This is a genomic window from Sphingomonas sp. S6 (genome assembly GCF_043498045.1).
GTDB lineage: Bacteria > Pseudomonadota > Alphaproteobacteria > Sphingomonadales > Sphingomonadaceae > Sphingomonas.
The window spans coordinates 282062-339732 of record NZ_JBIEOE010000001.1 but is presented as its reverse complement, the minus strand read 5'-3'; the positions used below and the strand labels follow the sequence as shown (position 1 = coordinate 339732).

At 66.7% G+C, this 57671-nt stretch carries 46 protein-coding genes (2 of these 46 running past the window's edge); 13 read left to right on the top strand and 33 right to left on the bottom strand.

Annotated elements, in window-relative coordinates:
- The 4 genes from ACGVWT_RS01580 to ACGVWT_RS01565 form a co-directional block, all read right to left on the bottom strand.
- On the bottom strand, window positions 1-1401 hold the 5' portion of the coding sequence (locus tag ACGVWT_RS01580) for a tryptophan halogenase family protein (RefSeq protein WP_315461334.1). The gene continues 75 nt to the left of window position 1, outside the view; the window shows 1401 of its 1476 coding nt (coding positions 1-1401); the start codon lies at window positions 1399-1401; its stop codon lies off the left edge, out of view.
- A gap of 149 nt (window positions 1402-1550) precedes the next feature.
- Window positions 1551-3644, bottom strand: a complete 2094-nt coding sequence (locus ACGVWT_RS01575) for a glycoside hydrolase family 97 protein (protein ID WP_315461335.1) — start codon at window positions 3642-3644, stop codon at window positions 1551-1553.
- Window positions 3641-5263: an alpha-glucosidase gene (locus ACGVWT_RS01570; RefSeq protein WP_315461336.1), complete on the bottom strand. Its 1623-nt coding sequence runs from the start codon at window positions 5261-5263 to the stop codon at window positions 3641-3643. Before ACGVWT_RS01570 ends, ACGVWT_RS01575 begins: the two co-directional genes overlap by 4 nt.
- A gap of 5 nt (window positions 5264-5268) precedes the next feature.
- A complete protein-coding gene (locus tag ACGVWT_RS01565) occupies window positions 5269-7098 on the bottom strand; it encodes an alpha-amylase family glycosyl hydrolase (protein WP_315461337.1) in 1830 nt (609 codons plus the stop codon).
- A gap of 142 nt (window positions 7099-7240) precedes the next feature.
- On the opposite strand from ACGVWT_RS01565, the gene ACGVWT_RS01560 reads away from it, so the two are divergent.
- Entirely contained in the window at window positions 7241-8293 is a 1053-nt protein-coding gene (locus ACGVWT_RS01560; protein WP_116461286.1) for a LacI family DNA-binding transcriptional regulator, read from the top strand.
- Between the two features lie 349 nt (window positions 8294-8642).
- Here ACGVWT_RS01560 and ACGVWT_RS01555 read toward each other — a convergent pair whose 3' ends face one another.
- The 3 genes from ACGVWT_RS01555 to ACGVWT_RS01545 form a co-directional block, all read right to left on the bottom strand.
- Window positions 8643-10157: a tryptophan halogenase family protein gene (locus tag ACGVWT_RS01555; RefSeq protein ID WP_315461338.1), complete on the bottom strand. Its 1515-nt coding sequence runs from the start codon at window positions 10155-10157 to the stop codon at window positions 8643-8645.
- Window positions 10158-10363: 206 nt separating this feature from the next.
- Window positions 10364-13279 (bottom strand): TonB-dependent receptor, encoded by a 2916-nt coding sequence (locus tag ACGVWT_RS01550; protein WP_116461287.1) that lies wholly within the window; start codon window positions 13277-13279, stop codon window positions 10364-10366.
- Between the two features lie 175 nt (window positions 13280-13454).
- Window positions 13455-14126, bottom strand: coding sequence for a DUF6445 family protein (locus ACGVWT_RS01545; RefSeq protein WP_315461339.1), 672 nt, complete (start codon window positions 14124-14126; stop codon window positions 13455-13457).
- Between the two features lie 123 nt (window positions 14127-14249).
- Here ACGVWT_RS01545 and ACGVWT_RS01540 point away from each other — a divergent pair, with 123 nt between their 5' ends.
- Entirely contained in the window at window positions 14250-14600 is a 351-nt protein-coding gene (locus tag ACGVWT_RS01540; RefSeq protein WP_294213708.1) for a hypothetical protein, read from the top strand.
- 21 nt (window positions 14601-14621) lie between these two features.
- On the opposite strand, the gene ACGVWT_RS01535 is transcribed toward ACGVWT_RS01540, so the two are convergent.
- From ACGVWT_RS01535 to ACGVWT_RS01520, 4 genes are all read right to left on the bottom strand, one after another.
- Entirely contained in the window at window positions 14622-16055 is a 1434-nt protein-coding gene (locus ACGVWT_RS01535; RefSeq protein ID WP_116461290.1) for an MATE family efflux transporter, read from the bottom strand.
- Window positions 16056-16757: 702 nt separating this feature from the next.
- Entirely contained in the window at window positions 16758-19439 is a 2682-nt protein-coding gene (locus ACGVWT_RS01530; RefSeq protein ID WP_315461340.1) for a valine--tRNA ligase, read from the bottom strand.
- 47 nt (window positions 19440-19486) lie between these two features.
- Window positions 19487-21538 carry a S9 family peptidase gene (locus ACGVWT_RS01525; RefSeq protein WP_315461341.1) on the bottom strand — a complete coding sequence of 684 codons (2052 nt, stop codon included), beginning with the start codon at window positions 21536-21538 and terminating at the stop codon, window positions 19487-19489.
- 114 nt (window positions 21539-21652) lie between these two features.
- Window positions 21653-23497 (bottom strand): methyl-accepting chemotaxis protein, encoded by a 1845-nt coding sequence (locus tag ACGVWT_RS01520; RefSeq protein ID WP_315461342.1) that lies wholly within the window; start codon window positions 23495-23497, stop codon window positions 21653-21655.
- A 380-nt stretch (window positions 23498-23877) separates the two neighbouring features.
- Between ACGVWT_RS01520 and ACGVWT_RS01515 the strand changes: the two genes are divergently transcribed.
- The gene (locus ACGVWT_RS01515; protein ID WP_315461343.1) at window positions 23878-24900 is read left to right on the top strand and encodes a carbohydrate porin; all 1023 of its coding nucleotides are present in this window, start codon (window positions 23878-23880) and stop codon (window positions 24898-24900) included.
- Window positions 24901-25002: 102 nt separating this feature from the next.
- Here the strand turns inward: ACGVWT_RS01515 and tsf are convergent, their stop codons facing one another.
- Both tsf and rpsB read right to left on the bottom strand, forming a co-directional pair.
- Entirely contained in the window at window positions 25003-25938 is a 936-nt protein-coding gene (gene tsf / locus ACGVWT_RS01510; protein WP_116461295.1) for a translation elongation factor Ts, read from the bottom strand.
- Window positions 25939-26025: 87 nt separating this feature from the next.
- Window positions 26026-26838: a 30S ribosomal protein S2 gene (gene rpsB, locus ACGVWT_RS01505; RefSeq protein ID WP_315461344.1), complete on the bottom strand. Its 813-nt coding sequence runs from the start codon at window positions 26836-26838 to the stop codon at window positions 26026-26028.
- Between the two features lie 334 nt (window positions 26839-27172).
- Here rpsB and ACGVWT_RS01500 point away from each other — a divergent pair, with 334 nt between their 5' ends.
- Entirely contained in the window at window positions 27173-27409 is a 237-nt protein-coding gene (locus ACGVWT_RS01500; RefSeq protein WP_315461345.1) for a hypothetical protein, read from the top strand.
- Here the strand turns inward: ACGVWT_RS01500 and ACGVWT_RS01495 are convergent.
- Together ACGVWT_RS01495 and ACGVWT_RS01490 are read right to left on the bottom strand one after the other, a co-directional pair.
- Complete coding sequence (locus ACGVWT_RS01495) at window positions 27348-28193, bottom strand: phosphatidylcholine/phosphatidylserine synthase (RefSeq protein WP_315461346.1); 846 nt, start codon at window positions 28191-28193, stop codon at window positions 27348-27350. The genes ACGVWT_RS01500 and ACGVWT_RS01495 overlap by 62 nt on opposite strands.
- The gene (locus ACGVWT_RS01490; RefSeq protein WP_116461298.1) at window positions 28193-28924 is read right to left on the bottom strand and encodes a phosphatidylserine decarboxylase; all 732 of its coding nucleotides are present in this window, start codon (window positions 28922-28924) and stop codon (window positions 28193-28195) included. Before ACGVWT_RS01490 ends, ACGVWT_RS01495 begins: the two co-directional genes overlap by 1 nt.
- Window positions 28925-29051: 127 nt before the next feature.
- Here ACGVWT_RS01490 and ACGVWT_RS01485 point away from each other — a divergent pair, with 127 nt between their 5' ends.
- Window positions 29052-30272, top strand: coding sequence for an NADP-dependent isocitrate dehydrogenase (locus ACGVWT_RS01485; protein WP_017978968.1), 1221 nt, complete (start codon window positions 29052-29054; stop codon window positions 30270-30272).
- Between the two features lie 207 nt (window positions 30273-30479).
- Here ACGVWT_RS01485 and ACGVWT_RS01480 read toward each other — a convergent pair whose 3' ends face one another.
- Both ACGVWT_RS01480 and ACGVWT_RS01475 read right to left on the bottom strand, forming a co-directional pair.
- A complete protein-coding gene (locus tag ACGVWT_RS01480) occupies window positions 30480-31895 on the bottom strand; it encodes a hypothetical protein (RefSeq protein WP_315461347.1) in 1416 nt (471 codons plus the stop codon).
- A gap of 352 nt (window positions 31896-32247) precedes the next feature.
- Window positions 32248-33327 (bottom strand): PA0069 family radical SAM protein, encoded by a 1080-nt coding sequence (locus ACGVWT_RS01475; protein WP_394425138.1) that lies wholly within the window; start codon window positions 33325-33327, stop codon window positions 32248-32250.
- 64 nt (window positions 33328-33391) lie between these two features.
- On the opposite strand from ACGVWT_RS01475, the gene ACGVWT_RS01470 reads away from it, so the two are divergent.
- The gene (locus ACGVWT_RS01470; protein WP_315461400.1) at window positions 33392-33715 is read left to right on the top strand and encodes a VOC family protein; all 324 of its coding nucleotides are present in this window, start codon (window positions 33392-33394) and stop codon (window positions 33713-33715) included.
- A gap of 22 nt (window positions 33716-33737) precedes the next feature.
- On the opposite strand, the gene def is transcribed toward ACGVWT_RS01470, so the two are convergent.
- Complete coding sequence (gene def, locus ACGVWT_RS01465; RefSeq protein WP_116461302.1) at window positions 33738-34256, bottom strand: peptide deformylase; 519 nt, start codon at window positions 34254-34256, stop codon at window positions 33738-33740.
- Window positions 34257-34309: 53 nt separating this feature from the next.
- Window positions 34310-34906 carry a recombination mediator RecR gene (recR, locus tag ACGVWT_RS01460; protein WP_024310551.1) on the bottom strand — a complete coding sequence of 199 codons (597 nt, stop codon included), beginning with the start codon at window positions 34904-34906 and terminating at the stop codon, window positions 34310-34312.
- 52 nt (window positions 34907-34958) lie between these two features.
- On the opposite strand from recR, the gene fmt reads away from it, so the two are divergent.
- Both fmt and truA read left to right on the top strand, forming a co-directional pair.
- Window positions 34959-35873 carry a methionyl-tRNA formyltransferase gene (fmt, locus tag ACGVWT_RS01455; RefSeq protein ID WP_315461349.1) on the top strand — a complete coding sequence of 305 codons (915 nt, stop codon included), beginning with the start codon at window positions 34959-34961 and terminating at the stop codon, window positions 35871-35873.
- Window positions 35870-36607: a tRNA pseudouridine(38-40) synthase TruA gene (gene truA / locus ACGVWT_RS01450; protein WP_315461350.1), complete on the top strand. Its 738-nt coding sequence runs from the start codon at window positions 35870-35872 to the stop codon at window positions 36605-36607. Before fmt ends, truA begins: the two co-directional genes overlap by 4 nt.
- 145 nt (window positions 36608-36752) lie before the next feature.
- Here truA and ACGVWT_RS01445 read toward each other — a convergent pair whose 3' ends face one another.
- From ACGVWT_RS01445 to dapA, 14 genes are all read right to left on the bottom strand, one after another.
- The gene (locus tag ACGVWT_RS01445; RefSeq protein WP_315461351.1) at window positions 36753-37958 is read right to left on the bottom strand and encodes a class I SAM-dependent RNA methyltransferase; all 1206 of its coding nucleotides are present in this window, start codon (window positions 37956-37958) and stop codon (window positions 36753-36755) included.
- The gene (locus ACGVWT_RS01440) at window positions 37955-39346 is read right to left on the bottom strand and encodes an NAD(P)H-hydrate dehydratase (protein ID WP_315461352.1); all 1392 of its coding nucleotides are present in this window, start codon (window positions 39344-39346) and stop codon (window positions 37955-37957) included. The genes ACGVWT_RS01445 and ACGVWT_RS01440 overlap by 4 nt, the downstream gene beginning before the upstream one ends.
- Entirely contained in the window at window positions 39343-39765 is a 423-nt protein-coding gene (locus ACGVWT_RS01435) for a hypothetical protein (protein WP_315461353.1), read from the bottom strand. The genes ACGVWT_RS01440 and ACGVWT_RS01435 overlap by 4 nt, the downstream gene beginning before the upstream one ends.
- Window positions 39752-41470 carry a dihydroxy-acid dehydratase gene (gene ilvD / locus ACGVWT_RS01430; RefSeq protein WP_315461354.1) on the bottom strand — a complete coding sequence of 573 codons (1719 nt, stop codon included), beginning with the start codon at window positions 41468-41470 and terminating at the stop codon, window positions 39752-39754. The genes ACGVWT_RS01435 and ilvD overlap by 14 nt, the downstream gene beginning before the upstream one ends.
- A 43-nt stretch (window positions 41471-41513) precedes the next feature.
- Entirely contained in the window at window positions 41514-42428 is a 915-nt protein-coding gene (locus tag ACGVWT_RS01425) for a glycosidase (protein ID WP_315461355.1), read from the bottom strand.
- A 3-nt stretch (window positions 42429-42431) separates the two neighbouring features.
- A complete protein-coding gene (locus tag ACGVWT_RS01420) occupies window positions 42432-43196 on the bottom strand; it encodes an SDR family NAD(P)-dependent oxidoreductase (RefSeq protein WP_315461356.1) in 765 nt (254 codons plus the stop codon).
- Window positions 43197-43293: 97 nt separating this feature from the next.
- Window positions 43294-43644, bottom strand: a complete 351-nt coding sequence (locus ACGVWT_RS01415) for a response regulator (protein ID WP_017978983.1) — start codon at window positions 43642-43644, stop codon at window positions 43294-43296.
- 57 nt (window positions 43645-43701) lie between these two features.
- The gene (locus ACGVWT_RS01410) at window positions 43702-46083 is read right to left on the bottom strand and encodes a response regulator (protein WP_315461357.1); all 2382 of its coding nucleotides are present in this window, start codon (window positions 46081-46083) and stop codon (window positions 43702-43704) included.
- Between the two features lie 232 nt (window positions 46084-46315).
- Window positions 46316-48337 (bottom strand): M13 family metallopeptidase, encoded by a 2022-nt coding sequence (locus ACGVWT_RS01405; RefSeq protein WP_315461358.1) that lies wholly within the window; start codon window positions 48335-48337, stop codon window positions 46316-46318.
- A gap of 169 nt (window positions 48338-48506) precedes the next feature.
- Window positions 48507-50570 (bottom strand): M13 family metallopeptidase, encoded by a 2064-nt coding sequence (locus ACGVWT_RS01400; protein ID WP_315461359.1) that lies wholly within the window; start codon window positions 50568-50570, stop codon window positions 48507-48509.
- A 75-nt stretch (window positions 50571-50645) separates the two neighbouring features.
- A complete protein-coding gene (locus ACGVWT_RS01395; protein ID WP_116461313.1) occupies window positions 50646-51209 on the bottom strand; it encodes a DUF2062 domain-containing protein in 564 nt (187 codons plus the stop codon).
- Between the two features lie 20 nt (window positions 51210-51229).
- A complete protein-coding gene (gene smpB / locus ACGVWT_RS01390) occupies window positions 51230-51712 on the bottom strand; it encodes an SsrA-binding protein SmpB (protein ID WP_017978988.1) in 483 nt (160 codons plus the stop codon).
- Window positions 51713-51753: 41 nt separating this feature from the next.
- A complete protein-coding gene (locus ACGVWT_RS01385) occupies window positions 51754-52299 on the bottom strand; it encodes a DUF805 domain-containing protein (RefSeq protein ID WP_315461360.1) in 546 nt (181 codons plus the stop codon).
- Window positions 52300-52379: 80 nt separating this feature from the next.
- Complete coding sequence (dapA, locus tag ACGVWT_RS01380; RefSeq protein ID WP_315461361.1) at window positions 52380-53264, bottom strand: 4-hydroxy-tetrahydrodipicolinate synthase; 885 nt, start codon at window positions 53262-53264, stop codon at window positions 52380-52382.
- A gap of 79 nt (window positions 53265-53343) precedes the next feature.
- On the opposite strand from dapA, the gene ACGVWT_RS01375 reads away from it, so the two are divergent.
- From ACGVWT_RS01375 to ACGVWT_RS01355, 5 genes are all read left to right on the top strand, one after another.
- Complete coding sequence (locus tag ACGVWT_RS01375) at window positions 53344-55368, top strand: lytic transglycosylase domain-containing protein (RefSeq protein ID WP_315461362.1); 2025 nt, start codon at window positions 53344-53346, stop codon at window positions 55366-55368.
- 5 nt (window positions 55369-55373) lie between these two features.
- Window positions 55374-55859 (top strand): GreA/GreB family elongation factor, encoded by a 486-nt coding sequence (locus ACGVWT_RS01370; protein ID WP_116461317.1) that lies wholly within the window; start codon window positions 55374-55376, stop codon window positions 55857-55859.
- A gap of 49 nt (window positions 55860-55908) precedes the next feature.
- Complete coding sequence (locus tag ACGVWT_RS01365) at window positions 55909-56151, top strand: hypothetical protein (RefSeq protein ID WP_315461363.1); 243 nt, start codon at window positions 55909-55911, stop codon at window positions 56149-56151.
- A 186-nt stretch (window positions 56152-56337) separates the two neighbouring features.
- Window positions 56338-57123, top strand: coding sequence for an NYN domain-containing protein (locus ACGVWT_RS01360; protein ID WP_315461364.1), 786 nt, complete (start codon window positions 56338-56340; stop codon window positions 57121-57123).
- A 56-nt stretch (window positions 57124-57179) separates the two neighbouring features.
- A protein-coding gene (locus tag ACGVWT_RS01355; RefSeq protein WP_315461365.1) for a Uma2 family endonuclease crosses the window boundary here: on the top strand, window positions 57180-57671 show its 5' portion. It continues 81 nt past the right edge of the window; 492 of the gene's 573 nt are visible here — the first part of the coding sequence; its start codon is at window positions 57180-57182; its stop codon lies beyond the right edge, outside the window.

Here is a 57671-nt window from a genome sequence, read left to right as displayed (position 1 = left end):
ATCGATTGCGGCGAGGTCGGCGACGGGAGCTGCCGTGCGCAGCCGCGTCGCGTCGGGGAAGGTGCCGTAGCCGGCGAGCAGCACTTCCCACGACATGGGCGCGTAATAGCCGGTGAGGCCCCGCCCCTCGACCACCGCAGCGACGTCGCCGCCCGTGAACCACGCCGTCATGATCGCCTTCAGGTCGTCGGACAGAGCGTCGTTGGTCGCGACGTCGCGCCAGAAGGGCCCGCTACGGCGGTTGAGGCGGTAATGGGCGACGATATAGTCGCGAATACCGTCGTAGCGGCGCGCGATCGAGGCGTTGAAGGCGTCGCGGCTACCGGCTTGATAGGCGCCGATGAAGCCTTCGATCGTCGCCTGCACGATGTGGAGCGCCGTCGCTTCGAGGGGTTCGATGAAGCCCTGGGCGAGGCCGATCGCAAGGCAATTGGCGGTCCAGCTGGTCTCGACGCGGCCGACCTTCATGCTGAGGTGGCGGGCGGCGACGTCGGTATCGAGCAGGCCGAGGTGGCGGCGCAACTCCGTCTCGGCTGCGTCGGGCGACAGGTAGCGCGAGGCGTAGACGTAGCCGTTGCCGGTGCGGCTGGTCAGCGGAATGTCCCAAGCCCAGCCGGCGGAGAGCGCGGTCGCCTTGGTCTGGACCGGTAGCGCGTCCTTCCGGGGGGTGGGCATCACCACGGCACGGTCGGCGAACAGGGTGTCGGCGAAGGAACGGAAGGGTACGCCGAGCGCCTGTTGTGCGATGACGCTGGCGAAACCGCTGGCATCGACGAACAGGTCGGCGTGGATGGCATCCCCTTCGTCCAGCGTCAGCGTAGCGACCCGACCGGTCGCATCGACCACGACGTCACGCACACGGCGCGGCAGATGGACGACGCCGCGGGCCAACGCCGCAGCGCGCAGGACATGCCCGACCTTATGCGCATCGAAATGATAGCCGTAGCCGATGCGGAACGGGAAGTTTGCCGGCGCGATCGGGGCGCGGCCCGCCGCGGCCAGCCTTGCGTTGAGGAAGAAGTGATCGGGGTGCGCCGGGACGTCGGCGCCGTGCCGGCGTGCGCGGGTGCTGGCGAAGAAGGCGCCTTGCGTGTGGAGGTCGATCTGGCCGGCGAACGGGTGGAAATAAGCGGGCGTGTCGTCGGCCCAGCCGTGGAAGGCGATGCCCGCCTTGTAGGTCGCGTCGGCGGCCGGCATCCAGTCCGACTCAGCGATGCCGAGCGTGTCGAAGAGCGATTTGAGCTGCGGGGTCGATCCTTCGCCGACGCCGACGATGCCGATGTCGGGGGATTCGATGACGGTGATGGGGGCCTGCGGCCACGCCTTCGCCATCAGGCACGCCGCCATCCACCCGGCGGTGCCGCCGCCGAGGATGGCGATCGAGGGGGGCGGCGGGGTCATGCGTTCGCAGAGCACGGGACGGCCGGCCCCGCATACCCCGTCACCCCGGCCTCGAGCCGGGGTCCCGCTGTTCCCGCGCCGCAAAGTAAGAAGCGGGACCCCGGATCAAGTCCGGGGTGACGGAGTGATTGGGGCGAGCACGCGACCACTTACTTCCGGCGGGCCTTGCCGCTGGCGACGAACCGGATCGCCTCGCCGCCGCCGGGGGCGAGAGCGAGCGTGATCGTGTCGCCCTTCTTCACCTGCCGCTTTTCGATCGCGATCGCGTGGCGGGCGTCGGTGCGATAGTCCGCGCCCGTGCCGTCCCGGTAGATTTCCGCGGTGTAGCTGCGGCCCGGGTCGAGGAAGTCGAGGCTGACGTTCAGCGTCCGGCCGCTGTCGTTGGTGATGCTGCCGAGATACCAGTCGTCGCTCGCACGGTCCTTGCGCGCCACGGTCACGTAATCGCCGACCTCACCGTTCAGCACGCGCGTGTCGGACCAATCGACCGGTACGTCGCGGATGAACTGGAAGGCATCCATGTGCTTGGCGTAGTTTTCGGGCGTATCCGCCGCCATCTGCACCGGCGAATAGATGACGACGTAGAGCGCCAGTTGCTTCGCCGCAGTCGACATCAACGCGCTGCCGCCCTGCCCTTCCAAACTCAGCATACCCGGCGTGAAGTCCATCGGCCCGCCGAGCCACTGGGTGAAGAACATATTGGCTTCGTGGTTGGGCGGATTCTTGCCCGGCCAGGCGTTATATTCCATGCCGCGCCCGCCCTCGCGCGCCAGCCAATTGGGGTAGGTGCGGCGCAGGCCGGTATCCTTGACGGGTTCGTGGCTGTCGATCCCGACCTTATATTTGGCGGCGGTCTGCACGACGCGCAGATAGTGGTTCACCATCCACTGCCCCTCATGCCATTCGCGCTTCTTGGTGCCGTCGGCATCGACGCGTTCGATCTGCGCGGCGTCGGTGACGTAGCCGGTTTTGACCACGGGGATGCCGTGATCGCGGGCATAGGCGAAGGCGCGGTCGAGTTGCGCGTCGTAATGGCTCGCCGATCCGCCCGTCTCGTTATGGCCGACGAGGTGGACGCCCTTCGCCTTGGCGTAACGGGTAAGTTCCGCGGCGTCGAAATCGGGGGTCGGCTGGTCGAATTGCATATCGTTACCGTTGCCGAACCAGTCGCCATCCCAACCGACGTTCCAGCCCTCGACCAGTACGCCGGGAATCTTATTCGCGGCGGCGAAGTCGATGTACTTTTTGACGTTGGCGGTGGTCGCGCCATGCTGCGGCCCGGTTGCCCAGGTCCATTCGCCCTTGATCATCTTCCACCACACGCCGACGAACTTGGCGGGCTTCAGCCAGCTGACGTCGCCGAGCTTGTTGGGTTCGTTGAGGTTCAGCTCGAGGTGGCTCATGTAGAGGCCGGGCGCGTCGTCCGACAGGATGATCGTCCGCCACGGGGAGGCGAAGGGTGCGGCACGCGTGACCTTGGGCGCACCGGCGCCGGGGGTGAGCGAGGCCTTGAAGGTGTTTCCTTCGCTGCGCGCAAGGTTCATCGCGGCATAGTCGACCAGCGCCGCTTCATGCAGTGCGGCATGCGTGCCATCGGCGAGCTTTACCGTCATCACCGTCTGCGCGGTGCCAACCGCGTCGAGCGGCGTCTTGTTGTAGAGATATTCCTCGCGGTTCCACAGGTACGCGGGCTTCCACCACGCGGTGCCGTTCTGCGCGAAGGCGAATTCGGTCAGCTCGTCCGAGATATTGGCGTTGTGCAGGTTCGGCTGGTCGGGGAAGCTGTAGCGGAAGCCCAAGCCGTCATCGAACAGGCGGAAGGTGACGTCCATCTCACGCTTCAAACCCGTCTTCTCGCGGAAGCGCAGGGTGAGTTCGTTGTGCCGGTCGCGGATCGTCCGCCATTCACCGAAGGGCTGCGTCCAGCTGCTGTCGCCGCTCGCCTTGGACTGGCCGATCAGTTCGACGTTGCGCTCGATCTTCGGCGCGTCGGTGAACATGATGCCGAGACGGCTGGGATTGAGGATCGCCTTGCCCTTGCGGGTGACCGCATAGGTGGGGCGGCCATCGTTATCGAAGGCGATGGTGAGCGCGATGCTGCCGTCGGGCGATGTGGCGGTGGCGACGGGCTTGAACGTGGCGGTCGGGATCTGCGCAACGGCATTCGGGTCGGTCTGCGCGAACCCCGCGGTTGCCACGAGCGCCAGCGTCATCGCGGCGCCGATCGTGAAATGCCTCATCATGCCTCTCCCGTTCTTTTGGCAATCAATGCGCCATATCCGTCGAAATGCCAGCCCTGCGTCGCGGTCTCCGCGACGGTCTGCCAGTGATCGGGCTGGTCCGGCGCCCAGCGCTGCGGCTCGGGCGACAGATTGAAGACGCACAGCATCGTCTCGTCCGCAGCGCGCCGTTCGATCGCGAGCATCGCTTCGCTCGCCTCGACGATGCGGATGTCGCCGGTCAGCAACGCCGGATGCGCCTTGCGCAGGGCGAGGACGTCGCGGGTCCAATGGAGCAGTGCGTGCGGGTCACGCTCCTGCCGATCGACCGCGAGCGCGCCGTGATCGGCACCGATCGGCAGCCAGGGCTTGGCGGTCGAGAAGCCGAGGTTGGGGGCATCGGCCGTCCACGGCATCGGCGTACGCGCGCCGTCGCGTGACAGGGTTCGCGGCCAGTTGGCGATGGCTTCGGGATCTTGCAGATCCTCGAACGGCACGTCGACCTGGGTCAGGCCGAGTTCCTCGCCGTAATAGAGGAAGATGTTGCCGCGTAGCGACGCCAGCAGCAGCATCTTCATTCGCGCGAAGGCTCGCGCCTGCTCCGGCGCAACCCAGCGCGAGATGGCGCGGGGGGCGTCGTGGTTCTCGAACGCCCAGCTCGGCCAGCCGACGCCGTCCTGCTCGGGCCATTTCTCCACCGCCTCTGCCACGACCGCAGGGGTCAGGCCGGGGGCGTAGAGGAAATCGAAGCCATAGGCGCTGTGCAGGCGGCGGCCTTCGGCGGTGAATAGCTTCATCTCGCGGTCGCTGTCGGCGCCGCCGACCTCGGCCACGGTGAAGCGTGCGTCGTAGCTGTCGAACAAAGCGCGGATGCGTTCGAGGAAGCCGGGGATCGCGTCGTGGCTCTGGTTGTAGGTGTGGAGCTGGTAATCGAACGGGCGGGTGCGCGGGATGCCGTCGTCCAGCGGCGCGGGCGGATTGTCGCGGAAGCCGGGATCGAACATCATGAAGTTGATCGCATCGATGCGGAAGCCGTCGATGCCGCGCTCCAGCCAGAAGCGTGCCACGTCGAGGAACGCCTGCTGCACCGCCGGATGGTGGCCGTTGACCTGCGGTTGTTCCTTCAGGAAGTTGTGCATGTAATATTGGCGGCGGCGCGCGTCCCAGGTCCACGCCGGGCCGCCGAACACCGACTGCCAGTTATTCGGGGGCGAGCCGTCGGGCTTTGGATCGTGCCAGACGTACCAATCGGCGCGGGGATTGTCGCGGCTGGCACGGCTTTCCTCGAACCAGGGGTGCCGGTCGCTGGTGTGCGCCCAGACCTGATCGATGATGACCTTTACACCAAGCGCATGCGCGCGGGCGACGAGCGCGTCGAAGTCGGCGAGCGTGCCGAAGATCGGGTCGACGTCGCAATAATCGGACACGTCATAGCCGAAATCGGCCATCGGCGACCGGAAGAAGGGCGACAGCCAGATCGCCTCGACGCCAAGGCTCGCGACATGGTCGAGATGCGCGGTGATACCGGGCAGGTCGCCGATGCCATCGCCGTTCGAATCGGCGAAGCTGCGCGGGTAGATCTGATAGATGGTGGCGCCGTGCCACCAGGCACGGTCTTGGGGGCGGTCCTGGGGAGGTTGCATGTGGCTCATCGTGCTGGGGTCAGCGCGCAGATCGCATAGCCGAGCGGCGGCAGCGTGACAGTGAGGCTGCCGGGCGCTGCGACCGCACCACAGCCGGAGCCGGCGAGCGTGCTGGCGGCGGTGGCGCCGACGCCGATCTCGATCTGACGGGTCAGCGGCGTGGTGGACGTGTTGAAGGCCAGCAGCACCTCTGCGCCCGTCGTCGGGTCGAAGCGCGAGATGGCGAGCAGGCCGGGCGTATCCTCGCGGGCGCGCAGCAGCTGGCGGCCGCGGGTCAGCGCCGGGGTGGCGGTGCGCAGCCTGGCCAGCATCGCGGTCTGTCGGAACAGCGGATTGTCCTGGCCGAAGCTCTCTGTCGCGGTCGTCTTGGTGGTGCCGAGCAGGCGGTTGTCATTGTAGCTGGCGACTTTGCTCGCGAACATGTCCTCGCGCGCGTCCTGGTCGTTGCCGTCGCTGACGAAGCCTTGCTCGTCGCCCGAATAGATGGTCGGCACGCCGCGCAGCGTCAGCAGCATGGCATTCGACAGCATCACGCGTTGCAGCACTTCCGCGTCGGTCGCGTTTGGGAAGGCCTTGCGCACGAAGGTCGAAAAGCGGCCGTCGTCGTGATTGCCGGTGAAGGTCGGCAGCTGGATCGCGGTGTCATAGCCCTTGGCGTAGAGCGCGTCGCCATCGAACAGCGCCTCGAACGCGTCGGTGCCGCGCGTGCCGGCGACCGTTTCCACCACCGCCTGGCGGAATGAGAAGTCGAGGACGGCGGGCAGCTTGTCGACGACCGTGTGCTGGGCGAGCACGGCGGGGCGGACGTCGTGGTCGGAGACTTCGCCGAAGATATGGAAGTTGGGGATGCCCTTCGCCTTGGCGCGCGCTTCCATCGCGGGGACGAACGCAGCCCAGAATTCCGGATCGACGTGGCGGGCGGTATCGATGCGGAAGCCGTCGATGCCGTAGCGGTCGATCCAGCCGCCGAAGATGTCGATCATGCCGCTGAGGACGCGCGGGTTTTCGGTCATCAGATCGTCGAGGCCGACGAAATCGCCCATCGTCGAGCTTTCGTTGCGATAGGTCGTGTCACCGCGGTTGTGGTAAAGCGTGACGTCGTTCAGCCACGCCGGGACCTTCACGTCCTTTTCCTTCGCGGGCACGAAGGGCGTGTAGGCATAGGTCGGGTCGGTGAGCTTCGCGAAGTTCGCGGTGCTGCGGTCGTGGTCGCCGACGAAGCCCGGATTGATCGCCTTCCCCGTCACGCCGCCGCGGCGCTGGTAGGGATAGTCGGCGCGGCTGCGGTAGGGGCATTCGCGCTGGCCGACGCATTCGCGATACTGGATCACGTCAGCCGTGTGGTTGATGATGATGTCCATATAGACCTTCAGCCCCCGCTTGTGGGCGGCGGCGACGAGGTCTGCGAAATCCTGATTGGTGCCGAGGTGCGGATCGACCTGGGTAAAGTCGGTGATCCAATAGCCGTGATAGCCCGCCGACTGTTGGCCGGGGCCGCCCTGCACGGGCTTGTTCTTGAAGATCGGGCCGACCCACAAGGCCGTCGCGCCGAGCGACTGGATGTAATCGAGCCGCTTGGTCAGCCCCTTGAGGTCGCCGCCGTGATAGAAGCCCTTGGCGGTGGGATCGAAGCCGGTGACGGTGCGGTCGCCCTTCAGGCCGCCGCGATCGTTGGTGGGATCGGCGTTTTCGAACCGGTCGGGAAGCAGGAAGTAGATCACCTCGTCCTGCGGCAGGCGCGCGCGGTAATCGGCAGCCGCCGTCTGGGCGGGCGCGGCGGACGCGGCGAGCAGCAAGGCGAGCGCGGTCGCGGTTCGTGTGGCCAGCTTCAGCATGCATCCCCCAAGTCACGCGCAGCCGATCCGTCGCCGGCCGCATCCGGCCCGCCTTGTGCGGACCGCGCGCCTCCAAGCCAAGCATAGGGCATACGTATTCAACGCCGCTATCCCTACCGCCCGGCTTTGGCTACAGTCCCGCATGGCCGTAAAGAGCAGAGGACGGGGAACGGGCGCGGGCGACAAGCCGCCGACCTCGTTCGACATCGCCGCGCTCGCCGGCGTATCGCAACCGACAGTCAGCCGCGCGCTACGTGGCGACCGCACGGTCAGCAGCGCGACGCGGATGCGGATCGAGGCGATCGCACGGCAGCTGAACTACAAGGTCGACAAGAACGCGTCGTCGCTGCGGCGGGGGCAGAGCATGACGCTGGCCCTGCTCTTCTTCGAGGATCCGCTAGACGACGGCAGCTTCATCAACCCCTTCTTCCTCTCCATGCTGGGATCGATCCTGCGCACCTGTGCGGCGCGGGGGTATGACCTGCTCACCTCGTTCCAGCAGCTCTCCGCCGACTGGCACACCGATTACGAGGACAGCCGCAAGGCGGATGGGATCATCCTGCTGGGGTATGGCGATTACGAGCTGTACAAGGCCCGGCTGGAGGCGCTGGTGGCGCAGGGCACGCATTTCGTGCGCTGGGGATCGGTCGACGCGCATCCGATCGGGGTGACGATCGGCTGCGACAATATCGCCGGCGGCCGGATGGCGGGCGCGCATCTGATCGCGCGCGGGGCGACGCGGATCGGCTTCATCGGCGATGCCGACGATCATTATCCCGAGTTCCGCGACCGCTATCGCGGGCTGTGCGCGGCACTGCGCGAGGCTGGGCTGCCCGTGCATCCGGGCCTGCATGCCGATGCGCTGTCGGTCGAGCAATCGGGCTATGACGCGACGAAGCGGCTGCTGGCGCGCGACCTGCCGTTCGATGCGCTATTCGCCGCATCCGACCTGATTGCGCTGGGCGCGGTGCGCGCGCTGACCGAGGCCGGGCGGCGGGTGCCGGAGGATGTGGCGATCATCGGCTTCGACGATATTCCCGCCGCAGCGACGACGCAGCCGCCGCTCACCACGATCGCGCAGGATTATCGCAAGGCGGGCGAGGTGCTGGTCGACACGCTGCTACGCCGGATCGCGGACCAGCCGACCGATACGGCGTTGTTGCAGCCACGGTTGATCGTGCGGGCGTCGGCCTGAAGATAGACAACATGAACACCTTGGGCGAAACGATCCGGGGGTATCGTTTCCGATTTGGGGATGATCGGGGATGAGACAAAGCGGTGCCGGTGACGGCGTCGCGCTGTGTGCCATCGTTGGTGGCTGTAGGACAGGGGTAGGTGTTTTCCCGTTCGCCGTCAGGGGCTTGCGGCGACTCCGATCCTATAGGGGGCGGAGACACCCCTAGTTCGTCACCCCGGACTTGATCCGGGGTCCCGCTAGTTTCGGCCCGCACACAAGAAGAAGCGGGATCCCGGCTCAAGGCCGGGATGACGGGGGTCTAGTTGCGGGGGTGGAGGCGGGACAGCAAGTTGACGACGCGCGGGGGTTAGGGCCGCGCGGCGCAGTGGCGGGCGATGAGGTCGGCGTGGCTGGGCATGGCCTGTGCTTCGCGGCGGTAGAGCAGTTCGAGCGTTTCCATATATTCGCCGAGGTCGTCCGTACCGATCTGGTCGGCGAGCGGGTGGTAGGCGGCCGCCTGCACCCCCTGCCCGGCTAGCACCTGCAGCCAGCCGTCTTCGGTGAACAATTCCTCGTGCTCGCGGGTGATCGTGCCGGCCTGTTGCCAAAGCGCGATCTTGGCGCGGAGCGTGTCGGGCAGGTCGGCCTCGCGGCGTTCCTGCCAGAAGGGTTCGGCGCGACCGTTCGCCCAATAATGGAGGATCAGGAAGTCGCGGATGCGCTCGATCTCGAAATCGGTCTGGCGGTTGTATTCGTCGCGCAAGGCGTCGGCGATCGGAAATGCGGGGAGCAGCTTCACCAGCCGGGCGATGGCGGACTGGATCATGTGGATGCTGGTCGATTCGAGCGGTTCGAGGAAGCCGCTGGCGAGGCCCAGCGCGACGACGTTGCGGTTCCAGGCGCGCTTGCGGCGGCCGGTGACGAAGCGAAGGTGGCGAGGGTCGGCCTGCGCCTCGCCCTCGATATTTGCCAGCAGCGCCGCGGTGGCGGCATCGTCGGACAGATGGCGGCTGCAATAGACATAGCCGTTGCCAGTGCGGTGCTGAAGCGGGATGCGCCATTGCCACCCCGCCTCGCGCGCAATCGCCCGCGTGTAGGGCACCGGCGCGCCGACGTTGGCGCTGGGCACCGCGACGGCACGGTCGCATGGCAGCCAGTGCGTCCAATCGTCATAGCCCGTTTCGAGTGCGCCCTCGATCAGCAGGCCGCGAAAGCCGGTGCAGTCGAGGAACAGGTCGCCCGCGATCCGCTCGCCCGAGGCGAGGACCAGCGCCGCGATATCGCCGGTGTCGCCGTTCCGTTCGAAGCGGTCGATCTTGCCTTCGGTGCGCTCGACACCGCGGTTGACCGCGAAGCGGCGGAGGTAGGCGGCGTATAGCCCCGCATCGAAGTGGAAGGCATAGGGCATCGTCGGCAGCGTCTGCGCGGTGATGGGGCCGCCGCGGTGCATACGGCCGGCGCGAGCAGCGACCTCGTTGAGCGCATAGGCGTCCAATGGCTTGGCGAGGCCGAGCGCGCGGGCGCGCAGCCAATAATGCTGAAAGGCGATCAGCCCGACGTCGCGCCCGACGTCGCCGAAGGCGTGCATGTAGCTGTGGCCGGGGTCGTGCCAGCCGTCGAAGGCGATGCCGAGCTTGAACGTGCCGCCGGTGGCGCGGAGGAAGGCGTCCTCGTCGAGGCCCAGTGCCTGGTTGAACAGGCGTATCTGCGGGATCGTCGCTTCGCCGACGCCGACGGTGCCGATCTCTTCGGATTCGACCAGCCGGATGCGATAGCCGCTTTCGAGCAGGCCGCCGAAGGCCGCCGCGGCCATCCAGCCCGCGGTGCCGCCACCGGCGATGACGATCGTGGTGATGGGCGTCGTGAGAGGAGTGTCCGCCATGCCGTTGGCCTATCAAGAAAACGGGCTGCCGTCACATGACGACAGCCCGAGGGGTTCCGGGGAAGGAACTGGTGTGGTCCGGCCAGAAACCGTCGCCCCAGCGGAGGCTGGGGCCTTGTGCGGCTCCTGTCCCGTGCCCTCGCCGGGAGATCCCAGCTTTCGCTGGGATGACGGCTTGGGCGCCGGGATCGGAAGGGGCGTCAGGATCAGAACTTGTAGGTGATGCCGATATAGTAATCGCGGCCGTAGCGCTGATAGTCGATCACCTGACGGACGTCGTTGTTCTGATAGGTGATGAACGGACGATCGGTCAGGTTCTTCGCCTGGGCGAGGATCGAGAAGCCCTTGAGGAAGCCCTCCTGGAATTCGTAGCCGACCTGCGCGTCGAGGATGCCTTCCGACTTTGCCGTGCGGTAGGTCGGCGAGGCCGAGAGGCCCGCGACTTCGGCGAGGAAGTCCGACCGGTAGCGATAGTTAACGCGCGCCTGGAAGCCGTACTTTTCGAAGTACAACGTGCCGCTGGCGACGACGTCCGACAGGCCCGGCAGCGTGATCGGCATCGGGTTGTTGGCGTAGACGATGCGCGAGTCGGTGTAGTTGCCGGTCACGAACATGCCGAAGCCATCGAGCGCGCTGGTCAGCGTCTTGAACGGCAGCGACAGCGTGGCTTCGACACCCAGCACTTCGCCGCGACCGGTGTTGGCAGGTGCCGACACGTTGCCGATCTGCAGGTTGTTGCGCGTGATGATCTGCTGCTGCGCCGCCGTCAGGCCGCCGAGCAGGCCCGAGAAGTCATAGGCGTAGGCATTGTTCGGATCGACGAAGTCGGTGAGGTGCTTGAAGTAGCCCGACAGTGCGACATAGCCGCCGCCGTCAAAATACTTTTCCAGCGAGATGTCGATGTTGGTCGACTGGTAGGGCCGCAGCGCGACGTTGCCACCGCTCGACGTGAACACCGGATTCAGTGCGGGGTTGGTGTTGTTCGCCTGGATGTTGGCGAAGTTGATCGACACATCCTGCGTCACGCGCTCCTGGTCGAGGCGCGGACGGATCATCGTCTGGGACGCACCCAGCTTTACGTAGCCGCTGTCGATCAGCTCGACCGAGAAGGTCGCCGAGGGCAGGACGTTGGTATAGGTCGACTTCTGGTCGGCCGGCGCGATCGTTACGATGCCGTTGTTAACGCTGGCGATCTGGCCAGTGCCGCGCTGTTCGCTGCGGATGACCTGCACGCCGAGCGCACCCTTCACCGACTTGCCGCCGAGTTCGCCGTCGATGTTCGCCTGGGCGTAGCCGGTCCACACGTTCTCGGTCACGACGTTGTCGCGGACCAGCGCCGAGGGACGGCCGTCGAACGCCTTGTTGAGCGCGTTGTTGTAGACGTACAGCGGGTCCCAGGTCAGCATCGCAGGGATACCGAGATAGGTCAGCGGAATGTTGGTGCCGAGCAGCGCGGCGGTGGGCAGCGGCGCGGTCAGCGGGGTACCGCTGGCGACGGTGCAATTGGTGCCCCCGCCGGTCGGGCAGAGGAAGTAGGAGGTGTAGGCGCTGGTCTTTTCACGACGGCTGTAGTTGCCGCCGACTTCCCAGCTCTTGATGATGCTGCCGTCGATATCGCCCTTCAGCGCGGCGCGCAGCGACTTCAGGTCGTCGCGGAACTTCGGCTGGTTGAGGAAGCCGGACTGGACGACCGGCTGCGTGCCGTTGTTGCCCCAGCCCTGCGGGTCGGTCAGCTTGAAGATGCTGGTGTTGGTGTAGTCCAGCGTCGGCACGATCTTGTAGGTGCCGTTCGCATTCTGCGTCACGGTCACGCGATCGGCGACGCCGCTCTTCGCAAAGCCGGTGCCGGTGTTGGTTTCGAGCAGGAAGTCGGTGCGGTCCGCACGGCTCCAGCTGGCGTCGACGTTGAAGTGCAGATTGTCGGCGATCTTGAAATCGTTGTTCCAGCCGAGCGACAGATTCTCTGCGGTGCGCTTGTTATAGTCGTTGCGCTGCACGGCGAAGACGTTGCTGAACGTCGTCGCAGTGGCGAAGCCGTTGTTCGTCGTGATGCCGCTCTTGACGGGATCCGAGAAACCGAGCGGGAATTCGATGCCGCGCAGGCGCTGTTCTTCGGTGAAGTGCGAATAGAGCGCGTCGAAGGTCGAGTGAAAATTCTCCGACGGGGCCCATTCGATCGTCGCGACCGCGCCATAGCGGCGCAGCTCGTTCGACTGGACATAGGGCTTGGCGCCGCCCAGCACATACGGGTCGGCCGCGGTGCCGCTGCCAGAATAGCCCCAGGCGTTGTAGCGCTCGTCCTGCGAGGGCGTCTGCGTCGCCGACACGCCGATCGCGATGCCGAGCGTGTTGTCGGCGAACTTGTCGATATAGGTCGCCGAGGCGCGATAGCCGTAGCGCGACGAATCCGGGTTCAGATTGTCGATGCCGTTCATCTGGCCGCGCGCGTTGATCGCGAAGACGCGCTGCGACTGGTCGAGCGGACGCAGCATGCGCAGGTCGACGGTGCCCGAGATGCCGGCGGCGATCAGCGTGGCGTTCGCCGACTTGTAGACGTTGACGTTGCGGAAGAATTCGGAGGGATACTGATCGTATTCGACGCCGCGGTTGTCGCCGACGGTCACCTGTTCGCGGCCGTTGAGCAAGGTGGTCGAGAAATCGGGGCCGAGGCCGCGGATCGACAGGCGCTGGTCGCGCCCTTCGAGGCGCTGGGCGGTGACGCCGGGCAGGCGCGCGAGGCTGTCGGCGATCGACACGTCGGGCAGCTTGCCGACGTCTTCGGCCGAGACGCTGTCGACGATCAGCGTCGAATCGCGCTTGATCTTGGCGGAGTTGGCAAGGCTGGCGCGGATGCCGGTGACGACGATGTCGCCGTCATCGGCCGCGGCGTTGGCGGCGGTCTGCTGGACGGCGGCGGCCTGGTTCGGCGTCGGGTCGGCGGCGGGGGCCGGTGCCTGCACCGTCGCGGCGGCGGGCGGGTTGGCGGTCGGCGACTGCGGGTTGGGCGCTTCCTGCGCGAAGGCGGTGCCGCCGGTGACGAGCAGCACGCTGCCGATGGCCACGGTGCTGGAGCGCAGCGCGATCAGCGCACGACGCGAAAAATTGGAATCGATGTGGGACACGAAAATCCTCCCCCTGACGAATGCCATGCCCCCGCCCGCTACCATCGCGGACGATCGGCTGACTGTGTTGCGGGCTTGTGAACGCGAGAGGATTAGGTGCCAAGTTGGCCACATACGTATTCACGGGCGCATGCACTGCGCCCCGCGGCCGCCGTGTCTTTTCCGCAACAGCGGGTTAGTCGCGCAGTTCCAGGAAGGTATTGACGGTCAGCCGGCCGGTTTCCGGGTCGGGATCGAACGACAGCGTGTCGGGCAGATGTGCGCAGTGCAATGTGTTGGAGCGATAGAGGATCGCGCGGTTGAAGCGCCCCTGATGCAGCGCGACCCGCTCGAATACCGATGTGTCGCCGGCGATATAGGCGGCATCGGGCAGGCCATGGGTCGCGAGATCGGCGTCGAGCGCGGCGCGGTAGGCAGGCAGCCGCGCGGCATCGATCGATTCGAAACCGGTGCTGCGATGCCGATAGAAAGCGGTGCCGCTCGATTCGTCGGGCGAGAGGTAATGGAGCAGCGCGAGGCGGCGCGGCGAGACTTCGTCGAAATGCGGCAGGCGCTGGATCGGGGTGAGTGCCGATGGCGGCGTAGTGACGATCGAGTAGAACGCGTCGACCACCTCCAGCGCGCCCGGGCCGAACACCTCCGCGACCACGGGCGCCAGACGCGCCAGGGGATCGCGCAGCATGGGCGGTGCGACCACCGCGCGGATGCCGGGATAATGCGGGCCGATCGGCGCGAACGACAGGAAGGCGGCGTCGTCGCGGAAGCGCGCGGCATCGGCAAAGCCGTCGATCACGACGACGGGCTGTTCCTCTGCGCCATGGCGCTCGACCGATATCTGCCAGTTCATCCTGTGCGTGTGCCGCCGTCGGCGATAGGGTTCAACCGCGACGATAAGTCCGGAACGGATGCGTATCGATCGCGTTTATCGGTCGACCGCGCTACGAACGCGGCGGACAAGCAAGGGACGATCATGATGCGTGGATGGCCGGTCTTGGTTTTGGGCATGGCGCTGGCAGGGTGCGGGACGCAGGGCGGATCGAACGAGACTGTCGCGGCGAACACCACCGCCACGTCGCAGGGCAGCGGCTATATCGCCAAGGTGCTCGCACTGCCGCCGCGCCAGCTGAACGGCGTGCTGTACCGCGCGATCGACGACGCGAAACAATCCTGCCAAGGCATCGCCGACACGCTGCGGCAGAAGGACAATAACGGCAAGCCGGTGTGGGCGGTCCGCTGCACCGATGGCGGCGCGTGGCTGATCACGATCGGGGACGACGGCACCGCGGACGTGACCGGCGTGCCCGCCAAGGCCGGCGGCTAAGCGCCGTCACAAGCGAACCCGTCAGCCCAGCGGCATCTGCCGGGCGGCGGGTTCGACTTCTGCCTTTGCCTGTTCCTCGCAATGCGCGGCGGGCATCAGGCGGCCCTTTCGCCAGTTGCCATAGCGGTAATAAGCGATCGTCATCGCCATCGACGCGAGTGTGCCGGCAGGAAAGCTCCACCAGATCGCGTCGGCGTGGAGCATCGGTTGCAGGGCATACGCGATGCCCAGCCGCACCGGGAACAGCGCAACCGCCAGGATCACCAGCGGCCCGACGACGGCGCCGTTCGCGCGCACGGTCGAGGCGAGCACCATCGACACGCCGAAGAACAGAAAGCTGACTGAGCCGACGATGTTGATGTGTGCGGCGAGGTCGATCGACGTCGCGTCGCTGCCGAGGAACAGGCCGAGCGCGGTCCGATCGGCAAGCGCCACCGCCCCGATCAGTGCAGCGGTCATCGCGAGATTGATGAGCACACCGGCGCGCGTGACCCGCGCCACCCGGTCCCACCGCCCTGCCCCGATGTTCTGCGCCGCCATGGCGCTGACCGCGGCGCCCACCGCCATCGCCGGCATCTGGATATAGGTCCACAGCTGGTTGGCCGCGCCATAGGCCGCAGTGGTGGTGGTGCCGTAGCTGTTGATCAGGCCGATCATCGCCAGCGCCGACGCGGTCACGACCAGCATCTGGAGGCCCATCGGCACGCCCTTGGTCACGATCGGGCGCAGCAACGCAGGATCGGGGATCAGATAGCGCCATTCGGCCCCGCGCAGCCGGACGACGAGGTCCTGCCGGTAGACATAGGCAAGCAGCGCGAGGAACGAGACGGTGTTGGCGATGCAGGTCGCGAGCGCCGACCCGGCAATGCCGAGTTCGGGCGCGCCGCCGAGGCCGCGGATCAGCACCGGGTTGAGCGTGACGTCGATCAGCGACCCCAACGCCATGAACTTGAGCGGCGTCACCGAATCCCCTGCCCCGCGCAACGCCATCGACAGCAGGACCGACAGGAAGCCCGTCGGCATCGAGACGAAGATGACGCGGAGATAATCGAGCGCGAGGCCATAAGCGTCGGCAGGCGTCCGCAGCGCGGTGAGGATCGCGGGCGTCGCGAACCAGCCCGCCACCACGACGACGACGGAGAGCAATCCGAACAGGCCGGCCGCGGTGCCGAATACGCGCCGCACGCCGTCGATATCGCGCCGGCCCATCGCCTGGCCGATCAGGATCGTCGCGGCCATGCCGAAGCCGAAGACGGCGGAGATCAGCAGGAACATGACGAGGCTGGCGTTGGTCGTCGCCGCCAGCGCGCGCTCACCGAGCAGCCGGCCGATCCAGATCGCGTTGATCGATCCGTTGACCGATTGCAGCACGCTGGAGCCGAGGGTCGGGAGGGCGAAGAGCAGCAGCGTGCGGCCGATCGGGCCGGTGGTGAGGTCACGCTGTGGTTTCGCCATTCGGGTTGCCTTTGATTGTGGACCGGCGGGGTTGGCGCTGACGTGTTCGAGGTGTCGGGGAAAGGCAAGCCGGGGAAGTGATTCCGGTGTTACCTTCAGGCGCGGGCTATTCGTCGTCACTTGGCGATTTTCGGGGTTCCGCGCCTGCTGCGTCATTCGCTGCGGGTTCGAAGTTCCGCATGACCTTCGTCACTTCCGACGGTTAGCAAGCGCCGCTTTCTGCATCGTCATCCCCGCGGAGGCGGGGATCCAGACTGGCAGGCCTCTCGGTTCGATCGAGACGGTCGTGGTTATGGATTCCCGCCTTTGCGGGAATGACGGCGTGATGTGAGGCGAGGCCAAGCCCAGAGCTGCCTGCGGCGCGTGGCTGGTCAGACGCCCAGAGCGCGTGGTTTCGGGCGGATAGATGGACCCCGGATCAAGTCCGGGGTGACGGAGTGGGTGGGGGACTGTGTGCCCTACCCTTAGCGATGTGGCCGATCGGTCGGTGAGTTTTCCGTTGCGGTTTGGCAGGTCGATCGCCGCTCCGGTGCGCTGTTCCACTTCGCGGAACGCGAGACGGGCGCGGCAAACCACCCGTCACCCCGGACTTGTTCCGGGGTCCACTCCGCGGCGAGGGGGACGGGGAGAGCCTCTACCCTCTCCCCGCGGCCCGGTGGACCCCGGAACAAGTCCGGGGTGACGGGGTGGTGGGACCGTTCCTTACCCCAACCGCGCCAGTGCGGCCGAGAGGCGTTCCGCTTCTGCTGCCTTTTCGGCGTGGTCGGCGCGGGCCTTTTCCACCGCTTCGGGCTTGGCGCGTTCGACGAAGCTGGCGTTGCCGAGGCGGCCGGCGAGGGCGTCGCGCTCCTTTTCCGCAGCGGCGATGCCCTTCGTCAGGCGGGCGCGTTCGGCGTCGAGGTCGATGACGCCCTCGACCGGCAGCATGAAGGTAGTGCCATCGACCACGATCTGGAGCACGCTGCCCGCGGCGGGTGCGTCGAAGCTGATATTCTCGATCCGGGCGAGGCGGCCGAGCGTCGCGGCGTTGCGTTCCAACCGGTTACCCAAGACGGCATCGGCGTCGGCGGTGTGCAGTACCAGCTTCGCACCCGGCGGCACGTTGAGTTCGGTGCGCGCGGTGCGGATTTCGCCGACGAGGCGGATCAGCCACGCGACCTCCGCCTCCGCCGCCGGGTCGAGGCTGCGGGCGTCGGTCAGCGGCCATTGTGCCACGATCAGGTCGTGATCGCGCGGGTTGGCGTGCCACAGCTCTTCGGTGATGAAGGGCATGAACGGGTGGAGCAGGATCAGGATCTGGTCGAGCACCCAGGCGGCGACCGCCTTGGATTCCGGATCGATCTCGCCACGGACGCCGTCAACGACCTGCGGCTTGATGAGTTCGAGATACCAGTCGCAGAAGCGGCTCCAGACGAACTGATAGATGGCGTTCGCCGCCGCGTCGAAGCGCAGGTCGGCGAGCGCGAGGTCGATCGCCTGCACGGTCTGGATCGTTTCGCCGATGATCCAGGCGTTGACGGGCAGCGTCGCCGCCGGTGCCTCGATCGTCGCGCTCGCGCCGATACCGTTCGCCTGGCAGAAGCGCGCGGCGTTCCACAGCTTGGTCGCAAAGTTGCGATAGCCCTCGACCCGCTTCTCATCCATCTTGATGTCGCGGCCCTGGCTTTCCATCGCCGCCATGAAGAAGCGCAGCGCGTCGGCGCCGTAGGTGTCGATCAGGCCGAGCGGATCGACGGTATTGCCCTTCGACTTCGACATTTTGGCGCCGTCCGCCGCACGGACGAGGCCGTGGAGGTACAGCGTCTTGAAGGGCACGTCCTTCAGGAAGTGCATGCCCTGCATCATCATCCGCGCATCCCAGAAGAACAGGATGTCGAAGCCGGAAATCAGCACGTCATTGGGGTAGCGGCCGCCGAGCGTGGGGTCGGTGTTGTCGGGCCAGCCGAGCGTCGCAAACGGCCAGAGCGCGGAGGAGAACCACGTGTCGAGGACGTCGGGGTCGCGGGTGAGCGCCACGCCCTCGCCCGCTTCGGCCTGCGCCTCGGCCTCCGTTTCCGCGACGAACACGCGGCCGTCGTCGGCGAACCACGCCGGGATCTGGTGGCCCCACCACAGCTGGCGCGACACGCACCACGGCTGGATGTTCTCCATCCAGTTGAAGAAGGTCTTCTCCCAGGTCTTGGGGACGATCTTGATCGCCTCGCTGCGCACCGCCTCGATTGCCGGCTGCGCGAGCGTCTTGGCGTCGACATACCATTGGTCGGTCAGCCAGGGTTCGATGACCACGCCGGAGCGGTCGCCGAACGGCGTCTGGATCGTACGCGGTTCGGCGTCATGCTCGGCGCCGTCCTTGTCGAGATGTGGGATGAGGACGCCATCGTCCTTCAGGCGGGCAACGATCGCCTTGCGCGCGTCAGCGGTCGACAGGCCGAGCAGGTCGGCGGGGATCAGGCCGTCCGCGGTCTGCACGATCTGCGCCTTGGCATCGAGCATGTTGAGCATGTCGCGCGCCTCGATCCCGGCGCGGCGGCCGACCTCGAAGTCGTTGAAGTCGTGGCCCGGCGTGATCTTCACCGCGCCGGAGCCCAGTTCGGGATCGGCGTGTTCGTCGGCGACGATCGGGATCAGGCGGCCGGTGATCGGCAGGCGGACCTGCTTGCCGACCAGCGCGGTATAGCGCGCGTCGTCGGGATGCACCGCGACCGCCATATCGGCGAGCATCGTTTCCGGCCGCGTCGTCGCGACCTCGATGAAGCCAGATCCGTCCGCGAGCGGGTAGCGCAGGCGCCAGAAGCTGCCTTTGATCTCGCGCGTCTCGACCTCAAGGTCGCTGATCGCGGTGCCGAGGCCCGGGTCCCAATTGACGAGGCGCTTGTCGCGGTAGAGCAGGCCTTGGCGGTGCAACTCGACGAAGACCTTGAGGACGGCCTTCGAAAAGCCTTCGTCCATCGTGAAGCGTTCGTTGGCCCAGTCCATCGAACAGCCCAGGCGGCGGAGCTGCTGGGTGATCTGGCCACCGCTCTCCGCCTTCCACTCCCACACCTTGGCGATGAAGTCGTCGCGGCTGAGGTCGGTGCGCTTCTGGCCGGCGGCGTTCATCTGGCGCTCGACGACCATCTGCGTCGCGATGCCGGCATGGTCGGTGCCGACGACCCACAAGGCATCCTTGCCCTTCAGGCGCGCATGCCGCGTCAGGATATCCTGCAGCGTGTTATCGAGCGCGTGGCCGATGTGCAGGCTGCCGGTGACGTTGGGCGGCGGGTTGACGATCGTCCACGGCTCGGCGTTCGGTCGGTCGGGCCGGAACAGGCCGTTCGCCTCCCAATGCGCATACCAGCGCTGTTCGATGGCGGCGGGGTCGAAGGTCTTGGGAAGGTCTGTCATGATGGGGAGGCCTTATCCAAGCCTCCCCGGTTCGTACAGATGGGGCGTCAGCGCGGCGTCTTGCCGGTCCACTTGTCCATCCAGCCGAGCACCTCGCGATACCATTGGCGGGAATTGGCGGGCTTCAGCACCCAGTGGTTCTCGTTCGGGTTGACGAGCAGGCGCGAGGGGATGCCGCGGCGCTGGAGCGCGGTGAAGGCGGCGAGGCCCTGCGTATAGGGAATGCGGAAGTCCTTTTCGCCGGTGATGACCAGCTGCGGCGTCTTCCACTGCGCGACATAGTTGACGGGGTTCCACTTCTCGAACGCGGCCGGATCCTGGAAATAGGTCTTACCGCCGTGTTCCCATTCGTCGAACCACAGTTCGTCGGTCTCATACGCCATGGCGCGCGCGTCGAAGACGCCGTCGTGCTGGACGATGCACTTGAAGCGATCGGGCCAATTGCCCTCGATCCAGTTCATCATATAGCCGCCGTAGGAGGCGCCGAGCGCGCAGGCGTTGGTCCCGTCGAGCCAGCCGAACTTGGTGGTCGCCGCGGCCAGCCCCGCCTTCAGATCGTCGAGCGGCCAGCCGCCCCAATTGTTGCTGATCGAATCGGTGAAGGCCTGGCCGTAGCCGGTGCTGCCATGGAAATCGACCGCAACGAGGCCATAGCCTGCGCCGGCGAAGACCGCGGGATTCCAGCGGTAGGACCAGCTGTTGTCGCTCGATCCCTGCGGGCCGCCGTGGACCATGAAGGCGACGGGCACCTTGCCGGTGCTGCCGTACGGCTTCACCGCATAGCCCCAGACGGTGTCGTTGTTCGCACCGGTGAAGCTGAAACGGCTGACGGTCGGCATGTCGATGCCGGCGAGCTTGGTGGCGTTGACTGCGGTGAGGCGGGCGGGCTTGCCCTTGCCGGTTGCGGCGACGGCGTAGAAATCGTCGGGCGCGGTCAGGCTGTTGATCGCGACCACCGCGCCCTTGGGCGTCGGAACGACCGCGGAGACATGGCCCTGCTGCGTCAGGCGTGTGACCTTGCCGGTCGCGGGATCGACGCTGAACAGCGGGTTTTCCTGCGTATCCTGCGCCGTCACGTAGATGCGCTTCGAATCGGGCGACCAGGCGATCGAACCGACCGACCGATCCCAGCCCTCGGTCAGCGCCCGCACCTGGCCGGTGGCGAGATCGCGGAGCATCAGCACCTGGCGATCGGCTTCGAAGCCGGGCCGCTTCATCGCGAACCAGGCGAGGCTGCGACCGTCGGGCGAGACGGTGGGCAGATTGTCGGTCGCCTGATTGGCCGCAGTGAGGTTCACCGGCGCGGCCGATCCGTCGGCGGGCGCGGACCAGATGTCGAGGTTGGTCGACAGCGGTTCAGTGGTGCCGGCGATGCGCAGCGCGAAATAGACGGTCTTGCCGTCGGCGCTCCACGACACCTCTTCACCGCCGCCGAAGGGCCGTGAGGGGGCATCGCCGTCGAGGCCGTGTTCGATCGCGACGCCGTCACCCGGCGCGCCCGCGGCGGTCAGGGGCAGGACGAAGAGCTGCGACTGCGTGCCGTCCGCCCATGTATCCCAATGGCGCACGAACATCTTGTCGTAGACGCGGCCTTCGCCGGCCAGCGGGTCCTTCTTCACCATGGCGGGGGCGAGGCTGGGCGCGTTGGGCTTGCGATCGGCCCAGACGAGGATGCGGTCGCCGGTCGGTGCGACCTTGAAGCCGCCGAAGCCGCCCTGGAAGCTGGTGAGCTTGCGCGGCGTGCCTCCGGTAACCGGCACCGCCCAGATGGCGTCCTCGCCACCCTTGTTCGACTGGAAGTAGACGGTCGATCCGACGATCTGCGGTGCGTTTTCGTTGACCTCCGCCTCGGCGACCAGGGGTTCGGGCTTGGCGCCCTTGCGCGTCAGGTCGAGGCGCCAGAGGTCGTAGCGGCCGCGATTGGCGGCGAGATCGGTTTCGCGCTGGGCCCAGACCAGCCACTTGCCGTCCGCCGACGCGGTCGGCGCGCCGACCCGGCTGAGCGTGGTGACGTCATCGATGGTGAGCTGGCGGGCGGCGGCGGGCGCGGCGATGGCAGCGGCGGTGGCGAGCAGGCTCGCGGCAAAGAGGGTCTTCATGCGCGCGAGGTTAAGCAGATCGGCCGTGCCGGGGCAACGGCGGCCCGATGGCGGCAGGGGCGGGCCGATGGCGGCAGGGGCGGCGTGTCGACGTGCCGCCCCTGCCCGCGTCGGTCAGAATTCCGACCAGTCGTCCGACGCTTCGACGACGGCGAGATTGCCCGTCGCGCGCCGCTTGCCGGCCGCGGCGATCTGGCGCCCCGCCACGGCCGCCCGTTCCTGCAACTGGGCGACGGGGGACGCCATGGACGCGCTGCCGCTGCCGGTGCGGAAGCGGGTGATCTGGCGCGCCATCGCCTCCGCTTCGGCGGCAAGACTGCGCGCGGCGGCGGTCGCTTCCTCGACCATCGCGGCATTCTGCTGTGTCACGCCGTCCATCTCGCTGACCGCCGTGTTGACCTGCTGCAGGCCGGTCGCCTGCTGTTCGGCCGAGCGCGCGATGTCGGCGACCAGGCCGTCGATCTCGGCGATCCGGTCGATGATCCGCTGCAACGCCTGGCCGGTTTCGCCGACCAGCCGCACGCCCTCGTCCACCTGTTGCGACGAGGCGGTGATCCGCGTCTTGACGTCCTTGGCCGCCTCTGCCGACCGCTGCGCCAGCGCCCGCACTTCCGATGCGACGACGGCGAAGCCCTTGCCGGCATCGCCTGCGCGCGCCGCCTCGACACCGGCGTTCAGCGCCAGCAGGTTGGTCTGGAAGGCGATGCCGTCGATGACGCTGATGATTTCGGAGATTTCGCCCGACGTGCGCTCGATCCCGCCCATCGCCTCCACGGCGTTGCGCACGACGGCGCCCGAATGCTGCGCTTCGTCGCGGGCGCTGCGCACCGCGGCATTGGCGCTGCCGGCGCGTTCCGCGGTGGAGCGGACGGTGCTGGTGATCTCGTCCATCGCCGCGGCGGTTTCCTCGAGACTCGCCGCCTGCTGTTCGGTGCGCTGCGACAGATCGTCGGAGGCCTGACGGATGTCGCCGGCCCCGCTGTTGATGCTCGACGCCGATTCGGACATGGCGGCGAGCGTCGTTTGCAGGGCGGATACGGCGGCGTTGAAATCGTCCTTGATGCGCGCGAACGGGCCGGTGAGATCGGCATCGACGCGTGAGACCAGGTCACCCTCCGCCAGACGCGACAGCGCCTGACCGAAGCTGTCGACGATCAACGTCGTCTGCGCCGCCTTGGCCTGTTCCGCGGCGACCAGCTGATCGCGCAGCGCCGTCGTCGCGCCGGCAAGCTGCCCCAGCTCGTCGCCGCGACCGGTGGCGGGCACAGCCACCGCCAGATCGCCGGACGTCATCCGGTTCAGAACACTGACCAGCTGGAGAAGCGGGGCGACGACATAGCGCCGGCACAGCACGCCGATCGTGCCGACGAGGGCCAGCAGCGCGAGGGCCGTGGCGATCATCGACAGGGATGCGAAGCTGGCGATCCGGTCCGCGTCCGCGTCCACCGCGGTCAGATGGGCTTCCAACCGATCCGACACCGTTTCCATGCCCGATTCCAGGTCGTGGAAGGTGCGCAGGAACGCCGGAAGCATCGTCGACGCGCGATCCTGATCGACGGCGGCCGTCGCCGCGACGGCGCGGGCACTGGCGATATAGGCATCGACCTGCGGCTGGATCTGCGTCGCCGCGGCAACGACTTCCGGCGCAGCGGTATAGGCGCGATCGGCCGCCAGCGCCTTGCGCAGCGTTGCCACATCCTGCTCCAATGCCTTGCGATTGTCCGTGAGGCTGAGATCGCCGACGCGGATCGCGCGCAGGATCGACAGGACGTCGCCACGGACCGCGTCGTGCATCATGTCGGCGGTCATGTGATTGCGCAGCAGGCGGGAGGCAGCGCTGACGCGATCGCGCGCAGCGGATTGCTGACCGTTGGCCCACAGGCTCACCCCGGCCGAAGCCAGGACGAGAGCGATGATCGCGGCAATCGCCGCCATCATCATCGTGTTGATTGATCGCACCCCTGAAATCTCCCGTTCCGCGTAATGTTCCTGTCATTATGTCGAAAACGGATAAAGTTGGGTTAACCGCGCTGACGGGCTTCTCCGGCGGGCGCCTACCGAAATGCTGATGGGCCGTCACCAAGTCAAATTAAGTCCATATTGACCAATAAGAGAAACGCCATCGCCAGCACTGCTCCCGTAAACAGTCATAACAGGGAGTAGACATGGACAGGATCTTTGCCATTTGCCGCGCGACGCGGTTGGGCGCCGGTATCATCGCGATGAGCGTCGGGTGTATCGACCCGGCGATTGCCTAGAAGGCGTCGAGCGCATGGAGCCTGTCGGCCGAATACACAGCCGATCTTGCCGGCGTGGCATCGGGCGGCGTCGAGCGCGGCGTGCGTTATCTCGACAATATCGACGTGATCGCCGAGGCCGATCTCGACGCGCTGATCGGATGGCATGGCGGCAAGGCGCATGGCGCGCTGCTCAACAATATGGGTGGCAAGCCCAACGATCTCGCCGGATCGATCCAGGGCATCAATAACATCGAAGTGTCGCAGGGGCGCTTCAAGCTGTACGAAGCCTGGGTGGAACAGGCGCTGGCCCCGGGCTGGTCGCTGCGTGCCGGCCTGTATGACGTCAACAGCGAATTCTACCAGAACGATGCCGCGGGATTGCTGATCTCGCCGATGTTCGGCGTCGGATCGGAACTGGCGGCGACGGGGGTCAACGGCCCGGCGATCTTCCCCTCGACGGCGCTCGCCGCCCGGCTGCGGGTCGAAAGCGGCAAGACCTATGGCGCGCTCGCCGTGGTCAATGCGCGCGCCGGCACGATCGGCGACGAGAACGGCATCGACTTCACCGGCCGCGACGGCGCGCTGGTGATCGGCGAAGCGGGCTGGACGGGCAATGGCCGCGTCGCGATCGGCGCATGGACCTATACGCGCACGCAGCCGACGATCATCCCGCCGGAAATCTCGCAAGGACCCGGCTTCCACGCATCGCGCGGCGTCTATCTGATCGCCGAGCGCCTGCTCGCGGGCAAGGCCGACGCGCCCCGCCAGCTTGAAGGATTTCTGCGGCTGGGGCTGTCCGAGGGAAAGACGACGCCGTTTCGCGGTGGGTGGCAAAGCGGCCTGCTGCTGAAACAGCCCTTCGCATCGCGGCCCGACAGCGCCTTTTCGATCGGGGCGGGCAGCGGCGTGCTGTCGAACAGCTATCGCAGCGCCAATCCACCGGAACTGCCCCCGCTGGGCCGGGCGGAAACGATCATCGAGGCGACCTATACCGATACGTTGGTCAAGGGCGTCTCGCTGCAGCCCGACATCCAATATGTCATCAATCCGGCGGCAGACCGGACGATCGGCAATGCGCTGGTGCTGGGATTGCGGCTGACCCTGGGGTGGTCGGCACACTGAACGCCTGGGCACGGCACACGAAAAAAAGGGGGCATCGCGTACGTCACGCGATGCCCCCTTTTTGTAACGCTCGCCGCCCCGAAAGACGGGCGACAGGCTGGATCAGCCCTTCTGCGCGACGCCCGAAGCTGCGGCGACTTCGGCGGCGAAATCGCTTTCTTCCTTCTCGATGCCTTCACCGAGCTGGAAGCGGACATAATCGACCAGCTTGATCTCGGCGCCGGCGTCCTTGCCCGCCTTGGCGACGACGTCGCTGATCTTGGTCTTGCCGTCCATCACGAACAGCTGGCTGACCAGCGCGTGCTCCTTGCGGAACTTGGCGATCGAGCCTTCGACCATCTTGGCGATGATGTCGGCCGGCTTGCCCGATTCGGCCGCCTTTTCGGTCGCGATCGCGCGTTCACGCTCGATCTCGCCCTCGTCGAGATCGTTCTCGTTCAGCGCCTTCGGGAAAGCGGCGGCGATGTGCATCGCCAGCTGCTTGCCGAGCGCCTGCAGCGCCTCTTCATTGGCGTCCGATTCGAGCGCGACGAGCACGCCGATCTTGCCGAGGCCCGGCGAGGCCTGATTGTGGACGTAGCTGACGACGGCACCCTTCGACACTTCGAGGCGCTTGGCGCGGCGCAGCGACTGGTTTTCGCCGATCGTCGCGATGTTGTTGGTCAGCACTTCCTCGACCGACTTGCCCGAGGGCATCGACTCGCCCTTCAGCGCGTCGACGTCGCCGCCGGTCGCCAGCGCGATCTGCGCGACTTCGCGGACGAACTGCTGGAACTGGTCGTTCTTCGCGACGAAGTCGGTTTCCGAGTTCACTTCGACCGCCGCACCCTTGGTGCCGCTGGTCGCGACGGCGACGAGGCCCTCGGCCGCGGTGCGGCTCGACTTCTTCTGCGCGGCGGCGAGGCCCTTGGTGCGCAGCCAGTCCAGCGCGGCGTCCATGTCGCCGGCGGTCTCGTTCAGCGCCTTCTTGCAGTCCATCATGCCCGCGCCGCTCTTTTCGCGCAGGTCCTTGACCATCGCTGCGGTGATATCAGCCATGTGCATATCCTCTATAGTCTGAATGTGTTTGCGGGCGGGGTAGAGCGCACGCCCTGCCCCGCCCGCATGAAAGCATCGTGACGGTGCTTACGCGTCGATCTGACGCTCAGCCTCCGCTGCCGCGCCGGCTTCCGGGGCGGCCGGTTCGACAGTCAGGGCTTCCTCGACGGGAGCGACGTCCTGCGCACCGAGGTCAACGCCGCGGCGCGACTGCTGCTCCTGGTTACCGCGTGTCGCGGCGATCGCCACGGCTTCGCAATACAGGCGGATCGCGCGGCTCGCGTCGTCGTTCGCAGGAACCGGGAAGGCGATGCCGTCAGGCGAGACGTTCGAATCGAGGATCGCGACGACGGGGATGCCGAGCGTGTTGGCTTCCTTGATCGCCAGCTCTTCCTTGTTCGCGTCGATCACGAACATCACTTCGGGGATGCCGCCCATGTCGCGGATGCCGCCGAGCGACAGTTCGAGCTTGTCGCGCTCACGGGTGAGCTGCAGCACTTCCTTCTTGGTCAGGCCATGCGTGTCTCCCGACAGCTGCTCTTCGAGCGCCTTCAGACGCTTGATCGAGTTGCTGATCGTCTTCCAGTTGGTGAGCATGCCGCCCAGCCAGCGGTGGTTGACGAAATGCTGGCCCGAACGGCGCGCCGCATCGGCGACGGCGTCCTGCGCCTGGCGCTTCGTGCCGACGAACAGCACCTTGCCGCCGCTGGCGACCGACGACGAGATGAACTCGAGCGCGCGGGCGAAGAGGGGAACGGTCTGCGACAGGTCGAGGATGTGGACGCCGTTACGGTCGCCAAAGATGTAGGGCTTCATCTTCGGGTTCCAGCGGTGGGTCTGGTGGCCGAAGTGCGCGCCGGTCTCGATCAGCTGCTGCATGGTGACGACGGGTGCCGCCATAGGATAATTCCTTCCGGTTAAAGCCTCTGGGAAGCGGATGACGGCGGCCTTGCGGCCACGCGCACCGGGCTATGATGCTTCCCATGCGGGGTTGAGGAGCGCGCCCTTAGCGAAAGCCGCACGCAGGTGCAAGCTGGAACATCCGCTTGACACAAGGAACGTAGATGGAACATACAGGGTTCATACGGTGACCCAGGCCCAAAGCGCCCCTTAATGGAGATCAATAAGGGGCCGAAATGGGCGAAAATCAAATGCTTATGGGAACTCACCGATAAAACATGGGTTTAGCGAGTTATCCACAGGGTGCTCGCAACCCTGCGAGGGAGTTGGTTCGATGGTTGCAGTGCTGTCCGGTCTGGTGTTCGTAGGCGCGTTTCTGGCGGCGGCCGGGGTGATGATCGCCACCGTCGCTCCGCAATGGCGTCGCATCGCCCGCCTCGCCTCCGGCCATGTCGAACCGGCGTTCACCCCGCTGTCGCAGCTCGCCCATGCCGAGCGCCGCATCGCCGTCAGGCGCTGGGCGTCGGCTCCGGTGCCCGCGGCCGTTCGCCGGCTGCGCGCAGCCGCCTGACCCGGGCGTAGCTGGCGATACTGAACGGGATCGTCAGCAGGTAGCCGAGGCAGATCACGCTAAGCGTGTGCCACGGCGCCGATACCAGCGCGGCACCCAGGAAGACCACCGCCGCGATCGCCTCGAACCGCACGGTGCGGCGAAGGCGTAGCGAGGTCCACGAGAAGGTCGCGACGCTCGACACCATCAACAGGGCGACGAAGGCCACCCAGAGGGCGACGAGCCAGGGTGACGTGAAGATCGGCTCGTCGGTCCAGAACCAGAAATACATCGGCAGCATGGCGAGGCCTGCCCCGGCGGGGGCAGGAACACCGGTGAGGAACCCGGCAGATTTGTGCGGTTGATCGGTTTCATCGATCTTCGCGTTGAAGCGGGCGAGGCGCAATGCGCAGAACACCGCCAGCACCAACGCACTGATCCAGCCGATGCGGGGCAGCGCGGCAAGCGACCAGAGATAGAGGATCAGCGCCGGCGCCACACCGAAGGAAATGGCATCGGACAGCGAATCGAGCTCGGCGCCGAAGCGGCTTTCGCCGTGAAGCATGCGCGCGATGCGGCCATCGAGACCGTCGAGCACCCCGGCGATCATGATCATCGCGACCGCGCTTTGCCATTCGCCACCGATTGCGAAGCGAACGCCGCTGAGGCCCGAACACAGCGCAAGGGCGGTAACCGCATTGGGCGCCACGGCACGCAGCGGCAGGCCCCGCGGGCGGCGAGGCAGGCGACGGCCGGCGAACCGACCTTGCGATAGCGGGGGGCCCTGCTCCGACGAATCGTCCATTATTGGGCGATGCCGGTGACGGGCACGCCGCCGACGCGGCCGATGACGGTCTCACCGGCGATCGAACGCTGGCCGAGCGTCACCTGCGGGATGATGTCGTCGGGCAGGAAGACGTCGACGCGGCTGCCGAACCGGATCAGGCCGATACGCTGGCCGGTCGCGACCATGTCGCCCGGCTTGACGAAGGGCACGATGCGGCGCGCGACGAGACCCGCGATCTGGGTGAAGCCGATGCGGCGACCGTCGCGGCCTTCGACGACGATATGCTGGCGTTCGTTCTCGTCCGATGCCTTGTCGAGATCGGCGTTGAGGAACTTGCCGCTGATATAGACGACCTGGCGGATCGTGCCGGCGATCGGCGTACGGTTGATGTGGACGTCGAACACCGACATGAAGATCGACACGCGCGTGAGCGGCGTATCGCCAAGGTCGCCGACCAGCTCGCGCGGCACCGGCACCTTCTGGATCATGGTGACGAGGCCATCGGCGGGCGCGATGATCAGCCCCTCGCCCGTCGGCGTCGTGCGCACGGGGTCGCGGAAGAAGGTGAGCACCCAGACCACGACCGCGAGCAGCGGCCAGAACAGCACCTTGGTGAGCACTGTGCCGAGCAACGTGATGCCCAAGGCGATGGCGGCGTATTTGTGCCCTTCGGGGTGAACCGAGGGAAAGCGCCACTTGACGGTCGTCGTCGGCAGCGGCGTGTGGGGAGGCTTTTCAAGCGATGACATAACGCGCAGGTGTAACCGTGACGTTCCTGCAACACAACGCTCTCGGGCCGGAAGGGTGCGCCGGTGGTTGATCCGCGTGGCGCTTGTGCCTAGACGCACACGCAAACTCCCCTTGCAGGAAGAGCATATGGCCAAGATTCAGGTGAAGACGCCCGTCGTGGAGATCGACGGCGACGAAATGACGCGCATCATCTGGGAATGGATCCGCGAACGCCTCATCAAGCCGTATCTCGACATCCAGCTCGATTATTACGACCTCGGCGTCGAGCACCGCGACGCCACCGAGGACAAGGTGACGGTCGACGCCGCCAAGGCGACGCAGAAGTATGGCGTCGCGGTGAAGTGCGCGACGATCACGCCGGACGAGGCGCGCGTCGAGGAATTCGGCCTGAAGAAGATGTGGAAGTCGCCGAACGGCACGATCCGCAACATCCTGGGCGGCGTGGTGTTCCGCGAGCCGATCGTGATCAAGAACGTCCCCCGCCTGATCCCGGGCTGGACGCACCCGATCGTCGTCGGCCGTCACGCGTTCGGCGACCAGTATAAGGCGACCGATTTCCGCGTTCCCGGTCCGGGCAAGCTGCGCCTGGTCTTCGAAGGCGAAGACGGCACCGTCATCGACGAGGAAGTCTTCCAGTTCCCGTCGTCGGGCGTCGCGATGGGCATGTACAATCTGGACGATTCGATCCGCGATTTCGCTCGCGCGTCGATGCATTACGGCCTGAACCTGAAGTGGCCGGTGTACCTCAGCACCAAGAACACGATCCTGAAGGCCTATGACGGCCGCTTCAAGGACCTGTTCGCCGAGGTGTTCGAGGCCGAGTTCAAGGACAAGTTCAAGGAAGCGGGCATCGTCTACGAACACCGCCTGATCGACGACATGGTCGCATCGGCGCTGAAGTGGAACGGCGAGTTCGTGTGGGCGTGCAAGAACTATGACGGCGACGTCCAGTCGGATCAGGTCGCGCAGGGCTTCGGCTCGCTGGGTCTGATGACCTCCGTGCTGCTGACGCCGGACGGCAAGACCGTGGAAGCGGAAGCGGCGCACGGCACCGTCACGCGCCACTATCGCCAGCATCAGCAGGGCAAGGCGACGTCGACCAACCCGATCGCGTCGATCTTCGCCTGGACCGGCGGCCTGAAGTATCGCGGCAAGTTCGACAACACGCCCGACGTGGTCCGCTTCGCCGAGACGCTGGAACGCGTCTGCATCGAGTGCGTCGAGAACGGCCAGATGACCAAGGATCTCGCCATCCTGATCGGCCCGGATCAGCCCTGGATGACGACCGAGCAGTTCTTCGAGGCGGTGCGTTCGAACCTCGAGCAGAAGATGGCGAACTGGGCGTAAGTCTTTCGTTTATCGAATAAGGAAAAGGCCCGGATGCGTTGCGCGTCCGGGCCTTTTTCGTGTCGGCGATCAATCGTCGGCGTCGCCGTGATTGCCGTAGCCGGCACCCGATTCGTCGGGGACGTTGGTATCGGGCACCTCGCCGTCAGGGCGTTCGGTGGGTTTGGGTGTATCGGGATCGATCATGCTGCGCTCCTGCCGGCCGCATCAGTGCGGGCTGGAAGAACGCACGGACGCGCCTGACCTATCCGTCCCGCGCGACAGATCGGCGCGGCGGAAAATGGTGACCCCCAGCGCCCGCGCCACCGGGCGATAGTCCGTAACCAGCGTCGCGTGGATCATCGCATCGGATCGACCGACGGCAATTGCCGGGGGTCTCGCGGCGAGGATCCTCGCTAGCTCGCGACGTGGATCGACGCCGATGGCGCCCGCCTCGCTCGGCTCGACCAAATGCGGCGGGAACGGATAACGGGTCGGGAGGCAGGCGTGCGCCGCGGTATAGAGCGCGGGTGGCGCATCGAAGACGAAGGGGCAGCCGCGATCGCGATCCTGCCCGAAGGCGGAGGCGAGCGATGCGAGCTGGCGACGGATCGTCGCGGTCTCGCCCCAATGGGGATAGCCGCTCATCCCCAGCATCACCGCGCCGGTCAGCGCCGCCAGCCAGCGCAGCGCCGGGCGATCGAGCGCGATGCCGGCCGTGACCGCGAGGGGTAAGAGCAGCGGCAGGGCATAATGGTTGAAATAGGGCGGGACGAGCAGCCAGCCGACGATCGCGCTTGCCAGCCAGCCGGCGAGGAACCAGCGGTTCTGCCCGCGCTGCATCGCGAGACCGCGTATCGCGAGGCCGAACGGTACCAGCAGCACGACGACGGCGCCGATCAGCCGCGTCGCGATCGGGTCGCCGGGCGTCAGGCGCCGCAGGAAGATCGACTGGACATTGGCGAACCACCAGGCGCCGCCCTGCCCCATGGCGGCATAGGCACCCGTCGCTATCAGAGTCGGCAGCAAGGCGGCGACGGCGTAGACCGCAGCGTCCCCCGCGACGCGCGCGTAACTGCGGTGGTGGCGCCATGACGCCACCAGCAGCGTCGCGCCGAAGAATGCGCCTTCGAACACCACGGTCGGCTTGATCTGGAGCGCGACGCCGACCAGCAGCATCGCGGCGATCCCGCCGCGGCGCCGACCCGCCAGCGTCTGCCAGGTCAGCCATGCGGCAAGCACCATCGGCAGGTCGTAGAACACCGGCGACTGCCCGCCGCGCCCGCCGATCAGCGACAACCAGACTAGGTAGAGGATGGCCGCGGCGAGCGCGGCTTTTGGTCCGGCAAAGGTACGCACGAGCATCGCGATGCATCCCGCCGTCGCCACCGCCGCAGCCAGCGCGACGAGATGGTAGGCGACGATCGGGTCGATCGGCAGCGCGGCACTGACGGCGTAGATCAGGAACAAACCGATCGGCTTGCGATCCCAGATGTCGACATAGGGGATCGCGCCGTCCCACATCCGCTGGCCGACGAGCAGGTACATCTGTTCGTCGAGATCGACGAGCGGATTGCCGATATCGGGCAGCCGAAGCGCCAGCGCGACGAGCGCGAGGATCAGCCAGATGCGGCGCGAGGTCATGATAGTCTCGATGCGCCCGTCATGGTTAGCGGGTGCCTAACGGGTGCAGGGGTGGTGCATTTCGCAACGACTGTGCCCCGTGACCCGGCGTCGTGCGGACGCCAACGTCGTTGTCGCTGCGGTCGGTGTAAAAGCGGGACCCCGGATCAAGTCCGGGGTGACGAGGGGCAGTGCGCTCCCATGAGAGCGGCGGGCGTGTCAGGATGTCTCCGCAACAGTACGGGCATGTCCCCGAACGCCCCGTCATCCCGGCCTTGAGCCGGGATCCCGCTTCTTTGTCACCCCGCTCGGAACAAAAGCGGGACCCCGGATCAGGTCCGGGGTGACGGAGATAGATTAGGCGTACGCCCCCTCAGAACAGCTCGCCCTGCGGGCCCGCCGGCGGGCGGAAGAGGTCGGTGCGGAGAGTTACGCCGCGGTTGGCGAGGCCGTGCTTTCGGCAGGCGATGGCGAAGCGGGTGCGCATCAGCTCGGCCCATGGCCCTGCCCCCTGCATGCGCGTGAAGAAACCGGGATCGTTGTCGCGGCCGCCGCGCAGGCTCTGGATCGTCGTCATCACTTTGCCGGCACGATCGGGGAAATGGGTGTCGAGCCAGGCCCGGAACAGCGGCGCGACCTCGTGCGGCAAGCGGACGGGGATGAAGAAACAGGCGCGCGCCCCCGCCCCTGCCGCACGCTCGACCAGATGCTCGATCTCGTGATCGGTAATCGCCGGTATCACCGGCGCGATCGAGACATAGACCGGTACGCCCGCATCGGCGAGCGCACGCACCGCCTTCAGCCGCCGTTCGGGATGCGGCGCGCGCGGTTCGATCGTCATGGCGATGCGCGGATCGAGCGAGGTGATCGACAGCGCGACCGCCGCCAGTCCCTCGGCGGCCATCGGCGCCAGCAGGTCGATATCGCGGACGACGCGGTCCGATTTGGTGGTGATGGTCAGCGGGTGCCGCGTGTCGTGCAGCACCTCCAGCACGCTGCGGGTGATTCGCCAATCGCTCTCGATCGGCTGATAGGGATCGGTGTTCGTGCCCAGCGCGATCGGCGCGACGGCATAGCCGGGCTTGCCCAGTTCGGCGCGGAGCAGCTCCGCCGCCTGTGGCTTGGCGAACAGCCGGCTTTCGAAATCGAGGCCGGGCGACAAATCGTGAAAGGCATGTGTCGGCCGGGCAAAGCAATAGATGCAGCCATGTTCGCAGCCGCGATACGGGTTGATCGAGCGGTCGAAGCCAACGTCGGGCGAGGCGTTGCGACTGATGATCGTGCGGGGCTGTTCGGTTGTAACGCTGGTCCGCACCGGAGGCGATTCGCCGTCGATATCGCCTCGCGCGTCGAGCCAGTCGCCGTCCGCCTCCACCTGCGGCAGGTTGAAGCGGCGGCTTTCGCTGTTCAGTGTCGCGCCACGCACGGCGCGTCGGGGCATGGGACCGACCATTGCCAAAGGCTAGGCGTGCACCCAGAACGTATCAAGAACGAAATAGGAGAATTCGACGGCCCGGCTGAACTATCTCGAGCTGCCCGTGGGGGATCGCGCGCGGGCGAAGGCATTCTATTCCGATGCCTTCGGCTGGACGTTCACCGATTACGGGCCGGACTATGCCGCGACGACGAGCGGCGACACCGATGTCGGACTGGACGCAGCGCCGGATCGCGTCGCGACGCCGCTGCCGGTGATCGAGGTGGACGATCTAGAGGCAGCCCTCGCCGCGGTCGAGGCGGCGGGCGGGCGCGTAACCGTGCCGATCTTCGCCTTTCCGGGCGGCCGGCGCTTTCACGTCGCCGATCCGGACGGGCATGTGCTGGCGGTGATGCAGCCGGCGTGACGCTCGCGCCGGCTGGTTTCGATCAGCGGCGCGCCTTCGCCAGCTTCTTGAGCACCATGTCGCGCTTCAAGCGGCTGATATGGTCGATGAAGAGCACGCCGTTGAGATGGTCGATCTCATGCTGCATGCAGGTGGCAAGCAGGCCGGTCAGCTCTTCCTCATGGGCGGCGCCGGTTTCGTCCTGCCAGCGGACGCGGCACGATGCGGGCCGCTGGACGTCGGCGTATTGTTCGGGGATCGACAGGCAGCCTTCGTTATAGGTGCTCGTCTCGTCGCTGACCGACAGGACTTCGGGGTTGATATAGGCCTTAGGCGCCTTGATCGGCTTGTCGTCCTCGTCCTTTTCCTCCTGCAGGTCGATGACAAGAATGCGCTGGTCGACGCCGACCTGGATCGCGGCGAGGCCGATGCCGTGCGCATCGTACATCGTGTCGATCATGTCCTGCACGAAGGTGCGCGTGTCATCGGTGATCGATTCGACGGGCTTGGAGATCAGGCGCAGGCGCGGATCGGGGATTTCGACGATGGGAAGAACTGCCATCGGGTCGAGCTAAGTCGCGGGGCGTTTGGCGTCAAGATTGGGGTGACCAGCGATCAGGCGACCGGCCGTCTTGCGCGCAGCGCCTGGGCGAGCGTGCCTTCGTCGAGATAGTCGAGTTCGCCGCCGACCGGCAGGCCGTGCGCAAGTTGCGTGACGCGGACAGGGAAGCGCTCGATCCGGTCGGCGAGATAATGGGCGGTGGTCTGGCCCTCCAGCGTCGCGTTCATCGCGAGGACGACCTCGTCGATGCCGCCCGCCTCGATCCTAGCGACGAGCGCATCGATGGCGAGGTCTTCGGGGCGGACGCCCTCGAGCGCCGACAGCCGGCCGCCGAGCACGTGAAAGCGGCCGGGGAACAGGCGCGAACGTTCGAGCGCCCAAAGGTCGGCCACCTCTTCGACGACGCATAACGACCGCTGATCGCGGCGCGGATCGGCACAGATCGCGCAGGGGTTGGCGGTATCGACGTTGCCGCAGATGCCGCACGTCTCCAGCCGCTCGTCCACCGCCTCCAGCGCGGCGCGCAGTGGACCGAGCGCGGCCTCGCGTTTCTTCAGCAGGTGCAGCACCGCGCGACGGGCGGATCGGGGGCCGAGGCCGGGAAGGCGCGCGAGCGCCTGGGTCAGCGCCTCGATTTCGGGGGATGCCATGGGGAACAGATAGGGGGTTGCGCCCTGCCCCGCCAGCGCGTTGAAGACCCCCATGCGGATCATCTTCATGGGAACCCCGGCCTTCGCGCGCGACGTGCTGGATGCGGTGCTGGCGGCGCCGGGGCATCAGGTCGTCGCGGTCTATACACAGCCGGCACGGCCGGGCGGTCGGCGCGGGCGCGAGCTGGTCAAATCGCCGGTCCAGCTGCGTGCCGAGGCGGCGGGGATACCGGTCTTTGATCCGGTAAGCCTGAAAGGTGCCGAGGCGCAGGCGGCGTTCGCGGCGCTGGACGCGGACGTGGCGGTGGTGGCGGCTTATGGGCTGCTGTTGCCGCAGGCGATCCTCGACGCGCCAAAGCATGGCTGCCTCAACGTCCATGGGTCGCTGTTGCCGCGCTGGCGCGGGGCAGCGCCGGTGCAGCGCGCGATCCTGGCGGGCGACGCCGAGACGGGGGTCGGGATCATGCAGATGGAGGCAGGGCTCGATACCGGCCCCGTGCGGCTGGAGGGGCGCATCGCGATCGAGCGCCAGACGGCGGGCGAACTGACCGATGCGCTGGCGGCGCTGGGCGGGCGGCTGATGGTAGAGGTGCTGGACGATCTGGATGGACATCCATCGGTGCCGCAGCCGGAGGACGGCGTCACCTATGCGCGCAAGATCGACAAGGCGGAGGCCCGGATCGATTTCACCAAGAGCGCGGTCGAGGTCGAGCGGCAGATCCGCGCGATGAACCCGGCGCCGGGCGCTTGGGTGGAGATTGCGGGCGAGCGGGTGAAGCTGCTCAGCGCCGACGTGCTGCCCTTCTCCTTCCCCGGCGGCGAGGGGACGACCGTGGATGCGGCGCTGACGATCGCGTGTGGCGACGGCGCGATCCGCCCGACGCTGGTGCAGCGCGCCGGGCGCGGCGTGACGAGCGCGGAGGAAATGCTGCGCGGCTTCCCGGTGCGGTCGGGTACGCAGCTTTGACGCGGTTCGCGCTGACGATCGAATATGACGGGCGGCCGTTCATGGGCTGGCAGCGGCAGAAGCACGGGCCGAGCGTGCAACAGGCGCTGGAAGACGCGGTGTTCGCCGTCACCGGCGAGACGACCGCGGTGCATGCCGCGGGGCGGACCGATGCGGGCGTGCATGGGCTGGGCATGCGCGCGCATGTCGATATCGCCAAGACGATCGCGCCGTTCCGGTTGATGGAGGCGCTCAACGCGCGGGTGCGGCCGGCACCGGTCGCGGTGCTCGACTGCGTCGAGGTGGCGGACGACTGGCATGCGCGCTTTTCGTGCGTCGGGCGGGCGTATGAATATCGCATCGTCAACCGGCGCGCGCCACTGACGTGGGAGGCGGGGCTGGCATGGCAGGTGCCGCAGATGCTGGACGCCGACGCGATGGCAGCGGCGGCGGCGACACTCGTAGGGCGACACGATTTCACGACGTTTCGTTCCGCGCATTGCCAGGCGGATAGTCCGGTGCGGACGCTGGACGTGCTGGACGTGACGCGCGACGGCGAACGGATCGCGGTGCGGGCGGCGGCGCGGTCGTTTCTGCACCATCAGGTGCGATCGATGGTCGGTTGCCTGGCGCTGGTCGGCATGGGGCGGTGGTCGGTGGCGGATGTGGCGGACGCGCTCGCGGCGAAGGATCGTGCGCGGTTGGGGCTGAATGCGCCGCCCGACGGATTGTTCTTCATGACGGCGGTGTATTGATGCGCGGACGCCACAGAACCGACCGTCACCCCAGCGAAGGCCGGGGTCTGCTGATGAGAAATCGGGACAGGAGCCCACGTAGACCCCAGCCTTCGCTGGGGTGACGTGGTTCGGGTTGATGGGTCGCCCCCGTCCCTCGTGCTCGCTACCGCACGAACCGCGCGGCGAGTTCGACGTGAGTGGACCAGCGGAACTGGCCGACGGGCTGGATCCAGTCGATCCGCCAGCCGCCCTCGACCAACATCTTCGCATCACGGGCGAAGCTGCTGGGATTGCACGAGACATAGCCGATGACCTTTGTCTGGGAGGCGGCGAGCGCCTCTGCCTGATCGCGAGCGCCGGCGCGGGGCGGATCGATGACGATCGCGTCGAAGCGATCGAGCTCGGCGACGGTGAGCGGGCGGCGGAACAGGTCGCGATGTTCGGTAAAGATCGGGCGGCCGCCATGCGCTGCGCCGGCCTTCAGCGCCATGATCGCGTCGCGCGCGCCCTCGGCAGCGTACACGCGTGCCGGCAGGGCGAGCGCGAAGGTGCCGAGGCCAGCGAACAGGTCGGCGATCGTGCCCGCCCCCGCGGTCGCTTCGCGCATCGCGGCGACGAGCGCATCCTCGCCTTCCTGCGTTGCCTGCAGGAAGGACGCGGGCGGCAGCGGCACGGGGTGGCCGCCCAGCGTGATGGTCACCGGCTGCGGCTCCCAGCGCGTTTCGAACCCGTCGCCGCTGTCGAGCGTGAAGCGGACGATGCCGTGCCGCTCGCAAAAGGCTGTGATCGTCTCCGCGGCGGCGAGACCGTCTGCCGACAGGTTGGTCACGAGGATGTCGGGCCCCTGATCGGACAGCGTCAGGTGGACGTCGCCCCGGCGCTTGAAGCCGAGCTTCTGAAGCAGGGCGCGGAGCGGCGCGACCACCGCGAACAGCTGCGGCGCGAGGATGTGGCATTCGCGCACATCGACGATGGCGTGGCTCTTCTCGGCAGAGAAGCCCAACAGGATGCGACCGCCCTTGCTTTCGACATGCAGCGTCGCGCGGCGGCGGGTTTGCGGCGGTGAGACGAGCGGCGCGCGCAACGGCGCAGTCAGTCCCTGAGCCTCCAGCGCGCTGGCAACGCGATCGGTGACGAAGGCGGCGTAGGATTCGTCGTCGAGATGCTGGAGCTGGCAGCCGCCGCATTCGGGGAAATGGCGGCACGGCGGCGTCTGATGATGGGGGCCGTAGGTCAGCGTGCCGTCGGGGCCGAGCAGATCGCCGGGCGCCGCAAAGGCGGCATGGCGACCGTTGGCGGTGACGCCATCGCCACGAGCGGCGACGCGGACAATCGTATCGGGGGGCAGAATCGTATCGGGATCGGTCATGCACTCGCCCTGACGGGCGTCAGCGCATTTGCCAAGTCGTCGGCGATGAAGCTGGCCCCGAGCCGGCGGGCCGCCTGGGCGTGAAGCCAGACGCCGGCACTCGCTGCCGCGAGCGGATCGGTGCCGGCATGGGCAAGCTGCGCCGCGATCGCGCCGGCGAGCACGTCGCCGGTGCCGGCGGTCGACAGCCAGGGGTTGTCGCGCGGATGAACGATCGTGCGAGCGGGCGCGGCGACGATGGTCGTCGGGCCCTTCAGGACGACGACGGCACCGGTGCGCTTCGCCGCCGCGCGGGCGCGATCGAGCAGCGAGCCGGCGCCATCGCCGAACAGCGCTTTGAACTCGCCGGCGTGCGGCGTCAGGATGACGGGGTGGCGCCGACTAGCCAGCGTGTCCGGATCGAGCAGTTGCAGCGCATCCCCGTCGATGACGAGCGCGTGATCGTCGGCGCAGACCAGCCGCTTAAGGCGCTGCCGTGCGTCGTCGTCCCGGCCCAATCCCGGACCGATCAGGATGGCCCCGATCCGCGGATCCGACAGCGCTTCGGGATCATACGGGCGGTGAACCAGGGCGTCGGGCCCGCCGCGACCGCTGTCGCCATAGAGCGCGACATAACCCGCGCCGCTGCGCAGGGCGGCAATCCCCGCTAGTCGCGCAGCGCCTTCCATCGCGCCGACGACAACGGCGACCATGCCGCGCGTATATTTGTGCGATTCGGGTCCGGGCTGTGGCAGATGCGGTGCCGTCGCGACGACGCAGTCGGTGGGTCGCTCGCCGAGGCCCAAGTCGATCAGGCGGACCGTGCCGCAGGCGCTCGCCGCCGGTTCGAGCACGTGTGCCGGCTTGAGGGCGCCAAGCGCAAGGGTGAGCGTCGCGGGATGCGCCGCGATCCAATCAGGCACCGCGCCGGTGTCGGCATCGACGCCGCTGGGCAGATCGGCGGCAATCACGACCTGCGCTGCATGGGCGAGGCGGGCGAGCGATACGTCGCTGGCGGCGGGCAGCGGTCGCGACAGACCCGTGCCGAACATGCAGTCGATCAGGACCGGCGCAGGCCGTGCCGTGCTCAGCGGCTCGACGTCGCCCTGCCAGTCCCGGCGCGCGGCGCGGGCAGCCGGTGTGCGAGGGTCCTCGTCCGCCACGACACGTACGGTCAGGCCGTGGCGGTGCAGAACCGAGGCGGCAACATAGCCGTCGCCGCCGTTGTTGCCGGGGCCGCAGATGACGAGCACGTCGGCGCCTGCGGTCAGTCGGCGCACGGCAGCGGCTATGCCCTCGCCCGCGCGTTGCATCAGCGTCTCGACGGACGTGCCCGACGCGACGGCGGCGTCTTCCGCAGCGCGCATCTGTGCTGCGGTCAGGATCGGCTGGCCTTCGGGCGCGATCATTGTGTCGACGCGATCGTCGCGGGCAGGCGGTAGCGATCGCTGCCGATCGCCACTTCGATCGACTGCGGATCGATGATCGAGACGCGCGCCGCCTCCGCCCCGTCGGCCGCGATGACGCCGCGGTTATCCTGCGTGACGAGCAAGCGGTGAAAACCGCCGTCGTCGTGGCGGACGGTTAGGATCAGCCCGCGATCCTCCTGCGTGCGTTCCACCGTACAGGTCCGACGGAACGCATCGCTACCATGTGCGCAGAGGATCAGATCTGCGTCGTCGGCGGCGTGACGCTGAACGCTTTCCGCGTTGGTCAGCGCCTGGGTATTCGCCGTGCCGGCACCACGATCACCGCAGGCGGCGAGCAAAAGCAGTGCCGTTCCCGCCACCACCCTGCCCGCCGCCAGCGGGCGATCAGATGTCCGCATAGACGTGGCGTTCGGCCTTTGCGCCGGGGTGGGTGACAGCGCCCTGGAAGGCGGGACCGACGTTCTGGGCATAGCGCCACAATGCGCCCGCGCCGTAATCGTTCACGCGCGGCGTCCAGGCTTCGCGGCGCGCGGTGAGTGTAGCGTCGTCGACCAACAGATCGATCGTCCCGGCTTCGGCGTCGATGCGGATCGTGTCGCCGTCCTCTACCAAGGCGATCGGGCCGCCCTCTGCCGCCTCGGGCCCGACATGCCCGATGCAGAAGCCCCGCGTACCGCCCGAGAAGCGGCCATCGGTGATCAGCGCGACCTTTTCGCCCATGCCAAGGCCGTAGAGCGCCGCGGTGGTCGACAGCATCTCGCGCATGCCAGGACCACCCTTCGGCCCCTCGTAGCGGATGACGATGACCTCGCCCTCGTTGATCGCACGCGCCTCGACCGCGGCGAAGGCGTCTTCCTCGCAATCGAAGCACCGCGCCGGGCCTGCGAATTGCAGGCGGTGCATGCCTGCGACCTTCACGATCGCGCCATTGGGGGCGAGGCTGCCGCGCAGGCCCACGACTCCGCCGGTCGGCGTGATCGGCGTAGCGATGTCGTAGATGACCTTCTGGTCAGGGTTCCACGTCACCTGATCAATATTCTCGCCAAGCGTCTTGCCGGTAACGGTCATGCAATTGCCGTCGAGGAAGCCACCGGCGAGCATCGTCTTCATCAGCATGTAGACACCACCCGCCTCATGCATGTCCTTAGCGACATACTGACCACCCGGCTTGAGGTCTGCAATGTAAGGCGTTGTTTTGAAAGCCTCAGCGACGTCGAACAGGTCGAAATCGATGCCGGCTTCGTTCGCCATAGCCGGGAGGTGAAGCGCGGCGTTGGTCGAACCGCCGGTCGCGGCGACAACGCGCGCGGCGTTGATGAAGGCTTCACGCGTGCAGATGTCACGCGGGCGCAAGTTGCGCGCGACCAGCTCCATCACCTGCGCACCCGCCGCCACGGCAATCTGTTCTCTCGTGGTGTAAGGAGCCGGCACCATGTTACTGTTCGGCAAGGATAAACCGATCGCCTCGCCCACGCAGGCCATGGTGTTCGCGGTGAATTGACCGCCGCATGCGCCATGGCCCGGACAGGCGACCTTTTCCAGTTCGTGCACCTCGGATAGCGGACAGGCGCCCGCGGCATATTTGCCGACGACCTCGAACACATCGACGACGGTGACGTCGCGGTCGTGGAACCGACCCGGCAGGATCGATCCGCCATAGACGAAGATCGACGGGATATTCAGGCGCAGCATCGCCATCATCATGCCGGGCAACGACTTGTCGCAGCCGGCGAAGCCGACCAGCGCGTCGTAGCAATGGCCGCGGACCGACACCTCAACCGAATCGGCGATGACCTCGCGGCTGACGAGGCTGGCCTTCATGCCCTGATGGCCCATGGCGATGCCGTCGGTGACGGTGATCGTGTTGAACCGGCGCGGCATACCGCCACCCTGGATCACGCCCGCCTGCGCGGCATCGGCCTGTGCGTTGAGCGTGGTGTTGCAGGGCGCCGAATTGTTGCCGGCGCTCGCCAACGCAACGAAGGGCTTGGCAATATCCTCTTCGGTGAGGCCCATCGCATAATAATAGCTGCGGTGGGGCGCGCGTTCGGGACCGACGGAGACGTGGCGGCTAGGCAGGCGGGTTTTGTCGAACTGGGTCATGGCGACGCCCTATGTCGCGAAAGGCCCCATCTGCGCAAGCTTGTTACGCGTAATATCGCACGCGCGCGCGGCGGAGAATGCGGTCCTCAATCGAGAAATACAGCGATATCATACCGTTATCGATAATCGTTGACGCGGCGAAGGCGATATCAGTCTTGGCGCGATCTTCGGGCGGCGGCGGCAGGATCAGCGGTTCGATGCCGCGGCCGGTGACCGTGGCGAAATCAGGTGTGAAACTGATCCAGCCGATCCGCCAGCGCGCATCCAGCGTTGCGCCATTGTAGAACATCACCGGATCGGCACCGGCCAGCTGACAGATCGGGCCGGTGGACAGGTGCCAATTGTCCCAGGATTTCGGCCGGATCGGAAACGGATCGTCGAGCGACGTCCAGGGATCGCCCAACCGGTCCGCGCGCGCGATGCCGACGCGCGAGGCGCCGACGCCCTTTTCCTCCGCCGCGGCATATTCGTAGAACAATCGCCAACCGTCGTGCGGCGTTGGGGCGAAGGTCGCTTCCTTGATATTGCCCTCGCCCTCGGGTGCGGCGAGGACGACGCGGCGTTTGGTCAGTTGGTCGAGCGACGGACCGGTCGCGGCGATCATCACGCCCTGGCTGCGCTTGGCATCGACGCCGGTGTAATAGACGACGTAAGTGCCATCGTCGGTCCTGAGCACGGTCGGGTCTTCGCAGCCCCCGGCGTCCGGGTCTGTCGGATCGTTGCCGGGGGCGATGGCGATGTGATCGTCCAGCGTGAAGGTCAGGCCGTCATCGCTCCAAGCACTGGCGATGAGCCCGGTCGGGTCGTTTGGCCCGAGCGGGTTGGGAACGCCGCGCACCAGCATACGATAGCGCCCGTCCTCGCGCCAAACGAAGGGGCTCATCAGGTCCATGCCGTCAAGTGGCGATCCCGGTGCGATGGTGACGTCGTCGAGCGCTTCGACGGCATAGGTCGGCATCGCTCAGGCCCCCTGCGCGATGACCAGACTGAGCGCGCCGTCGATGGTTACGGTCGTCCCGGTAATGTAGTCCGCGGCGGGCGAGAGCAGGAAGGCGACGAGCGTCGCGACCTCCTCGGGCTTGCCGGCGCGGCCCCAGGGGATATTGGCTTCAAGCGACTGGCGATAGGATGCGTCCTCCATCGCATGTTCGTTCATCGGCGTCAGGATCATGCCGGGCGCGACGCCGTTGACCGCGATCTTCGCGGGCGCGAGTTCGAGTGCGAGCGTGGCCGTAAGCTGGGCCAGGCCGCCCTTCGCCGCATCGTAGTCGACGCCGCCCGGCCGCGGCGCGCGTTCGTGGATCGACGAAATGTTGACGATCCGGCCGCCCTGCCCGGCCTTTTCGGCCGCGCGGACGAAGCGGCGGCAGGTGAGAAAGGGGCCGTAAAGGTCGGAGCGGATAACGCGGTCGAAATGGTCGAGCGGCATGTCGACCAATTTGGTCCCGCTCATGTTGAGGCCTGCGGAATTGACCAGCCATGTCGCCGTGCCGAAGCGGCGTTCGGTGTCGGCGAACAACGCCTCGACCGCGTCTTCGCTGGATACGTCGCACTGGATCGCGTGGACACGGTCGGCACCCGCGGCCTCGGCGACCTTGGCTGCGGCGTCCGCATCGCGGAAATAGGTGAAGACGACACGCGCGCCCGCAGACGCGAGGGCGGCGACGCACGCCGCCCCGATACCGGACTCGCCGCCCGTCACCACCGCGATCGGATTATCTGCCATGCACCTTGCCCCATTGTTACGTCCGGAATCGACGCTACCAATGCGACGGGGCGGTCAATCGTTCCGGTGACAAATGCGTCATGCCGGACGAAGCGACTTACAGCGCGGCGAGAGCCTTGGCGACGCCGTCCATCGTGAAGGGCTTCTGGAGCACCGGGCGATCGCGGAAGCGGCTGTCGACGCTGTCGTCGCTGCCGCCGGTCGCGAATACGAACGGAATGTCGCGCGCGGCGAGCGCTTCGGCGACGGGAGTGCTCTTCTCACCGCCGCGCAGGTTGACGTCGAGGATCGCGGCGTCGATGCCGCCGTCCTCCACCCGCGCCAAGGCGCCGGCCACCGTATCGACGGTGCCGACCGGCGTCTTGTCGAGCACCTCGAGGAAATCCTCGAGCATCATCGCGATGAGCGGTTCGTCCTCGACGATGAGGATTTGGGTGAGCGCAGACATGCTCAGCCCTTACCCGTGGTTGTTACACGCTGACAACCACTCGTTTGTAACGGTGTGCTACCGCGTCGTGAGGACGTCGCGCGCGGCTTCCGCCAATTGCTGCACGCTGAAGGGCTTGGGCAGGAAGGCGACGTTGTCGAGGTCGATTGACTTGCGCAATTGCTCCTCGGCATAGCCCGACATGAAGATGATCGGCAGGTCGGGATAGCGGTCGCGCGCGTGGCGGACCATCGTCGGGCCATCCATCGTCGGCATCACCACGTCGCTGATGAGCAGGTCTGGCCGGCCGCTACGATCGAGCAGTTCCAGCGCCGCCTCGCCATTTTCGGCGGTCATCACCGTGTAGCCCTGCCGCGTCAGCGCGCGTTCGGCGACGGCGCGGACCATATCCTCGTCCTCGACGAGCAGGATGGTGCCCGTGCCCCAGACCTCGACCGGCTTGGCGGGCGCCCGCGGTGCCGGCGCGCGGGTCGCCGTGCCCGCCGCGTGGACAGGCAGGTAGATGCTGAAGGTCGCCCCCTGCCCCGGCTTCGTATCGGCGAAAATCCAGCCGCCCGACTGTTTGACGATGCCATAGACGGTGGACAGGCCAAGCCCCGTGCCCTTGCCCACCTCTTTGGTCGTGAAGAAGGGTTCGAAGATTTTCGGCAATACCTCGGGCGGGATGCCGCCGCCGGTATCGCTGACGATCAGTGCGGTGTAATCGGCGACCGGCAGGATGTCGGTGCCCATCGCCCGCACGTCGGCCGCGGTGACGCTGCGCGTCTGGATAGTGAGCGTGCCGCCACCGCGCGGATTGTGCGCTAGCATCGCGTCGCGCGCATTGACCGCGAGATTGACGACGACCTGTTCGAGCTGCCCCGGATCGGCACGCACGGCGCCGAGGTTGCGGCCATGGCTGACGTCGAGGCGGATCTGTTCGCCCATCAGTCGCTTCAAAAGGTTGGACACCTCCGCCACCACATCGGGCAGCTGCAACGTCTGCGGGCGGAGTGTCTGCTGGCGGCTGAACGCGAGCAGCTGGCGCGTCAGGCTGGCGGCGCGGTTCGAATTGGTGCGGATCTGCTGGATGTCGTCGTAATCGCTGTCACCCGGCGAGTGGCGCATCATCATCAGATCGCAATGGCCGATGATCGCGGTGAGAATATTGTTGAAATCGTGCGCGACGCCGCCGGCGAGCTGACCCACGGCCTGCATCTTGGTCGCCTGTGCCACTTCGCGCTTCAGGCGGCTTTCCTCGCTATTGTCCTTGAGGCTGAGCAATACGGCCGCATCGCCCAGGCCGCGGGCGCCGGCGATGGTGAGCGCGACCGGTTCGTCGGGATGGTCTTTCAACCGCACCGCCATGTCCGACGAATGCGTCGCGCCGCTGGCGAAGCGGCGGATCGCATCGGCGACCGCCGCCTTGTCCTCGCGCACCACCAGATCGCCCGGATAGAGGGGCGCCGCGGCGGGATCGACGCCGGCCGCGCGAACGAAGGCGTCGTTCATCTGGAGGAAGCGGCCCTCGCGATCGACCAGCGCCATGCCGAAGGGCATCAGGCTGACGAGGCTGCGGACATGTTCGGAGGCGCTGGCACCAATCGCCGGCGCGGTGTCCACGTCATCGAGCAGGGCAATCAGCGTCGGCGCATCGGGAATATCGGTGAAGGGGATCTCCACCACGCGCAACGGCGTGCCGTCCAGCCCCTCGCGCTCGAAGCGGACGAGGCCGCGGCTGTCGGTGATGAGCAGGCGGGCGAAGTCGCGCCCCTCCAGCCCCGCGTCGGCAGCGATGGCGCGCCGGGCGAGCAGGCGGTTGGCGGCACGGACGCGGCCGTCGCTGCCCAGCAGCGCGGCCATGACACCGGACGTGCCGAGCCGCTCGCCCATCGCCCCGGTGACCAGCGCTTCGGTGGACGCGGCAGCATCGTGCTGCCGGACGATGGCAAAGCGCCAGACGAGCATATCACCCTCGTCGCCGGCGCGGGCGATCTGCGCGGTCAGCCGGTGCGGTCCGGCACGCAGGCCCCGCACCTCGCCATGACCGTCTCGCCAAGCGATGCGGCCGGCGTTGCCGAGTTCGGCGACACCCTCTCCCGCCAGCGGCAGGCCGGGCGGTGTGGGGAAACCTTCGAACAACGCCTCATAGGCGTCGTTGGCGCAGACGAGGCGGCCGGCGCGATCCGTGATCGCCACGGCATCGGTGCTCGCCTGCGCGACTGCGCGGGTGAAGGCCCAATCGATCGTCGGCGAAGGGGACACCTTGGACGGCGCCAGCATCCGCCACGCGATCACCGCGCCTGCGGCCACGATCCCCGTGGCGATGAACCCCGCCGCGGCGATGATGCTGCCGACCAGCCACAGCACGAGCGCCGCGGCCGTCACCGTCGCGGCGCCGGCGACGAGCGCAGCGGCACGGGTGGGGTTCAGATGTGTCGAAAGGGGGAGCGATGCCATGCCCGCCCGTCATCGCGGGATCGGGCGGGGCGCGTCAAGCGATTGGTGTAGTGGGCTATCGCGCGGGCGATGTCGTTGCAGCAATCAGGGCGAACCGTACCGTCATTGCGAGCGCCGCGAAGCAATCCAGGGCGTCCTGGTCCGGCTCTGGATTGCCGCGCTTCGCTCGCAATGACGGGCTTAGGTTGATGCCTTAGCCCCCCCCGTCATCATCGGAGGGGGGGCGTATCCCTTACCAGATGCGGACGCGCTGATCCGGCGTCAGAACCAGCTTGCCACCGGGCGCAGGCTTGTAGGCGCCGTACCAAGGATCGAGGTTGCGGACGACCCAGGCGCGCTGCTGCGACGGGCTGTGCGGATCGGTCATAAGGCGCTGCTTCAGGTTCGCCTCGCGATAGTTGCGGCGCCACACCTGCGCCCAGCCGAGATAGAAGCGCTGGTCGCCGGACAGGCCATCGATCACCGGCGCCTCGCGCCCGCCCAGGGACGCCTTGTACGCGTCATAGGCGACCGAGAGGCCGGCGAGGTCTGCGGTGTTCTCACCCAACGTCAGCGCGCCGTTGACGTGCATACCGGGCAGCGGTTCGTAGGCACTATACTGGTCGACGAGCCGCTGGGTCAGCGCCTTGAAGCGCGTGACGTCCTCCGGCATCCACCAGTCGGTCAGCTGACCGTGTGCGTCGTACTTCGATCCCTGGTCGTCGAAGTGATGGCTCAGCTCGTGACCGATCACCGCGCCGATGCCGCCATAATTGACCGCAGGGTCCGCCTTCGGATCGAAGAACGGCGGCTGCAGGATCGCGGCGGGGAAGACGATCTCCACCATGCCGAAATTGGCATAGGCGTTCACCGTCATCGGGGTCATGCCCCATTCCCAGCGCTGCAACGGCTTGCCGAGGTGGCTGATATTGTATTCGTGACCCCATTGGCGCGCGCGCAGGGCGTTGCCGAAGGCGTCGCCCTTGACGATCTTCAGGTTGCCGTAATCGCGCCACTGGCTGGGATAGCCGATCTTCGGCGTGAACGCGGCGAGCTTGGCGTGCGCCTTCACCTTCGTCTGGGGCGCCATCCATTCGAGCTTGTCGATGCGCTTGCCCATCGCGGCGATGACGTTCTTGACCAGCTGGTCGGCCGACGCCTTCGTTTCGGGCGGGAAATATTGCGCGACGTAAAGCTTGCTGACCTCGTCCGACAGCGCGCCGCTGGTGAAGCCCACCGCGCGCTTCCAGCGATCTTCCTGCTGCGGCGTGCCCGACAGCGTAGTGCCGTAGAAGGCGAATTGTTCGTCGTCGAACGCCTTGGGCAACACGCCCGCAAATCCGTCGAGGCTGCGGACCAGCAATTGATCCTGCAACACGCCGATCGGCGCGGCGCCAATCAGCTTGGCGATGCCGGTCACGGCGCTCGGCTGCGACACGATCAGCGAATCGACAGGCGTTCCGACGCCCTTCAGATAGGTGACGAAGTCGAAGCCCGGCGCACTCTGCACCAGCTGCGCGACCGTCATCTTGTTATAGGTCTTGTTGGCGTCGCGACTGTCGACGCGGCTCCAGCTGACCTGCGCGATCTGCGTCTCGAAATCGACGATCGCCTTGGCACGCGCGGCGGCATTGGGTTCGCCGGCGAGCGTGAGCACCTTGGTAAGGTGCGCCTCATAGGCGGCCTTCTCCTTGGCGTTCTTGTCCTGGAGGTAATAGTCGCGGTCGGGCAGGCCGAGGCCCGACTGGCGCATCTCGACGACATAGGTTTCGGGCGCCTTGTCGTCCTGGCCGACACCGCTGCCGAACGGAATCGACACGCCGTTGCGGTCCGCCTGTGCGAGCAGCGAGGCGTAATTCGCCTTGGTCGAGCGCTTGATCGTGTCGAGCCACGGCTTGATCGGCGCAAGGCCCTTCGCCTCGATCGCGCCGGTGTCGAGATAGGTCGCGTACGCCGTGCCGATCTTGGAGCCGGGCTGCTTGGCGGCGGCCTCCAGAATGCCCCGGGTGCGATCGCGCGACAGATCGGCGAGCGTGTCGAATGCGCCGAAGCTCGACTTGTCGGCCGGGATTGCGGTGGTCTTCGCCCAGGTGCCGTTGGCGTAATTGTAGAAATCGTCGCCCGGCGCGATGCTGCGGTCCATGCCCGCTTCGTCGAAGCCGAAGGCGCCGATCTGCGGCTTGCCCGCTGCGGCGGCGGTAGGCGCCTGCTGCGCATAGACGGCGCCGGCAAGCGCCGAGGCGCCGAGCAGGCCGGCGATGAGATAGGTCTTCATGGTCTCTCCCCGATGGGTCGGTCTGTTCTTTTATGTGTCACTGCGAGCGGAGCGACGCAATCCAGAGCCGGATCAGGACGCCCTGGATTGCCTCGCTTCGCTCGCAATGACGAATAACGGAAAAAACAAAACCGCCGCCCGCAGATGGTCGCGAGCGGCGGCGGCAGGATCACCAGATCTTGATGCGATCGGCGGGGGCCAGATAGAATTTCTGGCCCGGCTTCACCGCAAACGCCGGATACCAGGCGTCGAGGTTGCGAACGACATAGGCGCGCCACTGGCCCGGCGTGTGCGGGTCGGTGGTCAGCTGGTTCTTGATCGAGGCCTCGCGTGCCTTGGTCTGCCACACCTGGCCGAAGCCCATGAAGAAACGCTGCTCGCCGGTATAGCCGTCGATGACGGGCGCTTTCTTGCCCTTCAGCGACAGCTTGTAGGCGTCATAGGCGACATTGATGCCGGCGAGATCGGCCATGTTTTCGCCCAGCGTCAACTTGCCGTTCACGTGCGTGCCGGGGATGGGCTCGTAGGCCGCATATTGCGCGACGACCTTGTCCGTCAGCGCGTTGAAGCGCGCGACGTCCTGCGGCGTCCACCAGTCCGAGAAATTGCCCTTGGGGTCGAACTTGCGGCCCTGGTCGTCGAAGTGGTGGCTCAGCTCGTGGCCGATCACCGCGCCGATCGCACCATAGTTCACCGCCGGATCGGCGTTGGGGTCGAAGAACGGCGGCTGGAGGATTGCGGCCGGGAAGACTACCTCATTCATCAGCGGGTTGGCGTAGGCGTTCACCGTCTGCGGCGTCATGAACCATTCGCTGCGGTCGACCGGCTTGCCGATCTTGTTAAGCTGACGATTGTATTCGAATTCCGCCACACGGTCGGCGTTGCCGAGCACGTCGCCCTTCACGACCTTCAGCGACGTATAATCGCGGAACTTGTCGGGGTAGCCGATCTTCGGCGTGAACGCGGCCAGCTTGGCGCGCGCCTTCAGCTTGGTCTCGGGCGCCATCCAGGTGAGGTTATTGAGGCGCGTGTCCATCGCCGAAATGAGGTTCCGGACCAGCGCGTCGGCCTTGGCCTTCGATTCGGGCGGGAAGTACTTCTGGACGTAGACCTGGCCGACCGCTTCACCCAGGCTGCCGTTGACGAGGTCGACGCCGCGCTTCCAGCGGTCCTTCAGCTGCGGCGTGCCGTTCAGCGTCGTGCCGTAGAAGGCGAACTGCGTGTTGACGAAGTTCGACGACAGCAACGGCGCAGCGTTCGAGATCGTGTGGAACGCCAGATATTCCTTCCACACCGGCAGCGGCGTTGCCGCGACGATCTTGGCGGTGCCGGCCTGCGCCGACGGCTGGCCGACGATCACGCGGCTCTGGTTGGCGAGCCCCTGCGCGTCCAGCATCGCCTTCCAGTCGAAGCCGGGCATCGCGGTGGCGAGTTGCGCGACGGGCATCGGGTTGTAGCCCTTTTCCACCTGACGCAGTTCGGCGCGATCCCAGTGAACCTCGGCAATCTTCTTTTCGAGGTCGTAGATACGCTGCGCCGCGCCCTGCGGGTCGGGCTGGCCCGCCATGCGCATCATGTCGGCGATATAGGTGACGTACTTGGTCCGCGCCTCGGCGAACTTGGGATCGTCCTTGAGGTAATAGTCCTTGTCCGGCAGGCCCAGGCCGCCCTGGCTGACGTAGACGGCGTAGACGGTGTTGTCCTTCAGGTCCTGCTGCACGCCGGCGCCGATCGGCACGTCGATGCCGTGGCGGGTCGCATCACCGAAGGCGCGGGCGAGATCGGTCTGCGAATTGATCGCGGCGATCTTCGCGAGATAGGGCTTGAGCGGTGTGGCGCCCGCCTTTTCGATCGCGGCGGCGTCCATGAAGCTGGCATAGGTGTCGCCGATCTTGGCGGTGACGGGGTCGCTACCGGGGTTGGTCGCGGCATCCTCGATCACCTTGCGCGTGCGTTCGTCGGACAGGTTCCGCAGGATCGCGAAACCACCCCAGCTCGACCGGTCGGCGGGGATTTCGGTACGGGCCATCCAGGCGCCGTTGACGTAATTGTAGAAGTCGTCGCCCGGCGCAACGCTCTTGTCCATCGCGGTCAGGTCGACGCCGAAGCTGCCGAGCTGCGGCTTGCCGGCGGCGGCGGGCGTGATGGCGGCGGTGGGGCGTGTGCTTTGGGCGTAGACTACGCCGGATGCAGCGGAGGCGAGCAGGAGAGCGGCGATAACCGGTTTGCGCATCGAAGGTCCCTGGTGAGCGAAGCCGGGATTGGCAGACTCACGATGGGCAGTGTTGTAACCAGTTAAAACGCCTCGTCAAACATGGTTTCCGCTGTGACTATGCGCATGCCGATGCCGCCATTTCCGCGCGATCCACAGACGCCAGCCGAGCGCCGTCGCGGCATAGCCGACGACCGCGCACAGGCTGGTCAGGACGATCAGCCCGAGGCCGAAGGCGGGCCCCTGCGCCCATAGCCAGTGGAAGGCGCCGGTGATCGTCTGCAGCCATCCGGTCGCCTCCGCCGCGGGCTGCGCGATGGCGGGCGCATCGCTGTGCAGGATCCAGCTGCCGATCTTATAGGCGAGGAACCACAGGAACGGCGTGGTGAAGGGGTTGGTGATGAAGGTCGTCAGGGCTGCGACGGGCACGTTGGCGCGGAACGGCAGCGCGAACAATGCGGCGATGGCGATCTGCGCGACCGGGAAGAGGAAGCCCGCGACCATGCCGAGAGCGACGCCGCGCGGCACCGAGCGGCGGTTGAAGCGCCACAGGCCCGGCTCCATCACGCGATGCGCGACCGGGCGTAGAAGCCGGTTCGATTCCATCGATTCGCGCGTCGGCATATTGGCGCGCAACCAGCCGAACGTCTTGTGCATCATGCCGGGGCGCCCCGCCGGGTTCAGCCGCGATCGCGCATGATACGTCCGGCTTCCCGCTTCCATTCCCGCTCCTTGATCGCGGCGCGCTTGTCGTGATCCTTGCGCCCCTTGGCGAGCGCCAGTTCCACCTTGGCGCGGCCACGCCCGTTGAAATAGACGCTGAGCGGCACGAGGGTCATGCCCTCACGCGCGACGGCGCCGTGGAGCTTGTTTATCTCGCGTTCGTGAAGCAGCAATTTACGCGGACGCTTGGCTTCGTGGTTGAAGCGGTTGCCGTGGCTGAATTCGGGGACGTTGGCGTTGACCAGCCAGACCTGTCCGTCGCGCACCTCGGCATAGCTTTCGCCGATGCTGCCCTCGCCGAAGCGCAAGGATTTCACTTCGGTGCCGGTGAGCGCGATCCCCGCCTCGTAGACGGTATCGATGCTGTATTCGAACCGCGCCTTGCGGTTCTCGGCGACGATCTTCTTCTTGTCGAAGGTGGCGGGCTTGGGACGCGACATTGGGCGCGATGTAGGGAGTGGCGGGGTCGGAGGGAAGCGCCTTACCGATCTATCGACGCGGATGTTCGGCTGGGGCGGCATAGCAGCACGATCAACACTACCAGTGAGCCGAGATATAGCAGGTTGTTGACGAACAGCAGCATGAACCACCCCATGGCGGAGTCGGTCGCCGCAAAAACCCGCGACATCGCACCAATTCCGAGGAACAGGAACGGCACAGGTAGTACACCCAACATAGGAGTGACGCCGGCGTCACGAAGCCTCCGCGCGACGGCAGCGGCCAGCAGCGCAACGCCTATCGCCGTTACCAAAGCCATGCCCCACAATAGGTTACCGAAATCTGGCATTAGCTCAGGATGATAGCCCTCGACGCGAATAGCGTAGCCAGCTCCAGACTGAGTGACTTGGGCAAGATCGGGATGCTCGTTTGCAAACTGCTGCATCCGTTCCATGCTGGACAGTATCGGCGGCATCATGACGACCATCATAGCCGCCATCATCAGAAAGACGACAATGCCGGCGTGGGGCCAGAATTGCGCCCTGGTGTCACGACCACGAAAATTAAAAAGGTTCGCAAAACCCCGCATAATAGCCGGTCCCCCCACTACTGAGATGATCAGCTATTGCACGGGTAATCACAATAACCGCCTCTGCAATCCTCTGGCGTTTAAATCAGCCCCGCATGCGCCAGCGCCGCGTCAACCGCCGCACGTGACGCTTCGGACGGCCAGGTCATCGGCAGGCGCAACCCCCTGGGGAAGTCGGGACGAACGCGGGTCATCGCGTACTTTACCGGGCCGGGCGAAGCGTCGGTGAACAGCGCATCGTGGAGCGGCCAGAGGCGGTCCTGCAATGCCAGCGCCTTGGCATAGTCACCCGACTGGCACGCGGCATGAAACTCGGCGCACAGGCGGGGCGCGACGTTGGCGGAGACGCTGATGCAGCCCCTACCCCCCATCGCGTTGAAGGCGAGCGCCATGTCGTCATTGCCGGACAGCTGTACGAAGTCTGGACCGCAGCCTTCCCGATGCGCCGACACGCGGGCGATGGCGCCGCTGGCGTCCTTCACCGCGACGAAGATCTTGGGGAAGGCGGTGACGATGCGGGCCATCGTGGCGGGCTGGATGTCGGTGACGGTGCGGCCGGGAACATTGTAGAGGACGATCGGCAGGTCCGCCGCCTCCGCCAGCCTGGCGAAATGCTGGTAGATGCCCTCCTGGCTCGGCCGGTTGTAATACGGCGGGACCATCAGCGCTGCATCAGCGCCCGCCTGTTTCGCGCGGGCGATATTGGCGGCGGCGACCACCGTGTCGTTCGATCCGGCGCCCGCGATCACCGGCACGCGGCCCGCGGTCTGGTCGACGCAGACGCCGACGATGTGGAAATGCTCCTCGGCGGTCAGCGTTGCCGCCTCGCCCGTGGTGCCACAGGGAACGAGCGCCGACGAGCCCTCGGCGATCTGCCAGTCGACCAGCGCGCGATAGGCAGCCTCGTCGAACTGGCCATCGTCGGTGAACGGCGTGACGAGGGCGGGAATCGAACCTGAAAACATGAGGTAATTTGCGCTCCTGCTGCGTCCGATGCAGCGTTTCGTTCAGGACAGATACGGGCGCAGGCCCTATGATGTCCACATGCACTCCGCCACCTTGCCCGTCAGCTTGCTCCTCGCCACTTTGGCCGGTGTCTCCGCCGCGCCGCAACAAGGCGGGCAGACCGCCCCGCCAGCCTCGGTACCCGACGCGCTCGAACGCTATCGGACGCAGATGGCGAACATGTCGCCGCAGGCGCCGCAGACCCCGGCGGACGGGGCGATCGCCGCCGCGCTCGCGCAGTGGAAGTCGATCGGGCAAACGGACGCATTTCCGTTCGACAGCTACGCCGGCTTCCTGATGGCGCATCCAGGCTGGCCGAACGAAGCCGCGAACCGCCGCGCCGCCGAACGCAAGGCGGCGACCGCCAGCCCGACAAGCGTCGTCGCCTTCTTCACCCGTTTCCCGCCGCTGACCGCCACCGGCCTCGTCGCGCAGGCGCGCGCCCTGCAGTCGCTCGGCCGAACGGTGGAAGCGCAGACCGCTGCCCGCGCCGCGTGGCGCAAGGGCGTGTTGTCGGCGGACGACGAAGCGGCGGTGCTATCCGGCTTCGGCAGCGCGTTGACGCCCGACGATCAGGATGCGCGGATGGACGCGTTGTTATGGCAGAATGCGACCGGCGTCGCCGCGCGGCAGATCGGCTTCACCAGCTCCGCGAAGCGTCCGGTGTTCGAGGCGCGGCTCGCCTTCCGCAGCAATGCAGCCAATGCCGCGAATCTGGCGATGACGACGCAGGACCAGTTCGCCAGCGATCCGGGCTATATCGCCGACCGGGCGAGCTATTTGCGCGGCGCGGGCGTCTCCCCCACGGCGCGTTCTTGGCTGGCCCGGCCGCGTGCGCTCGCCAGCCGGCCGGGCAATGTCGAAAAATGGTATGAGGTGCTGCTGACCAACGCCCGCGCCGCCAACGCCGACAACCAATATCAGCTCGCCTATGACATCGCGCGGCAGATCGACGACGCCTATCCGGCGGGCACCGACGTATCGACCAAGCCCTATGGCGAGCGGGACGACTATACGAGCCTTGCCTGGCTCGCCGGGCAGGTCGCGCTGAAGCAGCTGTCGCGGCCGGCGGATGCGATGGTGATGTTCGAGCGCTACGGCCGGGGCAGCCAGTCGCCGCAGACGCGGGCGAAGGGCTTCTATTGGGCAGGCCGTGCCGCGGAAGCGGCGGGCAAATCGGCCGAGGCGGCAGGCTATTACGCGCGGGCGGCGGGCTATCGCGACCAATTCTACGGGCAACTGGCGCTGGAACGCACCGGGCGGCCGCTGACGGCGCCGCCCGTCGTCCCCGCGCTCGCCGTGGCGCCAGCGGTGCGGCAGGCGTTCGCAGATCGCGAGACGGTACGCGCCGCGCGTTTCCTGGGCATGATCGGGCAATATCAGGATCAGACCGCCTTCGCCCGCCAGATCGCCGCGGATGCGACGACCGACACCGATCACGTGCTCGCCGCCGATTTGTCGCGCCAGATCGGCCGGCCGGATCTGGGCGTGATGGTCGGGCGGAGCGCGATGCAGAACGGCTTGAGCGATTATTCCGCGACCGGTTTTCCGACGGTGAGCGTTCCCGCGGGCTATGAGGACAATTGGACGCTGATCCACGCCATCTCTCGCCAGGAAAGCCAGTTCGATCGCGCTGCGGTGAGCCATGCCGGTGCGCGCGGCCTAATGCAGCTGATGCCAGCCACCGCGCGCGAGCAGTCGGGGAAGATCGGCCTTGCCTACAATCAGGCATCGCTGACCACCGACCCCAATATGTCGATCATGCTGGGATCGAGCTATTTCCAGCGCGTCTTCGCCAATTACGGCAGCTATCCGCTCGCCATCGCGGCCTATAACGCGGGCGGCGGCAACGTGAACAAGTGGCTGCGCGCGAATGGCGACCCGCGCTCGGGCGCGGTCGACATGGTCGATTGGATCGAGGCGATCCCGTATCAGGAGACGCGCAATTACGTGCAGCGCGTGCTGGAAAATGCCGTCGTCTACGACCTGATGAGCCCGGCGCACGCCAAGTCCAGAGGGCCCGCCAACCTCAGCTGGTATCTGGGCAAGGGACGGCCGGGCTGATCGGCATGGAACAGCGCCCCAATTACATCACGCCCGCGGGCTATGCCGCCCTGCGCGGCGAGTACGACCGGTTGTTCGCGACCGAGCGGCCGGCGTTGGTCGAGACGATCGCCTGGGCGGCGGGCAATGGCGATCGCTCGGAGAACGGCGACTATATCTATGGCCGCAAACGGCTGCGCGAGATCGATCGGCGCTTGGGCTGGCTGGCGAAGCGGATGAAGGCGGCAAAGGTGATCGACCCGGCCCGCGCCGAAGACCGCAGCCGTGCGTGGTTCGGCGCGACCGTGACGATCGCCGACGAGGACGACAATCAGCGCGTACTGACCCTGGTGGGCGACGACGAAGCGGAGGCGGGTGCCGGCCGCGTCGGCTGGAACGCGCCCATCGCGCGGGCGCTGCGCGGGGCGACGGTGGGCGACCTGCGCCGCGTAGTGCTGCCCGCTGGCGAAAAGGAATATGAGGTGATTGCCGTGACTTACCCGGCAGAGTGAGGAACGCTGGCCGCTGCTCTCCCGTTGACGCCATCACAGGAGAGCAGACATGGCAGACAATCCCCGGACCGATACCGCACGCGAGACCGACGATAGCGACCTGATCGAGGGCATGATCCCCGGGGGCGAAGCTGACGCCGGATCCGCTGGCGGCGCGCTGGCCCACGACGTCGGCAGCCAGGATGACCTGACGCGAGCGATCGACGATCCTGACGGTCATGATCGCGTGACCAAACAGGACGATATGGACCACGGTCAGGCGCGGCCCGCCGATCGCGGGCCGAACCGCTAGGCGACGATCTACACGGCTCGAACGTCAGACATCGCGACGACGGCCAGTCCGAACCTGTCGAAGAGCGCCTTTGCGCAGGAGCGTGCATCATTCGACAGGCATCAGGCGACCGCGCCGGCGCAGTTCCGCGGTCTCGACCCGCAATAGCGGTTGACCCCGCCGCCCTGCCCCGCAAGGCTGGTCCCCATGGAAGAGCCGACCCGTAACATCGCCCTGCTGATCGACGCCGACAATGCCTCGTGGCATGCGATCGATCCCGTGCTGACCGTGCTCGCCGAGCTCGGCACGGTGAACATCCGCCGCGTCTACGGCAATTGGTCGAAGCCCGCACTGAAGGGTTGGCGCGACATGACGGTGAAGCACGGCATCGAGCCGCAGCAGCAGTTCGACCTGACCAAGGGCAAGAACGCCACCGACATGAAGATGACGATCGACGCCATGGACCTGCTGTTCCGCGGCCGGATCGGCGGGTTCGGCATCATGTCGTCGGACAGCGACTTCATGCCGCTCGCCATGCGCATCCGGCAGGACGGCATCCCCGTCTACGGCTTCGGCAATGCCAAGACGCCCGAGGCGTTCAAACAGGCCTGTACCCGCTTCATCGACGTCGGCGCGCTGGTGAGCGATGCCAAGGCGGAAGCCACGACCGGCGCGACCGCAGCGACGCCCAAGCCCACGAACGTCGACGTCCCGATCGGTGATTCGCTGCCCCCATCGATTGCCGGCACGCCGCGGGTGAAGAAGCCGATCGATCCCGAATTGATCGCGCTGCTGATCGACGCCTATCAATCGGTAAAGCGGGACGAAAAGGGCTATGTCAGCCTGTCAGCCATGGGGCAGCTCGCCGGCAACCGGTCGAGCTTCGACACCCGCAATTACGGCTATCAGCGCCTGTCGGACCTGATCCAGGCCGTGCCGAACTTCCAGTCGGAGCGCCGGCCCGACGGGGTGTTCGTCAAGCGGGTGCGGTGAACCGCGCGGGGCGGTTCCGCGTTGGTCCTGACATCACACCATGCTAGGCTGCTGCGATGACCGAGATGGCGCCTGTCACCAACGTGCCGCTGCCCGTCAAGCTGCGGGTCGAAGACTATATGCTGCTCGACGAGGCTGGCGCGTTCGACGCATACGGCAAGACCGAATTGCTGGACGGCGAGGTGGTGTACATGAATTCGCAGCATCGCCCGCATGCCCGCGTCAAGTCGCGGTTGCACATTGCGATTGCCGCAGCGCTGTCTGGAAGAACCGATGGACTGGAGGCTTTAGTCGAGGCGGCGATCAAGGTTCCGCCACATAACATCCCCGAACCCGATATCGTCGTGACAGCAGCGGCCGATGGCAGCGGCTTGACCCCTCTCGACTCCGTGCGCCTGATCATCGAAGTTTCGGATACAACGTTGCAGTCGGACTTGACGAGGAAGGCCGCCATCTACGCGCGTGCTGGCGTGCCCGAGTATTGGGTCGTCGACGTCAATGCGGGATTAATCCATCAGATGTCGGGCCCCGATGGAAGCCGCTTTGCG

Bases quoted from the DNA above. Each gene is read 5' to 3' on its own strand.
- ACGVWT_RS01575 (WP_315461335.1), bottom strand. From the start codon at position 3,644: ATGATGAGGCATTTCACGATCGGCGCCGCGATGACGCTGGCGCTCGTG.
- ACGVWT_RS01570 (WP_315461336.1), bottom strand. From the start codon at position 5,263: ATGCAACCTCCCCAGGACCGCCCCCAAGACCGTGCCTGGTGGCACGGC.
- ACGVWT_RS01565 (WP_315461337.1), bottom strand. From the start codon at position 7,098: ATGCTGAAGCTGGCCACACGAACCGCGACCGCGCTCGCCTTGCTGCTC.
- ACGVWT_RS01560 (WP_116461286.1), top strand. From the start codon at position 7,241: ATGGCCGTAAAGAGCAGAGGACGGGGAACGGGCGCGGGCGACAAGCCG.
- ACGVWT_RS01555 (WP_315461338.1), bottom strand. From the start codon at position 10,157: ATGGCGGACACTCCTCTCACGACGCCCATCACCACGATCGTCATCGCC.
- ACGVWT_RS01545 (WP_315461339.1), bottom strand. From the start codon at position 14,126: ATGAACTGGCAGATATCGGTCGAGCGCCATGGCGCAGAGGAACAGCCC.
- ACGVWT_RS01540 (WP_294213708.1), top strand. From the start codon at position 14,250: ATGATGCGTGGATGGCCGGTCTTGGTTTTGGGCATGGCGCTGGCAGGG.
- ACGVWT_RS01535 (WP_116461290.1), bottom strand. From the start codon at position 16,055: ATGGCGAAACCACAGCGTGACCTCACCACCGGCCCGATCGGCCGCACG.
- ACGVWT_RS01530 (WP_315461340.1), bottom strand. From the start codon at position 19,439: ATGACAGACCTTCCCAAGACCTTCGACCCCGCCGCCATCGAACAGCGC.
- ACGVWT_RS01525 (WP_315461341.1), bottom strand. From the start codon at position 21,538: ATGAAGACCCTCTTTGCCGCGAGCCTGCTCGCCACCGCCGCTGCCATC.
- tsf (WP_116461295.1), bottom strand. From the start codon at position 25,938: ATGGCTGATATCACCGCAGCGATGGTCAAGGACCTGCGCGAAAAGAGC.
- rpsB (WP_315461344.1), bottom strand. From the start codon at position 26,838: ATGGCGGCACCCGTCGTCACCATGCAGCAGCTGATCGAGACCGGCGCG.
- ACGVWT_RS01500 (WP_315461345.1), top strand. From the start codon at position 27,173: ATGGTTGCAGTGCTGTCCGGTCTGGTGTTCGTAGGCGCGTTTCTGGCG.
- ACGVWT_RS01495 (WP_315461346.1), bottom strand. From the start codon at position 28,193: ATGGACGATTCGTCGGAGCAGGGCCCCCCGCTATCGCAAGGTCGGTTC.
- ACGVWT_RS01490 (WP_116461298.1), bottom strand. From the start codon at position 28,924: ATGTCATCGCTTGAAAAGCCTCCCCACACGCCGCTGCCGACGACGACC.
- ACGVWT_RS01485 (WP_017978968.1), top strand. From the start codon at position 29,052: ATGGCCAAGATTCAGGTGAAGACGCCCGTCGTGGAGATCGACGGCGAC.
- ACGVWT_RS01480 (WP_315461347.1), bottom strand. From the start codon at position 31,895: ATGACCTCGCGCCGCATCTGGCTGATCCTCGCGCTCGTCGCGCTGGCG.
- ACGVWT_RS01475 (WP_394425138.1), bottom strand. From the start codon at position 33,327: ATGGTCGGTCCCATGCCCCGACGCGCCGTGCGTGGCGCGACACTGAAC.
- def (WP_116461302.1), bottom strand. From the start codon at position 34,256: ATGGCAGTTCTTCCCATCGTCGAAATCCCCGATCCGCGCCTGCGCCTG.
- recR (WP_024310551.1), bottom strand. From the start codon at position 34,906: ATGGCATCCCCCGAAATCGAGGCGCTGACCCAGGCGCTCGCGCGCCTT.
- fmt (WP_315461349.1), top strand. From the start codon at position 34,959: ATGCGGATCATCTTCATGGGAACCCCGGCCTTCGCGCGCGACGTGCTG.
- ACGVWT_RS01445 (WP_315461351.1), bottom strand. From the start codon at position 37,958: ATGACCGATCCCGATACGATTCTGCCCCCCGATACGATTGTCCGCGTC.
- ACGVWT_RS01440 (WP_315461352.1), bottom strand. From the start codon at position 39,346: ATGATCGCGCCCGAAGGCCAGCCGATCCTGACCGCAGCACAGATGCGC.
- ACGVWT_RS01435 (WP_315461353.1), bottom strand. From the start codon at position 39,765: ATGCGGACATCTGATCGCCCGCTGGCGGCGGGCAGGGTGGTGGCGGGA.
- ilvD (WP_315461354.1), bottom strand. From the start codon at position 41,470: ATGACCCAGTTCGACAAAACCCGCCTGCCTAGCCGCCACGTCTCCGTC.
- ACGVWT_RS01425 (WP_315461355.1), bottom strand. From the start codon at position 42,428: ATGCCGACCTATGCCGTCGAAGCGCTCGACGACGTCACCATCGCACCG.
- ACGVWT_RS01420 (WP_315461356.1), bottom strand. From the start codon at position 43,196: ATGGCAGATAATCCGATCGCGGTGGTGACGGGCGGCGAGTCCGGTATC.
- ACGVWT_RS01415 (WP_017978983.1), bottom strand. From the start codon at position 43,644: ATGTCTGCGCTCACCCAAATCCTCATCGTCGAGGACGAACCGCTCATC.
- ACGVWT_RS01410 (WP_315461357.1), bottom strand. From the start codon at position 46,083: ATGGCATCGCTCCCCCTTTCGACACATCTGAACCCCACCCGTGCCGCT.
- ACGVWT_RS01405 (WP_315461358.1), bottom strand. From the start codon at position 48,337: ATGAAGACCTATCTCATCGCCGGCCTGCTCGGCGCCTCGGCGCTTGCC.
- ACGVWT_RS01400 (WP_315461359.1), bottom strand. From the start codon at position 50,570: ATGCGCAAACCGGTTATCGCCGCTCTCCTGCTCGCCTCCGCTGCATCC.
- ACGVWT_RS01395 (WP_116461313.1), bottom strand. From the start codon at position 51,209: ATGATGCACAAGACGTTCGGCTGGTTGCGCGCCAATATGCCGACGCGC.
- smpB (WP_017978988.1), bottom strand. From the start codon at position 51,712: ATGTCGCGTCCCAAGCCCGCCACCTTCGACAAGAAGAAGATCGTCGCC.
- ACGVWT_RS01385 (WP_315461360.1), bottom strand. From the start codon at position 52,299: ATGCGGGGTTTTGCGAACCTTTTTAATTTTCGTGGTCGTGACACCAGG.
- dapA (WP_315461361.1), bottom strand. From the start codon at position 53,264: ATGTTTTCAGGTTCGATTCCCGCCCTCGTCACGCCGTTCACCGACGAT.
- ACGVWT_RS01375 (WP_315461362.1), top strand. From the start codon at position 53,344: ATGCACTCCGCCACCTTGCCCGTCAGCTTGCTCCTCGCCACTTTGGCC.
- ACGVWT_RS01370 (WP_116461317.1), top strand. From the start codon at position 55,374: ATGGAACAGCGCCCCAATTACATCACGCCCGCGGGCTATGCCGCCCTG.
- ACGVWT_RS01365 (WP_315461363.1), top strand. From the start codon at position 55,909: ATGGCAGACAATCCCCGGACCGATACCGCACGCGAGACCGACGATAGC.
- ACGVWT_RS01360 (WP_315461364.1), top strand. From the start codon at position 56,338: ATGGAAGAGCCGACCCGTAACATCGCCCTGCTGATCGACGCCGACAAT.